The organism is Mycobacterium sp. 852002-40037_SCH5390672 (assembly GCF_001665875.1).
In the GTDB taxonomy this organism is placed as follows: Bacteria; Actinomycetota; Actinomycetes; order Mycobacteriales; family Mycobacteriaceae; genus Mycobacterium.
Genome location: NZ_LZTA01000025.1, coordinates 1 through 57,671 on the forward strand (window position 1 = coordinate 1; position 57,671 = coordinate 57,671).

Genomic DNA, 57,671 nt, shown 5'->3' on the forward strand with positions numbered 1-57,671 from the left:
CAGGTGGTTCCGCCCACCCTCAATCTGGAAAACCTCGACCCCGAAATCGACCTGGACGTGGTGGCCGGCAAACCCCGTCCGGGCAACTACGAGTACGCGATCAACAACTCGTTCGGCTTCGGTGGGCACAACGTGTCCATCGCCTTCGGGCGGTACTAAACCGAGCAGCACCGGAATATCAGGAGACCTGGGATGACTATCACGGCCCCCGAGACGGTTGGCGAGTCGCTCGACCCTCGCGACCCGCTGTTGCGCTTGAGCAACTTCTTCGATGACGACAGTGTCGAGTTGCTGCACGAGCGTGACCGCTCAGGCGTGCTTGCCGCCGCGGGGACCGTGAACGGTGTGCGCACCATCGCGTTCTGCACCGACGGCACCGTGATGGGCGGTGCCATGGGCATCGAAGGCTGCACGCACATCGTCAACGCCTATGACACCGCCATCGAGGAGCAGAGCCCGATCGTGGGTATCTGGCACTCCGGCGGAGCCCGGCTGGCGGAGGGGGTGAAGGCGCTCCACGCCGTGGGTTTGGTCTTCGAGGCCATGATCCGGGCGTCCGGCTACATCCCGCAGATCTCGGTGGTCGTCGGCTTTGCGGCGGGCGGCGCCGCCTACGGACCGGCCCTGACCGACGTCATCGTGATGGCCCCGGACAGCCGGGTGTTCGTCACCGGGCCCGACGTGGTGCGCAGCGTCACCGGTGAGGACGTCGACATGTGCTCGCTCGGTGGTCCGGAAACGCACCACAAGAAGTCCGGGGTGTGCCACATCGTCGCCGACGACGAGCTCGACGCCTACGAGCGTGGTCGCCGGTTGGTCGGGTTGTTCTGCCAACAAGGGCATTTCGACCGCGACAAGGCCGAGGCCGGTGACACCGACATCCACGCGCTGCTGCCCGAGTCGGCGCGGCGGGCCTACGACGTGCGCCCGATCGTGACCGCGATCCTCGATGACGAGACGCCGTTCGACGAGTTCCAGGCCAACTGGGCGCCGTCGATGGTGATCGGTCTGGGCCGGCTTTCCGGCCGCACGGTCGGCGTGCTGGCCAACAACCCGTTGCGCCTGGGTGGTTGCCTGAACTCCGAAAGCGCCGAGAAGGCGGCACGTTTCGTACGCCTGTGCGACGCCTTTGGCATTCCGCTGGTGGTGATCGTCGACGTGCCCGGCTACCTGCCCGGCGTCGACCAGGAGTGGGGCGGTGTGGTGCGCCGCGGCGCCAAGCTGCTGCACGCGTTCGGCGAATGCACGGTTCCGCGTGTCACGCTCGTCACCCGAAAGACTTACGGCGGGGCCTACATCGCGATGAACTCCCGGTCGCTGAACGCGACCAAGGTGTACGCGTGGCCGGACGCCGAGGTGGCGGTGATGGGCGCCAAGGCCGCCGTCGGCATTCTGCACAAGAAGAAGCTGGCCGCCGCGCCGGACCACGAGCGCGAAGCGCTGCACGACCAGTTGGCGGCCGAGCACGAGCGGATCGCGGGCGGCGTGGACAGCGCCATCGAGATCGGCGTCGTCGACGAGAAGATCGACCCGTCGCACACCCGCAGCAAGCTCACCGAGGCGCTGGCCCAGGCGCCGGCGCGCCGCGGCCGCCACAAGAACATTCCGCTGTAAGTCGCGGCGCCGGCCACAAGCTTGTCGCGTGGTCAACCCACGCCGCGACCCAGGATCACCGAAAGCGCTTGTCGCAGTTCCCCTTCGGGGTCAGCGGATAGTTCCTCGGCACGCCATCCGACGAAATCGTCGGGTCGGACCAGCAGGGCCCCGTGCGGCGCGAGGCCGGTGACCGCCGCCCACTCGTCGCTGTAGAAGCGATGCGTCGCCAGCGACGCCGAAGCAGCTGCCGCACACCACCTCTCATCGCCGGACAGCACGGTGAACCGGGGTCCCAGCAGGTCGAGTGTCGAGACGCCCGCACGCACCCAGACGTGGGGCACCCGGGTACCGGGTTGGGCGCGCAATTCATCGACCAGGCCGCCCCCTCCCGCGTCACGTGTCACGATCGCCGCCGAGCTGTATCGGTATCCGATGAGCAGGGCGAACATCGAGCACTCTTCGCCGGCGGGCAGCTGCGGAGCGTCACCACCCGTCCGCAACAGGGATACCGTCGGCCCGGTGAGCGACTGGCGCGCGGCGAATCGGCCCACCGGATGCCTCTCGGCGTGGTAGGTCGAAAGTAAGTCCGGCGTGGCCGTGCCCTGCAGGACGGCGGCGAGTTTCCAGGCCAGGTTGTGCGCGCTCTGGATGGCGGTGTTGGCTCCCCCGGCCTTGAACGGCGGCATGGTGTGCGCCGAATCGCCGACGAGAAATGCTCGCCCACAATCGAATTGGTCGGCAACCCGCTCGTAGGGTTGCCACGCCGCAACCTCGATGATGTCGATGTCGATCTGCTCACCGATCGCCTTGGTGAGCAGATCGCGGCAGCGCTGCGGGGTGAATTGTTCGGCCGTCTCGCCTGCGCCGGGAAAGTAGGTGGTGATGAACATGCCGAGATCGCCCTCGGCGAGCAGAAAGATGCCGTCCACGTCGTCGTTTTTGACCTGCACACCATCGCCGTCGTGCAACTCCGGGATAAAGCGTCGCCATGGCGCCCGGAAGTAGACGAAGACGACATAGATCGGCAGTGCGCCGTAACCGGATGCGCTGACGCCCAGCGATTTACGGATCGGGCTGTGCACGCCGTCGGCGCCGACGAGATAGTCGGCGCGGACGGTGTCCGACTCCCCCGAGTCCGCGTTGTACACCACCGCGGTGACGCCGGTTTCGTCCATCTCGAACGAGGACAATTCCGTGCCGTAGCGCACCTCGTTGCCGCCTCGCCGCGCCGCGTCACGCAGGATCGGCTCGAGCCGGCTCTGCGGGCAGTACTGTGCCGCCGGCTCGGGGCTGAGCCCGGCCAGGCCGGCGAAGATCGCGTCTACGTCGAGCGCCGGCTCTTGCACGGCGCTGTTGAGCGTGGGCCTGACCACCAGAGCCGAGACGTGCTCGGCGACCGCCCGCACCTCGTCCCGAAGACCAAGGCCGCGCAGGATTTCCGAGCTGCGGAAACTCAGGTTGCGAGCCTTCGGGTACAGGAAGAATTCCCGTCGCTTCTCGACCAGGAGCGAACGGACGCCGTGTTGGGCCAGCAGCGCCGACATGGCAAGACCGCCGACGCCGGCCCCGACGATTAGTACCGGGACACGGATCGTCATCTCGTCTCCTCCCGCCACCATCTCATAAACTGACAGTCCCTGTCATTAAACACTAACTCTCAATACCGTCAAGGCGTCACGCTCGACAAAGCACGCCCCGGGCGGTGGCACGAAGACATCGGGCGGGCGCCCTAGCCAAAGCGCGCCAGGAACTCCTCGGCCACTGCAACGACCCGCTCCCGATCGCGGGCCACCAACCCGATCCGGGTCCGCCGATCCACGATGTCGGAGACATCCAGCGCGCCCTCATGGGTTATCGCGTATTCGAATTCCGCTCTGCTGACGTCGATCCCCTCCACGACCGGCTGGGTCGGTCGCTCGCAGGCCGCGGTAGTGACCACCTTGGGCGCCTCGGCGCCGTAGCGCTGCACCAGTGACACCGGCAGACCGGCGTCCGGCGCCGCGATCACCCCGGGATTGGCCGGCGCTCCGATCAGGGGCAGATTGCGGGTCCGGCATTTCGCGGCGCGCAGCCGCCGTGCCCGGACGGCACGATCCAGCACGTCCTGTGCCATGTAACGGTATTCGGTCAGCTTGCCGCCGATCACGCTGATCACCCCGGACGCCGATTCCACGACGGCGTGCTCGCGCGAGACGTCGGCGGTGCGACCCTCGCCGGTGTCGATCAGCGGCCGCAGCCCGGCGTAGGCGCCGATCACGTCGGTGGCGGTGAGCCCGGTCCCCAACGCGGTGTTCACCGTGTCGAGCAGGAAGGTGATCTCTTCCACCGACGGTTCGGGCACATCAGGAATGGGACCGGGAGCCGCTTCGTCGGTGAGCCCCAGATAAACCCGGCCCAGTTGTTCGGGCATGGCGAAGACGAAGCGGTTGAGCTCACCGGGAATCGGAATCGTCAGCGCCGCAGTCGGATTGCCGAACGTCTGGGCGTCGAAGACCAGATGCGTACCGCGACTGGGCCGCAACCGCAACGAGCCGTCGATCTCGCCCGCCCACACCCCGGCCGCGTTGATGACCGCTGCGGCCGGAAGGTCGAACGACTCCCCGCCGCGCATGTCGGTCAGCCGCACCGAGGTGCCGGTTGCCTGCGACGCCGACACATGGGTCAGGATTCGGGCGCCGTGCTGCGCGGCGGTGCGTGCGGCCGCGGTGACCAGTCGGGCGTCGTCGATCAATTGGCCGTCGTAGGCCAGGAAACCCCCGTCCAAGCCGTCACGTCGCACGGTGGGTGCCATCTCCACGACGCGCTGCACCGAAATCCGCCGCGAGCGGGGCAGTGTCGACGCCGGGGTACCGGCGAGGAACCGTAACGCGTCACCGGCCAGGAACCCACCGCGTACCAGGACGCGCGTGGCCGGACTCATCGACGGCAGCAGCGGCACCACCTGCGGCATCGCATGAACCAGGTGAGGGGCGTTGCGCGTCATCAAGATTCCGCGCTCGATGGCGCTGCGCCGGGCGATGCCCACGTTGCCGGTCGCCAGGTAGCGCAGCCCGCCGTGGACGAGTTTGGAACTCCAACGGCTGGTGCCGAAGGCCAAATCGTGTTTCTCCACCAGTGCCACCTGCAACCCACGCGCCGCGGCATCCAACGCGATGCCGGCACCGGTGATACCGCCGCCGATCACCACGACGTCCACTGGCTCACCGTCGGCGAGTGCCGTCAGGTCGGCGGCGCGGCGCGCGGCGTTCAGGGCGGTCGGGTCAGGTATCACGACAGATATCCGTTCAGCGAGTAGGCCAGTTCGGTGGCCAGCGCGTCGGCGTCGAGCATCGGTTCGACGATCCGCGCCGACTGGATGGTCGACTGGGCGATCAGTAGCACCATGGTCGCCATCTGGACCGGGTCGCCGAGCCGGACGCTGCCGTGCCGCTGAGCCGCCCGCAGCCGGGCAGCGAGGGCGTCGATCAACATGCGCTGGCTGGTCCCCAGGCGTTCGGTGATGTAGGTCGACGCGAGATCCGAGTGCAGCACCGACATCACCAGTCGGTCCGCGCGCAACAGGTTGGCCACCGTAACTATCTGGTGCACAAGCGATTCGCGATCCTGTCCGAACAAGGGTGCGTCGCGCATCACTTCGGTGATGTGCTGGGTCAGCAGCGCCGCCACGATCGACTGGGTGTCCGGCCACCGCCGGTACACCGTAGGCCTGCTGACCCTCGCGCGTCGGGCGATCTCGGCCAGGGTCACCCGGTCCACGCCGAAATCCACCACACAGCTGGCCGCGGCCGCGAGGATGCGTTCTCCCGTATCCAATTCCGTGTTACGGATTGACAACATATGTAATACTGTAACGCATGACGCATCCCCAGGGGCTTCTGCCGCCGATGAAATGGAACGCGTGGGGCGATCCCGCCGCGGCCAAGCCGCTCTCGGAGGGGATCCGGTCGTTGCTGCAGCAGGCCGTGGGCGTCGAGGGGTCCCGCACGGGTGAGCTGCAATCCGACCAGGTGAAGCTGCGTCCGTCGAAGTTGTCACAGTCCGAGCGGGAGGCACTGGCCGTCATCGTCGGCGCCGAGTACTGCCGCACCGCCGACACCGATCGGTTGCTGCACGCGGGCGGCAAATCCACCATCGACTTGCTCAACCGCACGCAGCGCGGTCCCCAGGATGCGCCCGACGTCGTGTTGCTGCCCGGCGATGACGACGCCGTCGCGGCCGTCCTGCGCTACTGCTCAGAACATCGCATCGCCGTCGTCCCCTTCGGCGGGGGCACCAGCGTGGTCGGTGGGCTCGATCCCGACCGTGCGGAGTTCTCCGCCGTCGTCTCGCTTGATCTACGCCGTTTCGATCAACTGATCTCGCTGGACGACGTGTCCGGCCAGGCCGTCTTCGGGGCGGGGGTCACCGGACCGGACGCCGAACACCTCCTTGGCGCACAAGGCTTTTCGCTCGGCCATTTTCCGCAGAGCTTTGAGTACGCCACCATCGGCGGTTACGCCGCGACCCGCTCCTCCGGGCAGGACTCGGCGGGCTACGGCCGGTTCAACGACATGGTGCGGGGGCTACGCGTGGTCACTCCGGTGGGCACCATGGATCTGGGTCGCGCACCGGAATCCGCCGCGGGCCCCGACCTGCGTCAGCTGTTGATCGGCTCGGAGGGCACCCTGGGCGTCATCACCCAGGTGCGGCTGCGCGTGCACCGCGCGCCGGAAGCCGTCCGCTACCAGGCGTGGTCGTTCCCCGATTTCGAGACCGGGGCCGCGGCTCTGCGCGTCGTCGCCCAAAATGCGACCGGCCCCACCGTCATTCGGCTTTCCGACGAGGCCGAGACCGGGGTCAACCTGGCCACCACCGAGGCGATAGGCGAATCCCAGATCACCGGCGGATGTCTGGCTGTCACCATGTTCGAAGGCACCAAGGAACACGTCGATCACCGGCACGCCGAAACCAGCGCACTGCTGGCGGCCCAAGGCGGAACCTCGCTGGGCGAAGGTCCGGCGCAGGCCTGGGAACGCGGCCGCTTCGGCGCACCGTACCTGCGCGATTCGCTGCTCGCGGCCGGCGCGCTGTGCGAAACGCTGGAGACCGCCACCGACTGGTCGAACATTCACGCACTGAAAGCCGCTGTCACCCAAGCCCTTACCGAGGCGCTCGCCGCAACCGGCACGCCGGCTCTGGTGATGTGCCACATCTCGCACGTCTACCCCACCGGCGCATCGTTGTACTTCACCGTCGTCGCCGGCCAACGGGGCAATCCGATCGAGCAATGGAAAGCCGCCAAAACGGCAGCGTCGGATGCCATCATGGCCACCGGCGGGACCATCACCCACCACCATGCGGTCGGCGTCGACCACCGGCCGTGGATGCGCGACGAGATAGGCGAGCTGGGAGTGCAGGTGTTACGCGCGGTCAAGACGACATTGGATCCGGCCGGAATTCTCAATCCCGGCAAGCTGATTCCGTGACAGCCGAGCTGCGCCGCCGAGAAATCGGCAAGGTGATCGCGCTGACCAACCCGGTGTCGGGGCACGGCGCCGCGGTACATGCCGCCCGGCTCGCGATCGCCCGCCTGCACCGCCGGGGTGTGGAGGTTGTCGAAATCATCGGCGATGACGCGCAAGACGCGCGACATCTGGTCGGCGCGGCTATGGAAAAGGGCACCGACGCTGTCATGGTGACCGGAGGCGACGGCGTCGTCTCCAATGCCCTGCAGGTGATGGCCGGCACCGACATTCCGCTGGGAGTGATTCCGGCCGGTACCGGCAACGACCACGCGCGCGAATTCGGCATCCCCACCAAGGACGCGGAGGCCGCCGCGGACATCGTCATCGACGGCTGCACGCAATCCATTGACCTGGGCCTGATCAGGGACAGCAACGGGAATGATAAGTGGTTCGGCACCGTGGCGGCCACCGGCTTCGACTCGCTGGTCACCGATCGCGCCAACCGGATGAGCTGGCCGCATGGGCGGCTGCGCTATTACGTCGCGATGCTCGCCGAATTGTCACAGCTGCGGCTCTTACCCTTCCGCATGGTGCTCGACGGCACCAATGTGATCGACGCCGATATCACGCTTGCCGCCTTCGGCAACACCCGCAGTTACGGCGGCGGGCTGCAGATCTGTCCCGACGCCGATTACACCGACGGCCTGCTCGACATCACCATGGTGCATGAGGCGTCCCGCACCAAACTGGTCCGCCTGTTCCCCACGGTGATGAAAGGGACCCACGTCAACCTCGACGAGGTGAGCACGGCGCGGGCCAAATCAATCCACGTCGAGTGCCCGGGTATCAACGTCTACGCCGACGGTGACTTCGCCTGCGCGCTACCGGCCGAGATATCGGTGGTGCCGGGCGCCCTGCAGATTCTGCGCCCGGCCCCAAACGATAAAGGCGGTCTCAAGATAAGTAGCGGGATTCGAATGCGATAGCGCATGTGCTAGCGCATTCCAAAGTCGCTTATTGCTTCCGGAGAGGCGGCGCGTGCGAGCCGCCGCTCGGGCTAACCGACTCCCTGGCTCAGCCAGGTCACCTCGCCGCAGTCGCCGCCGTCGCGATAGGCCTCGAGCGCCTCGTCCCAGGCCGTGCCCAGCACCGAGTCCAATTCCGCGGCCAGGGTGTCGGCGCCCTGGGCCATCATCGACCGCAGCCGCATCTCCCCGACCATGACGTCGCCATTGGCGCTCATCGCCCCGCTCCACAGGCCGAGTTGCGGGGTGTGGCTGAACCGATGGCCGTCGACGCCGGGGCTGGGGTCCTCGGTGACCTCGAACCGCAGCACGGACCAGGACCGCAACGCGTTGGCCAGTTTGGCGCCGGTGCCCACGGGCCCGACCCAGTTGGTGACCGCGCGCAGCTGTCCGGGCATCGCCGGCTGGGGCGTCCAGGTCAGATTTGCCTTGGCGCCCAGAGACGACGACAACGCCCACTCGACATGCGGGCAAACCGCCGCGGGCGAAGCGTGCACATACACCACGCCAGTCGTCACGTCGGCGAATTGATTCGACGCTCGCATTTCCTGCTCCTTCGGTTCCACCAGGGACGTCTTCCCCAACGACCTGCGGACCCGACAAAACAGGGCAGCGTGCTGAAATCTTCGATTATTTGTGTGTCCTGCGTGTCTATTGTGCCTTGTGATACCCATGTTGCGCTAGTGTGCATTTCCGACTAGCTGTAATCGGCTATCACGGCGTCAGAAATCGCCGGCCACGGCTGTAGCGCCCACTCCCCGAATTCGCGGTCCGTGAGGACCACCAGCGCCAGCTCTTTTTCGGGATCTGCCCAGATGAAGCCGCCCGCTTGGCCAAAATGGCCGTACGTTCGCGCGGAATTCCGCGCGCCCGTCCAGTGCGGAATTTTCGCATCCCGGAGCTCAAAACCCAGCCCCCAATCGTTGGGCCGCTGCACACCGTAACCGGGTAGAACGCCGTCCAGACCGGGAAACTGCACCGTCGTCGCCTCGGCGTGCAGGCCCTCCGAGACGGTCGCCGGTCGCAGCAAGTCCCCCGCGAATGCCGCCAAGTCGGCCACCGTCGACCTCGCCCCGAACCCGGCGGCCACCGCGCCACCGTCCAGGTGGGTCGCCGCCATGCCCAAGGGCTCGCACACCGCCTCGGTGAGATAGCGCGCGAACTCGATGCCGGTCTCGCGCTGCACGGTCTGGCCCAGCACGGTGAAGCCCTGGTTGGAGTAGATGCGGCGGGCACCGGGCGCGGCCAGCACCCGGTCGGAGTGCATCGACAGACCCGAGGTGTGGGCCAGCAGGTGGCGGATGGTGGCGCCGGGCGGGCCGGCGGCCGTGTCGAGGTCGACCGCCCCTTCCTCGATGGCGACCTGCACCGCCCGGGCCGCCAGCGGCTTGGTCACCGAGGCCAGCTCGAACACCCGCTCGGTGGCGCCGTGACTGGCCAGCACGCCGCCAGGCCCAACCACCGCGGCGGCGGCAGCCTGGACCGGCCAGCCGTCCAGGGCGTCGAGGGCCGCCATCACTTCCTGGCGATGTAGTAGTTGTTGATCGGGTCCGACTCGATCTCGGCCACGCGCACGTCACCGAACCCGGCATCGCCCAGCATCGAGACGGCCAGTTGCGTTCCCCAGGCGGTGCCCAGCCCGGCACCGTCCAGTGCCAGCGACACGGTCATGCAATGCATCAACGACGTCGTGTACAGGTAGGTGCTCATCGGAACCCCGACGTTCTCCTCGAGCCGGCTCGACGCCTTGATGTCCGCCATCAGCAGCACACCGCCGGGCCGCAACGCCCGGTAGATGTTCTCCAAAACCCGCGCCGGCTGAGCCTGATCGTGAATGGCGTCGAAGACGGTGATGACGTCGTAGGCGTCCGCCTTGTCCAAATCAGCAAGATTGTGGCTTTCGAAGGCGGCATTGGACAGACCTCGCTCGGCGGCTTCCCGAATCCCGGTGGCGATGGCCTGCTCGGAAAAGTCGATGCCCGTGAAGCGGCTGGCCGGAAACGCTTGTGCCATCACATTGATGGCGTGTCCGCTGCCGCAGCCGAAATCCGCCACCTCGGCTCCGGAGTGCAGCCGCTCCACGAGGCCGTCCACCAACGGCAACACCACGTCGACCAATGCGGTGTCGTACACCACGCCGCTCTGCTCGGCCATCAACGCGTGGAAGCGGGGGAACTCGCTGTATGGCAGCCCGCCGCCGGCGCGAAAGCACCCGATGATTTTTTGTTCGACTTCGGCGAGTACCGGAACGAGCAGGGTCACCAGGGCCAGATTGTCCGGTCCGGCCGCGCGGGTCAGCACGGCGGCGCGCTGCGCGGGCAACGAGTAGCTGGCGGTGTCGGGGTCGTATTCGACGACGCGTCCGGTCGTCATGCCGGCCAGCCACTCTCGCACGTAGCGTTCGTTGAGTCCGGCGGCCTCGGCGATCTGCTCACTGGTGGCGGGTGCCAGCCCCGCCATCGTGTCCAGCAGACCGGTCTGATGCCCGATGCTGAGCAACAGCGTCAGGCTGGCGCCGTCGATCGCCGCGGTGATTCTTTCGGTGAATTCTTCGGTGGTTTCCAAAGCCGTCACGCCCAGGGACGCTACACCCGGTCATCGGCATGCCGGTTGCCAACGGTGGATGGGTGGACAACCCGGCGAGGGATGTATGGCGGCGAACGCCTAGGTTGTAGCCCATGAGTCAGACAGTGCGCGGCGTGATTTCACGCAAGAAGGGCGAACCCGTCGAACTGGTGGACATCGTCGTACCGGATCCCGGGCCCGGGGAGGCTCTGGTCGACGTCATCGCCTGCGGGGTGTGCCACACCGACCTGACCTACCGCGAGGGCGGCATCAACGACGACTATCCCTTCCTGCTCGGCCACGAGGCCGCCGGCCGGGTCGAGGCCGTCGGCCCGGACGTGACCGCCGTTGCTCCGGGCGACTTCGTGGTGCTGAACTGGCGCGCGGTGTGCGGGCAATGCCGGGCCTGCAAGCGCGGCAGGCCGCATCTGTGCTTCGACACCTTCAACGCCACACAGAAAATGACGCTGACCGACGGCACCGAACTCACGCCCGCCCTGGGCATCGGGGCGTTTGCCGACAAGACGCTGGTGGCTGCCGGCCAATGCACCAAGGTCAATCCCGAGGCCGACCCCGCGGTCGCGGGCTTACTGGGCTGCGGGGTGATGGCCGGGCTGGGTGCGGCGATCAACACGGGCGGGGTCACCCGCGACGACACCGTCGCGGTAATCGGTTGTGGCGGTGTGGGGGACGCCGCGATCGCCGGTGCGGCGTTGGTCGGCGCCCGGCGGATCATCGCGGTCGACACCGACAACACCAAACTGGACTGGGCACGCAAGTTCGGCGCCACGCACACCGTCAATGCCCGCGAACTGGACGTGGTCAAGACCATTCAGGACCTGACCGACGGGTTCGGCGCCAACGTGGTGATCGACGCCGTGGGCCGGCCCGAAACGTACAAGCAGGCCTTCTACGCCCGCGACCTCGCCGGAACCGTTGTGCTGGTTGGTGTTCCGACCCCCGACATGCACCTGGACATGCCCCTGGTGGACTTTTTCAGCCACGGCGGGTCGTTGAAGTCGTCGTGGTACGGCGATTGCCTGCCCGAACGTGACTTCCCCACGTTGATCGACCTGTATCTGCAGGGGCGGCTTCCGCTGGAGCAGTTCGTCTCTGAGCGCATCGGGCTCACAGACGTGGAAGAGGCGTTCCACAGGATGCATCGCGGCGAGGTGCTGCGGTCGGTGGTGGTGCTCTGATGGCGGGCATCGAACGATTGGTCACCCACGGCACCTTCGAACTCGACGGCGGCAGTTGGGAAGTCGAAAACAACATCTGGATCGTCGGCGACGACTCCGACGTCGTGGTGTTCGACGCCGCGCACGCCGCGGAGCCGATCTTGCAGGCGGTGGGTAAGCGCAATGTGATCGCGGTGGTATGCACCCACGGCCACAACGACCACGTCACCGTGGCTCCCGAACTGGGCGCGGCCCTGGACGCACCGGTGTTGCTGCATCCAGGCGATGACGTGTTGTGGCGAATGACGCACCCGGACAAGGACTTCCGCATGATCGCCGACGGCGACACACTCGATGTGGCGGGCACCGAGCTGCTGGCGCTGCACACGCCGGGGCACTCCCCCGGATCGGTGTGCTGGTATGCCCCGGAACTTGGGGTGGTGTTCAGCGGGGACACCCTGTTCTCCGGCGGCCCGGGCGCGACCGGACGCTCCTATTCGGATTTCCCGACCATCCTGCAGTCGATTTCCGGTCGGCTCGGTACGTTGCCCGGCGACACCGTCGTGCATACCGGCCATGGCGACAGCACCACCATCGGCGACGAAATCGTGCACTACGAAGAGTGGGTGGCCCGCGGCCACTGATTGTCCGAGGCGGACTGATCACCGGCTCGGCCACTATCGTTTGATCCATGCCGCCTGAACCCCGGATGCCCGAATCGAGCATTGTGGTGCGGCCCGAGCCGTCCTACACCGAGGCGTCGCGGTTGCGGGCCGCCGGTTTGGCGCAGGCGATCGCGGTGTTCGAGCGGGCTGCCGAGCAGGTGGCGCTGCCCAGGCCTCCGCAGCCGATCGTCATCGCCGATTATGGCGTCGCCAACGGCCACAATTCGCTCAGGCCGCTGTCGGCGGCCATTGCGGTGCTGCGTCGGCGCACCCGCCACGACCACGCAATCCTGGTGGCGCACACCGATGTACCGGGCAACGACTTCGCGGCGCTGTTCGAGACGGTGGCCGACGACCCGGAAAGCTACCTGCACTCCGATACGGCGACATTCACCTCGGCGGTCGGCCGGTCGTTCTATGACCAGATTGTGCCGTCCAAGACGGTCAACCTGGGCTGGACGTCGTGGGCAACCCAGTGGCTGAGCCGAACACCCTGCGAGGTGCCCGATCACGTGCATGTCTCGCGCAGCAGGGACAACGCGGTGAAGTCGGCCTATGCCGACCAGGCCGCGCTGGACTGGCATAACTTCGTCGCGTTCCGCGGGCGGGAGTTGGCTCCCGAGGGCCGGCTGGTGGCGTTGATGCTCGGCGCGGATGAGGGCGCCGAAGACGACACGGCGGGCTTCGCCCCGTTGCTCGATGCCATCGTCGCGGCGCTGGGTGATCAGGTACGCGACGGTCTACTGCACTCAGATGAGGTGCGGCGCATGGCAATTCCGACGTTTGCCCGTGCCGAGAAGGATTTTCGTGCCCCGTTTGCGCCGAAGGGGCGGTTCGAAGGCCTGATGATCGAGCACCTGGAGATGTTCAACGCCGAGGATCGATTCTGGGCTCGTTACCAGTTGGATCACGACGCGGAGGCGTTCGGCGCGCAGTGGGCGGCCTTCGCGCGGTTCGCGCTGTTCCCCTCTCTGCTGGCTGCACTCGACGGCGGGATCCACGACGAGCGGGCCGCGCGATTCCTCGAGCAGCTGGAGTGCGCGCTCACCGAGCGTCTGTCGAGCGCACCGGAGCCGATGCGGATCCCGCAGGCCTTGGTCGTGCTGGTCAAGCGCGACGTATCCCGCTGATGAGAGTTTCAGCACAACGGCGCAGCGGGTAACCCCTTGCAATCGTCGAACCTGCGACTGCAAGGGGGTAGACGCATGAGCGTGCAGGACGATAAATCGGCTGATCAAGGCGAGGATAAATCGGCTGATCAAGACGATGATCAGCGGCTGACCGAGAAGCCAGAGCCGGGCGAGGATGCCAAAAAGAAGGCCGCCGAGATGATGGAGGCCTATAAGGAGAAGCCCACGATCGTGCTGCCCGGCACCGGCGGAAGCGTATCCGGTACCGCGGTCAACGAGTGGCTCGACGAGGACGGCAATCCCAAGCACGAGGAGCCCGAGGGCTCCGAGGAGGGCTCGGGTTCGGAGGATCAGGCAAAGGGCGATGACGCTGGCTCGAAGGCTCAGGCAAAGGGCGATGACGCGGGCGATGACGAGCGTGACGATGACAAGCGTGACGATGGCGCGCGTGACGAACAGGACCTGCAGGACCAGATCGAAAAGGACAAGGCTCTCAACGAGAAGCTCAAAGAGGCTGCCGCCGAGGAGAACAAGGGCGAAAAGGGTTGAGCTGAACCCGGATTCCGGATTCACGTCCTAGCGAGCGGGTATCGGAGCCAACGCGCTGATACCCAGGTTGCCCTCGATCTCCTGAATGATTTGGTTGACCCGGTCAAGCCCGGGGATGGGTCCGTTGACGCCTGGAATGGGCGGAATCGGCGGGGCCGCCACCCTAGGCGGAGCGGCCGGGCGCGCAGGCGCCGCCGGTGGGGCCGCCTGAGGAGTCGCCCGGGGCGTGGTGGTCATCGGCGTCTCGGTGTCGGCGGGCGGAGTGGTGTCGGAGGTCGACGGCACCGGAACGTCCGGTGGCGGCGGGGCGGGCTCGGCAGTTGCGCTGTTGGGAGCCGATGGCGGGACCGCCGGCGTCGTGCTCAAGGCCGGCGCCGGTGTGGTCGCCGATTTGTTCTGCGAGCTCAGTCCGATTGCCACGGCGGTGCCCACCAGCAGCACGGCCGCGGTGGTGATGATGAGCGCCGCCGCCGGCAGCAGGTGCCAGCGGGCAAACAGTCCCTTGCGCTTGGAGGTCTCCGGTGCGGCGTCGGCCGGCGTCGGTGGCGTTCCGGCGTCGGGCATCGGATATCCGGTCGCGCTGGCGGCGGTGACCCGCGAGTTGTGACCCGTGGCCGACCAGGCCCGTGCCAGCTCCGCGTTGGTCGGTTCGGCCGGCGGCGCCTGCGCGGTCGCGGGCGCTTCCGAGCGCGGATCCGGCCGCACCGACGCCCGAGCCGTGGCGGCAGCGGGTGCGGCGGGTGCCGAGAGCGTCGCACCGGCGTCACCGGGACCCTGGGCCACCCGCAGTGCGGCCCCGACCGCGGCCGTGAGTTGAGGGCGTGGCGTCGTAGCGACCGGAACCCGAAAATGCCGCGACAGCGCGGTGGTGACGGTCGGCAGGTTCGCCCCACCGCCCGTCGAGACCACCGCGACGAGATCACGGATTCCGTTGCACGCCAATGCATCGTCCAGCGCCGCAATCAGCCTGCTCAGCGACGGGCGGATGGCGTCGTCAAGTTCGTGTCGGGTGAGCCGCATTTCGCCGCGCGTCCCGGTCAGCCCGTCGCTCAGCGTGGCTGCCGTGCTCGAGGACAGCTGTTCCTTGGCGGCCCGGCATGCGCTGCGCAGCCGGCTCAGTGAGCCGATCGCCGCGCTGCCCGACGGGAACGCCCCGGTGGTCGGCATGTTGGCGATGACGACGCTCAGCAGCGCCTGATCCATGAGGTCGCCGGAGAAATCACGGTGCCGAACGGTCGGGGCCAACGCATGGTAGTCACCGTCGGTGTGCAGCAACGTGATGTTGGTGCCGCTGCCGCCGATATCGCAGACCGCCACGGTCCCGTTCGGCGGGATGCCCGGGTTGGCCCGCACGGACAGCAGCGTCGCGGCGGCGTCGGGGATCAGCAGGAGGGGGCGGGCGCGTTGCGACCATTCGGGGATTTCGCCCAGCGCGGCGCCGAGGGCCTCCACTGCGTGCGACTCCCAGTGGGCTGGATAGGTGACCGCGATGTTGTCGGGCAGGGCGCGTCCGGCGGTGGCGGTGTAGGCGAGGGCCCGCAGCCCGTCGGCGACCAATACCTCGCTGCGGTGCACCGAGCCGTCGACCGCGACGACCCCGCGCGGGTCGCCGACGCGGTTGACGAAGCCGGTGATCACCACGCCGGGCCCCTGCAGTCTGGGGTTCTCCGCGGGGACGCCGATCTCGGCGGGACGATCCGGATACAGGGTCAGAACGGGCTTGCGGGTGATGGCGTTGTCGGAGGTCACGGCCGCCAGGTTGGTGGCACCTATCGATAAGCCCAGCGCGGTCCCGACTCCATCGGCCATATCTGAAATCCCCGTATCCGCAGCTTCGACTCGCATTCGGCTAGCCGTTATTGTGCCGCTAAAAGCTGTATGGCGTGTCAGCGGCAGCTATGTGCCCGCTGTGCGCCGGTCACCGGATGCTGCCTGCTCCGGCGATGAGCGGAAGGTCGAGCGGGGTGACCCAGCCCGGCCGTAAGTCGTTGACCGCCGGAACGGCGTTGAGCGCCCGAAGGCCGGTCGCCAGGCATCCGGCCGCGGCCGCGTCGCGGCCCGAGCCGTCGGTGAATCGGAACGCTGTCTCCTGGAAGATGCTCGGGGTGCCCTCGATGTCCACGCGGTAGACGTCGTTGTCGTGACCGGTCGGCCAGTCCGGGGCGGCGTCCAGCCCGATCCGGTTGACGTGTTCGAGCTGAATGCGGGTCTGGCCCTGGTAGACACCGTTGATGGTGAACCGGACGGCGGCCACGTGCCCTGCTTTGATGACGCCCCTGGCGGAGTTGCGCTCCGTCGGGGTCACCCATTTGTCCCAGGTGGTGGTGATCTCGTCGAGCATGATGCCGGCGGCGTGCGCGATCATCGGGACGGTGGCGCCCCACGCGAAGATCAAGACGTCGCGGTTTTCCAGCATCGGGCTGAATTCGGGCTCGCGGCCAATGCCCATCTCGACTTCGTAGTCGCCTTCGTAATTGGTGTAGTCGAGCAGTTCGGAAGCCCGGACCCGGCGCACCTCGGAGCACAACCCCATCAACGTCATCGGGAAGAGGTCGTTGGCGAATCCGGGGTCGATGCCGGTGGTGAAGCAGGATGACTCCCCCAGCTCGCAGGCCTCGGTGATCGGCTGGATCCAGTTCGGCGGGTTGAGGTGCATGGTCGGCCAGACCCACGGGGTCATCGCCGTCGAGCACACGTCGATGCCGGCCCGCAGGAACCGGGTGATCAGCCCGATGTTCTCCTTGGCGTGCATCGCCGTCGGGCCGTAGTGCACCAACGCGTCAGGTTTCAGGGCGATCAGGGCGTCGACGTCGTCGGTGGCGGTGATGCCGACCGGCTCGGGCAGCCCGCAGATCTCGCCGACATCGCGTCCGACCTTGTCGGGGTTGCTCACGCCGACGCCCACCAACTCAAACAACGGATGCTTGACGATCTCGGCGATCACCATCTTGCCGACGAAGCCGGTTCCGTACACCACCACACGCTTTGAGCCGTGTTCCGCCATGCTTTGACGCCACCTTTCCGGTCACCAGCCCCCGCTCGGCTTCACATTAAGCGCGCGCGCAGGCGGCATCTAGCCCGGCATGGGCGAAAGAGCTTCCGTGCCGTCGCTCGTGGTGACACGATGCAATTCATGACGAAGCACCTCGCCGGACCTTCGGTCCTGTTGGCCGTCGGTTTCGGGTTCGCCAATGCGTGCGGCGTGGCCCACGCGCTACCCCAGATGCCGCAAGTCCGCTACGAGATCAACGGGCCCGCGGTCGCCGAGTTCATCTACTACCAAACCGACAACGGGCAGCTGCATCAGGTGAATGCGCCGCTGCCCTGGTCGACGGAGTTCACCGGTTATGGCGGGCAAGTGTTCACCGTCAGCGCGCAGGGGCCGGGCCCCATCTCCTGCAAGATTTTGCTCGACGGCAATGTGGTGAGCGCCGCGACGGCAACCGTGGGCGCACCCGCCCGAACCGTCTGCACACACTGACCCGGCACTCCGCTTTTTCACGACGAAGGAGGTCTAGGTGAGCCTCAAGACGGGTCCCAGGAAAGGCCTGGCGCCGCGGACTAACGGGACACCCCCGCCCGACATCCCGCTCGCAGACATCCACCTCGAGTCGCTGGACTTCTGGGAGTTGGACGACGACTTTCGCGACGGCGCGTTCGCCACCCTGCGCCGCGAGGCGCCGATCTCGTTCTGGTCCGCGATCGAGTACGAGGGGTTTGAACCGGGCGACGGCCATTGGGCGCTGACCAAACATGACGACGTGTTTTTCGCGAGCCGCCACCCGGACATCTTCAGCTCCAGCCCCAACATCACGATCAACGACAACACGCCGGAGATCAGCGAATACTTCGGCTCGATGATCGTGCTCGACGATCCGCGACACCAGCGGCTGCGCTCGATCGTCAGCCGCGCGTTCACCCCGAAAGTGGTGGCCCGCATCGAGGCCTCGGTCCGCGAGCGGGCCCGCCGATTGGTCGCATCGCTGATCGCCAAGCATCCCGACGGGGAGGCCGAGCTGGTCAGCGAGCTCGCCGGTCCGCTGCCCCTGCAGGTCATCTGCGACATGATGGGCATCCCCGAAGAGGACCATCAACGCATATTCCATTGGACCAACGTGATTCTCGGGTTCGGCGACCCGGACCTGGCCACGGATTTCGCCGAGTTCCTTCAGGTGTCGATGGACATCGGGGCCTATGCCAGCGCGCTGGCCGAGGACCGGCGGTCCAACCACCACGACGATCTGACCACCAGCCTGGTGGAAGCCGAGGTCGACGGGGAACGGCTGTCCTCCACGGAGATCGCGTCGTTCTTCATCCTGCTGGTGGTGGCCGGCAACGAGACGACGCGCAATGCGATCAGCCACGGTGTGTTGGCCCTGTCCCGCTATCCCGCCGAGCGGGAGAGGTGGTGGTCCAACTTCGACCGCCTCACCCCCACCGCCGTCGAGGAGATCGTGCGGTGGGCCTCCCCGGTGGTGTACATGCGGCGCACCTTGACCCGGGACTTCAAGCTCAGCGGCACCAAGATGAAGGCCGGCGACAAGGCCACGCTGTGGTACAACTCGGCCAACCGCGACGAGTCGACCTTCCAGGATCCCTGGGCTTTCGATGTGGCGCGCACCCCCAATCCGCACTTCGGCTTCGGCGGTGGCGGTGCCCATTTCTGCCTGGGCGCCAACCTGGCTCGTCGTGAGATCAGGGTCGTCTTCGACGAATTGCGCCGCGAGATACCCGACATCGTCGCGACGGACGAACCCGCGCGGCTGCTGTCTCAGTTCATCCACGGCATCAAAACCCTGCCGGTGGCCTGGACTCCGCCGCGGTAGTCGGTCGCACACCGAGTTCGCCTCTGTCCGAAGGCATACCGCCTTCTCGAATCCGCTAGCGCATGCGCTAGCGGATTCCAGGCTTACGCTGACCACGTGACCATTCCCGCGTTTCCCGCTGCTGAGGTGCTGGCCGCCCGCCAGAAACTCGTGCTCGACCACTTCCACGACGAGGTCCGCCAAGCCTGGGATGACGTCTTGTCGACCTTCCCGCATCCGCGCTACGAGCTGATCCCCCAGATGCTCGTGCACGACGGCGATGAAGCGGTGCGCGACTATTACGCCTACACGCGGACCGCATTCCCCGACCAGGACCACGAAATCATCGCGCTGCGCCACAGCGCCGACGCGGTGATCGTCGAATTCTGGCTGATGGGCACGCACCGCGGTTACCTGGGCAAGGTCCCGCCCACGGGCAGCCGGTTCCGGGTCCGCATGAGCGCGTACTTCGTTTTCGACGACACGGAAACGCTTGTCTGCGAACGCATTTACTTCGACACGCTGACCATGATCAAGCAGCTTTTGGGCGGGCTGGACATGAAGAAGCCGGCGAACTGGTGGCTGGCCGCGCGCTGCCTGCGCGGATTCCTGTCGATGTCGTCGGACAAACCCGACCCGGCGCTGACCGACACCCCCTAAACTCCACCGCTAGGGGACGGAGCAAGGGAGGCTACGGTGCGGGTTTCAAGCCTTCAGACGATCTGCGGCCTGACCGCTGTGGCCATGTTGGGTTCCTGCGCGATGGCCACCGCCGCCCCATTGCAGCAGGGCTCGCACACCGAAAAGTGGATCGACCTGCAGGCCGGTGAATGCGTGGCCGACCTGCCACCGGCCGACGGGAGTCGCGTCGACGTCACCGTAGTCGATTGTGCGACAGCGCATTTAGCCGAGGTGTATCTGCGCGCTCCGATGGCCGTCGACGCCGCCATCGCCACCGTCGCCAACCGCGATTGCGCCGCCGGTTTCGCCCCGTACACCGGGCAACCCATTGACGGCGGCCGGTTTTCGATCACCTACCTCGTCGACTCGAATCAAGACCGCACCGGCGCCACCCCGACCCCGAGCACCGTCATCTGCCTGTTGCAGTCCGCCAACGGACAACCGTTGACCGGATCCGCACACCATTGAGCGCTAGGCGATCACGTAGTCGCTGAACGGGAACGTCGCGGCTTCCCGCACCGAGTTCAGCGTCGACGTCGGCCGCAGCAACGACGCCTCGCCGCTGGGGCTGAAGTAGTACGAGCGCGACGTGGCGCAGTTGCCGGAGTAGAACACCGAGCTGTCCAGCCGCTTGGTCATCCGCTCCATGAACCGGTCGTTGGCCTCTTCAGTCACCTCAAAGGTCGTCGCACCGCGGCGCTTGACCTCGCCGAGCAGTCGGCCTATGTGGCGCATCTGGTATTCGATGGTGTGGAAGAAGGACAGTCCGGAGAAGGCGAACGGGCTGGCCAGGCTCAAGTAATTGGGGAAGTACGGCATGGACAAGCCCTGGTAGGCCTGGAACCTGGTCTCCCGCCACCACTTGCCCAGGTTTCGCCCCTTGCGGCCAACCACCTCGATGGCCGGGAAGTTGGCCTCCCACAGGTCAAAGCCGGTCGCCAACACCAGGGTGTCGATGACGGTTTTACGCCCGTCGACGGTGACGATGCCGTCCGCCTCGATCCGCGCGATCGAGTTGGTCTCCAAACGCACGTGCGGCGCGCTGAAAACGCGGTAGAAGCTGTTGGAAAAGGTCGGCCGCTTGCAGCCCAGGTCGTAGTCCGGCGTCAACCTGGCGCGCAGTTCCTTGTCCCGGATCCACCGGAATCGGTTGATCTTGGCCAGGTCGGAGGCGGAAATGTTCCCCCGCCCCCGCGACTGCCGAAAATGCAGCGCCATGACGACCATGATGATCTCGAGGAGGACATCGCTCACCCACCGCAAGGCCCGCTGCGCTGCCGGCACCCGCGCGAACAGGCGTCGCATCGACGGTGAGATCGGGAAATCGAACTTGGGAATCACGTGGGTCGCGGTGCGCTGATAGACGGTCAGCTCGGCGGCCTCTTTGGCCAGCTCCGGAATGACCTGCACCGCGGACGCGCCGGTCCCGATGACCGCGATGCGCCGCCCGTCGTAGCGGTAGTCGTGGTCCCACGCGGTGGTGTGGACCACCTTGCCTTCGAAGCTCGCGACGCCCGGGATATCCGGCATGCGCGGCTGAGACAGGAATCCGGTAGCCGTGATCAGGAAGCGGGTCGTCAGCGTTTCGCCGCCGCCCAGCGCCACTCGCCAAACCTCCGCGTCCTCGTCCCACTGGGCGCCTTCCACGGTCGTGTTGAACCGCATGTGGCGGCGCACGTCGTACTTGTCGGCGACGTCCGTGGCGTATTGCTTGACCTCGGCGCCCGGCGCGAACAGCCGTGACCAGTCCGGCTTGGGTTCGAACCAGTACGAATACGTGGTGGAGGGGATGTCGACGGCGATGCCTGGGTAGTGGTTGACATGCCAAGTGCCGCCCAAGTCGTCCTCGCGGTCGACGATGATGAAGTTGTCAAACCCGAGGCGCTTGAGCGCAATAGCGGCGCCGATGCCGCCGAAACCCGCACCTACGATGATGGCGTCGAAACGGTCCGTGTTCACAGCCTTGCTCCGTGCTACCTGTTCTCGTACTTAACGAATAATAAGCTTTCCCTAAGATACGCAACTCTAATAGTGTACGACGACAGGCGCATCCGAGCTTTGCCAGTATGTGACCTTGCCGACACCCATGTGGGACTCGGCAATCGGTCGCTCCCGACCGGTGGCCTGGCCGTTAGCTGCGCAAATCCCCGCTCGGCCGCCGGGCGCCTGCCCGCGGGCGCTGGCGGAGCGGTTGTAGTAGCTCCGAGCAAAACTCTGGCAGCTACCGGATTCTTAATTTGTCGCCGGTCCGGCCGTCGACGTTCCTTGCAGCTGACCCAGGAACTCGTGGCATCGCCGCGCGCGCTCGGAGTCCTGAGCCATCACGTCGCTGAAGAAGGACGCGACGTCGTCCAAGCCGGCGTTCTTCGCGTCGCGCACGTACTGGCCGTAATCGTGCCCCGCCTTCAGCGAGTGATACTGAATGGAAATAAGATCGAAAGTCACGTCGTCGAAACCCGTTTCACCCGTTGCCATGTCGCCACCTTTCGGACAGTGAGTGCGAAATCCGGTACTCGCGGAGTCCGGCTACCCCGAATGGACAACACCAAACGACGGCTTAAAGTGTTTTTGTAGGCAACCCGACTGCGCAATGGCGGCCTCGGTCCGATGGTGGCGACGCTGCCGCTGTCCACCGCCTGTCGCTGCGCCCCGGTATACAGGAAAACATCACGAAATGGTTGGCAACTTGACAGTTTGGGAGGGGCTTGCATGGGCACTTTGGACGCCATGATCGCACGTCACATTGTTCGTTCCCTTGGTCCAGCAGTAGTCATCGCAGCGTCGGGCGTGGCCGCTTCGGCCCTGACTACATCAGTCATTCCCTCGGCCTCGGCCCAGTGTCCGGACGTGCAGGTGGTCTTCGCCCGCGGCACCGGTGAAGCCCCGGGCGTGGGCCCCACCGGTCAGGCCTTCGTCGACGCGCTGCACCAACGCGTCGGCGGACGCTCGTTCGACGTCTACCCGGTCAACTACCCCGCCAGCGACCAATGGGACACCGGCATCGAGGGCATCAGAGATGCGGGCGCACACATCAATTCAATGGCCCAGGACTGCCCCAACACCAAGATGGTGCTCGGGGGGTACTCCCAAGGCGCGGCCGTGATGGGCTTTGTCACCTCCGCCTCGGTTCCTGACGGCGTCGACCCCAACACCGTCCCCAAACCGTTGGCCCCCGAGGTTGCCAACCATGTCTCGTCGGTGGTGCTCTTCGGCATGCCCAACGTGCGGGCCATGAACTTCCTCGGCGAACCGCCGGTGGTCATCGGCCCGCAGTACCAGGACAAAACCGTCAAGGTCTGCGCCACCGAGGACCCGGTCTGCTCTGACGGTCTCAACTTCGCGGCACACAACACCTACGCCGACGACGGCGCGATGATCGACAAGGGAGTCGCCTTCGCATCCAGCCATCTCGGTCTTGGTGGGGCGGCTCCGGTCGCGGCGCCTGTGGGCGGGGGATTCGGCAGCTGAGCAACCGCTCGGCTAGCCGGGGATCCTGCCCAGAATCAGCTTTGTGGTGGTAAGGGCGGCTTGCTGACTGCGGTCGGCGCTGTCATTGGAGCAGGTGCCCACCTGGACAACCACATTGGCTTTGGCAGCGACGCCCTGGTTACAGAACATGCGTATCGGCGTTTGCGGCGTGTGCTCCATGGTCGTGATGCCATCACCCGCGTCGACGGGCGGCTCCATGGGCACTGGGTACGTCGCTCCATTTGGCCAGGTCGCGTTCATGGTTGAGCCACCGCATTGACGGAAAATGGACAAGAGCTTGGTCAGCTGCGACTGGGCTGCCGGTGCGTCGCGAAATGTCGCCACCGTTTGGCCAAGAACCCACTGGTGGTAGACGTCGTGGTTGTCGGAAAAGTCGGATCCGGCGAAGCCCACGACGGCCGGAACGTCGTAGGCCTCCGGGGCGCCTGGCTCCATGATGGCCCAGCAATCGGGACGGTCGATGCGGCCACGATGCGGGTCGGGCTCCGGCTGGTGGGCTACCGGACCCGCCTTCAGGGCCGGATCACCGGTGATGTTTTTGACATCCTCGAGGTTGGCTAACAGCCCGTCGAGATCGGCCGGCGCGACGGTGGGTGGTGGAGGCGGCGTTGTGGTGAGCGTCGTCGTGATGGTGGTGCGGGTTGTGGTCGTGTTAGTCGCGGGTGCTGCGACCTGGGCCGTCTCGGGAAGCGTTGCCCGGACGATCAGCGCGACCACCGCCGCGGTGATGAACACATACGACAGCGTCACCCCGACCAAAGCGCGGTCGCGACCACGCTGCCCGGTACGGCGAATCTGCGCTAATCCCAAGTGCCCCAGGATCAATCCCGCCGGGGCGAAGACGAACGCGAACACCACCGACAACGTCGCCAATACATTGGCCTCATCACGCCGCGGGCGTGTGGGTGGCGGCTGGTGTTGTGGTTGGGAGCCTGGAGGGCCCCCACCGAACGGGTTCGGCTGAAACGAGCTGGGGCCAAACGGATTTACCATCTGCCTAGCCTGGGATCCTGTTGAGAACGAAGTTGACGATCGCCAGGGCGGTTTGTCTAGGCCTGTCGGCGCCGGACGTTGACCACGCGCCAACGTCGATGACCACGTTGGCTTTGGTGGCGATCGCCCGAACGCCGAAGTCGGGTGTTGGAAAGTTGGTCACGGTTTCTATGGTCGTGATGCCGATGCCCGCATCAGAAGGCGCCTTTATGGTGACCGGGTAAGTTCGCCCGTCAGGCCAGGTCTCGTTGAGGGTTGAATCCGCGCATTGACGCCAGCTTGCCTGCAACTTCCCAAGCTGCCCATGGGCCGCCGGCGTATCGCGAAAGCTTGACACACCTTCACCGACGTCCCAGACGTTGTGAGGATCCCTAGTGTCAAAGAATGCCGACTCCGAGTAGCCAACGACGGCCGCGACGTCATACGCCTCAGGGGCGGATTCTTCCATGACGGCTAGACATTCGCTGCGGTCCAAGATGGGCCTGGCGGGATCCGCCGTGGGCCGGTGGTAGGTCGCATGAACGGTCAATCCGTCATCGGCAGTGAAGTTTTTGACGTCGTCGAGCGTAGCCAGCAGGCCATCCATAGCGCTGGGAGCCACGGAGGGCGGCGGGGGCGGCGGTTTTGCGGTAGTGCGCGTGGTCGATGTTGCAGGTGCGGCGGTCTGAATTGAAGTCGTATCAGGCATGACCGCCGCCACGATCAGCGCGACGACCAATGCGGTGATGAACACATACGAAAGCGTCACCCCGACCAAAGCCCGATCGCGACCGCGCTCACCGGTGTGACGAATTTGCGCTAATCCCAAGTGCCCCAGGATCAATCCGGCCGGGGCGAAGACGAACGCGAACACCACCGACAACGTCGCCAACACATTGGCCTCGTCACGCGGCGCGGCAGCTGGTGGTTGCGGTATTGGATGCGGTCCGGACGGACCACCACCGAAAGGATTCGGCTGAAACGGGCTGGGGCCGCCAAAAGGGTTAGTCATCGGCTCAACTCGGGATCTTTCCCAGAATATAGTTGGCGATGTCCAGGGCGGCCTGTTGGCCACGGTCGGTGTCCACCAGCACCACGTTGATGTCAACGAGCACATTGTTTTTCGCGACGATCGCACGATCGTTGCGCGACCGCAGCACCGGGCCCTGCGCGGTCAACACCATGGCGGTGATGCCGTTGCCGGCATCGGAGGGAACACCCATCGACACCGCGACCGGTGGCGACTGCTTACCCGGGGGCGCAAGGATGTTCATCGTCGACCCGCCACATTTGCGCCATATCGACAACAGATTCGCCAACTGCCGTTGCGCGGCGGGCGGGTCACGGAAGGCCATGAGCACCTGCCCGGCTTCCTTGAGGGCGGGTATGTCGTGGTCGTCGATCAGGACCAACCCGTAGTAACCGACGAGGGCCTGCGTATCGGTATTGGGAGCGCCGCCGCCCATGACCGGCCAGCATTCGGGGCGGTCCACCGAGGCGCTGTCGGAATCCGGGCCGGGCTTGAAAGTCGGCGGCAGGGCAACCAGATTGGGGTCCGCCATGAACCTTTTGACGTCATCGATAGTTGGCAACAACCCGGGTAGGCCCGTCGGCGTGACCATGGGCGCGGTCGGCGCTGAGGTGGCGCCGGTCGAGAGTGGCGCACTGGTTCGTGACGCTGTCCGAGATGAGCTGCCGTCCGGCTGCGTCGCCCACGCCACCACGGCCACCACGGCCACCGTGATAACCGCATACGAGAGCATCAAACCCACGATCGCGCGGTCGCGGCCCCGTTCGCCGGAGCGGCGTATCTGCGCCAGGCCCAGATGTCCCAGCACCGCCCCCGCGGGCGCGAAGACGAATGCGAACACCACCGAAAGCGTCGCGAAAACATTCGTGCGCGGTTGCTGTGGTGGCGGCGCGGTGTAAACCGGCGGCCCCGGCGGCATTCCGCCGAACGGAGCACCGCCATACGGATTACCACCGAATGGATTGGGCCCGAACGGCTCCTGCGGATTGGTCATGACTCAGCCCGGAATCTTGTTGAGAATCTGGTTGGCGACGTCCACCGCGGTCCGCCGCGCGCGGTCCACGCCGTTGCCGGTGTAAGACACCAACAAGTCGATGACGACGTTGGCTTTGGCGGCGATCGCGTGCACGTTCAGCTCGTTTTCGGTTGCCATTTCCACGGTGCTGATCCCGGTCCCGACATCGATTGGCCCGCTCACCAAAAGGGTGAAAGGCTCTTTGTTCGGCTGAGTGTCTTTCACCGAAGCTCCGTTACATTGACGCCAAACTGACAGAAACTTTGTCAGTTGCTTTTGCGCTGCGGCCTCGTCCTGGAATGCTCCTACGCCAGGGGCGACCGAGATCGCATTAAATGCATCGCCCATGCTGACATACGTCGGCATGTAGAAACCCAGGAGCGCTGTACTTGGGTAGAGATCCGGCACACCGACATCGAGGGCTCCGCGGCACTCAGCCCGGTCAAGGGTCTCATCGCCAAGCTGCGGCTTATGCAGTACGCCCCCTAGCACCAGGGTTTGATCACCGGTAATAGATTTGACGTCATTAAGACTGGGCATCAGCCCAGGCACGTCGGACGGTGCCACCGTGGCCGGCGGCGGTGGCGCGCTCGGCGCGGCATTGTGGACGGGCGTGCTGTCGGGCCGGGCGACCCACACCACCAAAACGCCCACCAGGACAATGATCACCGCATACGACAGCACGGTCCCGACCAGAGCACGGTCGCGGCCGCGCTGGCCGGTGCGCCGGATCTGCCGAAGCCCCAGGTGCCCCAGAACCGCCCCGACGGGAGCGAACACGAACGCAAACACCACCGACAACGTCGCCAAGGCGTTGACCGGCTGGCGATCCGGCGGTGGCGCGGGCGGCGCCGAATACACCGGAGGTCCGGTCGGACTACTTCCGAACGGCGCATGGCCAAAGGGATTGTGCCCGAACGGGTTCTGAGGTGGATTGGTCATGTTCGCCGCACGGATGCCTAGAGGACGCCGAAACTCGAGGTGACCCAGCGAACCGGGTCGACGCAGCGGAACGGGGCGATGCCCCGGGCATGGAGCCGCTGTCCGCTGGGCGGCTGGCCCAAGGCGGAGACGACGAAGAACCGGTGCCTCAACCGTCTTGGCGTGGACGGGTTTTCGACACCAGCGATGATTGAGCCGGCGTTGAGCCGGGTGAGCAGGCTGCGCACTTCTTCGTGCAGCAGTTGTCCGTCGTTGTCGTCGTAGAGCACGGAATCCGAGGGATCACGCAGATACGCCGCGCCGGCGTTGGACATGACCATGCTCCACTCGGAGCCGTCGACGTCTCGCAGTGCCCGCAGGGCGTCGAACTTCGACAGGATGACCGCCAGGCGTGGTTCGCCGGAACCGATGGCCATCATCACGTTGTTGAGCACGCCGCGCGGGTCTCCCCCGCTGACCATCTGCGGGGGCAGCAGGTCCTGCAGCTGATCCCGGATGGATTGCACCCGAAGCGGATCGAACATGAAGAACACAGCCTCGGCATTGCTGAAGAACCGAAACGGCGGGGAATGAAGGTTTCCGGACTCCATGTCTTCACCGGCGACGTCACGCAGCACCAGGTAACGCTGCACCCCATGCCAGGTGCCCAGGCTGAAGATCAATGGCTCACGCTGGGTGGACGTCTGGGTCATCATCGTGGGCGTCGGCGGGATCAGGCCCCGCTGCACGAACAGCGGTGTCTCGTAATGGGTGGTGTACGCCACGGCCGTCGAGCGCGTCGCGGGAGCCATCGCGAACCCGAGATGTTCACACAACAGCTGCAGTTGGCGAACCAGCACGCCGATGTAGAGGCTTTTGCCGGTGGCGCGGGCACCCGCCATCGCGATGCAATATGCCTGACCTTCGCGCCACCGGTCGGGCAGCGTGAAGTGGCAGACGGGGCAGATCTCGAGGACGGGACCGCGCAATGCCTGAGCGGCGATGTTCGGCGGCGGTGGACCGTTGTACCCGGGCGGACGGTCCCACCGGAACATCGGCCCGATATCCGCTTTGGCACCCAGGAACGCCGAGCCAACCTCGTCGTGATAGCGGGGCGCACCGCTGGTGGGCGCCAGCGTCCACAAGTGATGGTCGGGATCCAAAAGCGCAAAGCAGCGAGGGCATTTGGTCAATATCGCCTGGGCAGTCGGAGCGCTCATGTCAGGGCCCGAACAAGCCCGGCGGTGATCTCGTCGAGCACCTGCGGATGCGCCAGCAGTTCCGCGGCGGCATCTTGCCCCGACCGCGGTGCCGGCAGCCGTGGCCCGGCAATGCGGCGATCATCGGACAGGGTGATCAACGCGAATCCGCGATGCACGCCGCTGGCCGGGAAGTCCGAACAGGCCACGGTCGCGATGTCGGTCCGCAGCCGCGACCAGCGCGCGCCCGCCGACCATCGCGGCTGCACCTTGCGTACCGCATCGGCAAGCCCCACCCCCGGCCCGGAGGCATGGCTTTCCGGCGAGACCTTGGTGACGTCGGCGCCGACGAGAACCGCGGCCACCTCACGAATGCCGAGGGCGTCGGCTACCCCGACAGCGACGTCGGTGGCGGCCGCCGCGCTGCCATCGGCGAACCAGGGCCGCATCGACGCCGAACTGTTCAGCGCCACAACAAGTTCGGCGTGCGCCTGCTTGCGGTCCCGGCCGATGAGGCGTCGGGCCGAGGTGCGGGCCGCGGCCGCCAGCGGGCTCAGCGCCGTGTCGGCGGCGGCGGTCACGGAAACTTCGATGTGGTGGCCGGCCGGCCGCAGCTCGGCGAACACCACCGCGGCGTCGCCGCTGACGTCCACCGGATCGAACAGCACCTGGACGGGGTCGGCCTCGTCGGGCACATCGTGCGCGATCGCCAGATGCACGACGGTGCCGGCGCCGAATTGTGTTGTGAATGCGGGCCGGACGGCGATGGTGACGGGACCGGTCAGCGAGGGCAACACGACGTGCTGAGGGGTGGAGCGCACCACCGGCTGGCCCGGTGCGCCCTGTATGTCGAGCGCGGCGTCGTGTACCGAACCGGCGATGGAAATCGACAGCGGTCCAACGGGTATGTGGGCGCGCTGATTGCGGGCGGTCAGGGCATAGATCGGCATCAGGGGTTCCTCCACATCTGAGGCGGCGGGGCCGTCAGCGGCGCGCGCCCGTCGGCGCGGCGAGCCAGCATGGCGTTCACCAGCTTCCGGTATCGCCGTGGCGGCGCTCCCTCGTTGCTGCCGGACATCCGCATCATCGTCGCGAGCACCCCCTCCTGGTCATCGTCACTGAACTGCCGGCTCGCGGTGAGCGCGGTGGCGGCCGCGGCCAGCACACCGTCGACGGCATCGCCCGGCTCGCCGGCGTCGGTGCGTAACAGGCTGGCCGCCAAAACCTCTGCGGCCGTGATGATATCGGCGTCGACCAGGGCTGCCAGCTGCTCGGCGGCGGCGCCGGCCACCGCCGGGTCGGCGGCCAGTCGTCCCGCAAGCACGGGCCGCGGCTGTCCGGCGATCACGCCCAGGGCCGCGAGCACCGTCACGCGCACCGCGCAGTCGAGGTGCACTTGCCCAGGACCGGTTTCGCCCAATGCCGCGTCCCATAGCCGGGCGTAGCCCTTCTGATGGGTGTTGATGTAGCCGCGCTGCAACCATGACGCCGGGCTGACCAGCCGCAGGGCCGCGCATGCCACCGCGAGGTCATCATTGTTGGCGGCGGTGATCTCGTCGGCAAGTCGAGCCAACGATTCACTATCGGGTGCACCCAGCAGGGTCGGCAACAGCGCCGCGGTGCTTAAGACGGCGCCGCCGGCCGCCGCGAGCTGCGCGGGATCCCAGACGCGGCGTGCCGCCAACTCGTCGCGGCGCGGCGATCCGTTGACCGCGAGCCACCACAGCTCGGCGAAGCTATCCGCTTCCCTCGGGTTGCGTTCGGCGTGCATGCCACACACCGCCGCGCGGGTCCACGTCGCATCCCACGGTTGCGCGTTCAGCAAGTCGTCCGGCGGGGGCATGGTGGATCCGTCGGCGAACCAGTCCAGCACGGCATCGCTAATCGCCGTGGTGCCTTCGCAACTCAGACGCAGGGTGGCCGCGGCCGCGGCGATCCGGGTTTCGGGGCCAAGGCGGTGCGTCAACCGTCGCGCCAGCGTGGGCCCGGTGTGCGGATCGGCCAGCTGGGCCGCGACCCGCTCGGTGAGGACCTGAGTCAGGCGGTCGTCGTCGATGCCCGCGCGCAGTAGCAGATCAACGAGCTTGAGCAGCCGTTGCGGGTCGCCGGTGGCGCTGGCCCGCTGCAGCGCCGGATCGAGCGCGACCGCCAGTGGTTCGGGAACCGGTCGGCCATGATACGTGTTGCGGCCCAAGGGAATCGGGCCAAGTTGGTCCAGCCAGGTGTCGTCACCGATTGCCCGGCACAGGTAGGTCAGCGCGGCGTGTTCGCCGGCGAAGCCCGGCAGGTTCTGTTCGGCCGCCTGCCAGGCGTCGGACGTGGTATGGCCGACGAGAGTCGAAAGCGCCTCGTCGACAAGGCGTTCGGTGGGTGATCCCGCGGCGATGCCGGCCGGCGAGTGCGCGGCGATGATCGCGTTCGCTTCGGGATGGGCGGCGGCGAAGTCCTCGCCGGCCGCGATGGCGACCGCCAGCGGCCAGGCCGGGTGCAGGTCGCGGTCGGGGGTTTGCGCGGCGCGGTGATCGAGTTCGTCGAGCACCGCGACGGCCGACTGCGCATCGAGCAGCACTTCTTGTGCCATCACCGACCAGGCGGTGACCTCGATCGCCTGGCCGGCCGCGGTCCGATGCGGTTCGCCACCCAACTCTCCCAGCGACAGCGTGGCGGTCTCGTCGATGACGACGAAACCGGCTGGGAGCGTGTCCAAGTCACCGACGGGCACCGCGGCCAGGTGTTGGATGGCGTGCTGCGCCGGGCCGAGCTGGTCGGCGCGGTCGAAGGTGCTGAAGTTCAGGGTGGCCGCGGTTCCTGGTGACATGAGGAAACTCACCAGGCCGATCCACTGCGCGGCCGAGTCGACGGAGACGGCACCCAGGACGACGGGTGCGCCGCCATCGAGCGCAGCCGCCACCGCGTCCAGCAATCCGAGCAAGGTGCCCACCCGCCAGGTGCTGGTGTCCAGCGCGAACGCGATCACGCTTTCTCGGGTGACGACCTGCGCTACGCCCGGCGGATCGGCGGGCAGGGCGGCGCGCGCGACCGCCGCGGCGCCGAACGGACGCAACCACGCCGGCGAACCCCACCGCTGGATGGGGCGCAGCCGCGGCGCGGAATCCGGTGCCCGGTCCAGCATCACGTGGGCGAACACGTTGCCCGGACGCCCGGTGCTGTCGGCGCCGGCGGCGACGGTGTGCCAGTAACCCGCCGCGTCACTGGCCCACCGGCGGTACTCGAGGCGCCGTGGCGCGGCGTCCAACTGTTCCGGGGTCGGGTAATCGGGCAGCGGTGCAACCGGCCGAAACCCGGTGCGCACGCCCGACGCCAGCCGTTGCGTTTCCTCGGGCGACAGCTCCCCGCTGGTCTGCTTGACCTGCCAGCCCCCCGCGCCTCCGGGCTGGTCGAAACTGGTGTACGTGAGTTGACCGTAGCGCGGGGTCATGGCGCGCCCACGCTCAGACGGAGGCTGTGCACCGGTGGGTCCAGAAGCGCGATGGTGCGCAGCCGCGCCGCCGACGGTGTGTTGACGAACAACCTGATCCATCCGCGCCTGCCCCGCAGGTCGACGGCCCAGGGCTCGGCGGTACCGGCCGTTGTCAAGGCCGACCACCGCAGTTCCTTGGACGGTGTGGCCGCCAACACGCCTTGGGCGTCCAGCGGTGCGGCGTCGAGCGCTTCACCATCGGTGGGCGACAACGGAATTCGGTCCGGATGGTTGACCAACACGAACGCCGGCGATCCCGGCACCTCGTATTCGGAGCGCATGTAGATGGTGGCGTGCGACGGCTGGCCCTGCGGGTCGCGGCTCAACTGCACCGCGTACTGCAGCCGCAACAGGCCCGCGTACTCGATGCTGCGCACCGCCCCGATGGCCCGTCGGCCGGCGGAGAAGGCCACCGGCGCCAGATGCAGGGAACACCCACTTACCGGCAGTTTGCCGTTGGGCAGTTGCAGACCGCCGTATTTCTCGTACTGCTCGACGGTGATTTCGTAGGACGTGCCGGTCAACCCATTGCGCGGGTCGTAGCCCTTGGGCGCCAGATACACGACGACGACGGCGGCGCCTTGCGGCCAGTCGAACGTCAGGACTTGCTTGTTGCAGTATTCGGCCAGTTCGACATCCCGGATGACGCCGGTGCGCACCGAGCAGAAGGTCTTGCCCAGCAACGCACGACCGGCCAGCACCGTGACCGGGGTGAAGTAGGCGCGGCTCCAGTCCGTCGGCCAGGACACCCCCGACATCGCCGACCGCGGCCGTCCGTCGGGGCCCGGCTGCTCGGTAATCGGTTGCGTCAAGCGCAAATCCGGGGTCAGCCCGACCTGCTCGAGCGCCGCCTCGGGCAAGTCGTTGGCCTCGGCTCCGGCGGCCGGGCCGGTCTGGCTTCGATAGATGACGACGTTACCCGCGGGTGGAGCCTTCCAGGTGAGCTCGAAGCCCTGCACGGAGCCGGGTGCCGACGTCACCATCAGGTCGGTGACCGGCGTTAGGACGGCGGCGATTTCGACTTCGGCGTCGACTGGTGCCGCCAGGCGCAGCACACCGTTGACCGGGACCGCGGCCCGAATCCGATACACGTAGTGCCGCCCCGGCGCCGGGTCGGAGTCGACGAATCCGGCGCGGTTGTCGCGGTCCAGCAAGATCCGGTGCTGGGGCCCCTCACGGCCGGCCTCCTCGGCCGGCATGCGGGACACGAACACGGTGCTGACCGCCGGGGGCACGGTCCAGCTGCCGATGACCTTGCCGTTGTCTTGCCGAATAACGCAATCGCGCACCGGGCTGATTGCCACGCCTTCGGCATGCTTGACGGGTTGCGCCGCAAGAGCTTCCGCGCGAGTTGGACCGACGTTTGCCCATACCTGGTAGTAGCGCACCGCGGCGGTCGAGGGCACCTCGTCGGCCGCGGTGGTTGCGGTGGTGGCCGCCACCAATCGGGCCCGATCCGGGGAGTACGGTGCGTTGTCCTCTTGAGCGACCAGCCGGTAAATCACCACAGCGTCGCCGCCCGGCAGGTACGGGGTCCAGGCCAGCTCGCAGCCACCGGAGTCGCCGTCGTCGTCGCGCGACCCTCTGACGGTGACGGCGGCCAGGGGGCCGGTCTGTTCGCCGAAAGTGTATGCCGCGAAATCACTTGCGCTCAGGGGTGGTTGGTCGCTGCCCGTGCCATCCGCCAACGGCGCGGCACCGGTCGGCTCACCGTCGGGGTCCACCGCCGACAAGCCCGCCGCGCGGTGATGCCGGCCCGGCGATTCCGATTCCACCTCGGCGAGAACGGCCGCCAACTCTTCGGCGTACTCGGCGACCGAACCGGGCAGCATCGCCCGAATCTGTGCCACGTCAGTGCGCCCGGATCGCAGGATCAGTCGCAGGTGGGTTTCTTTGAAGCCCGCCTTGGACACCGCCCCGGAGTCGATCAGGCGCTGGCGCCATGCGATCAGGGCGTTCAGGCGGGGGTCGTCGGCGTCGCCGGCGTGTTGGGGATCAGGCATGGCTAGAACACCAAATCCCCGCCGGGCGGCGCGTCGCGGTGCTCGGTGTGGGTGATCACCGCGGTCTTCTCCATTTCCACTCCCGACGCCGCCGCCAGCGGCACCTCGAACAGCGTGAAGTCGTAGGGCGCCAGCCCATCACTGGCCTGCACCACCGCGGCCCGAAAACCCAGACCGGGCCGGGCGAGCGTGGCCGTATCGATGGCTACCGCGCAGCGGCCCGCGGTCGTCGCCGCGTCGGTGAACACCGATCCGTCGAATGGAGCGGCTTGTCCCGGCCGATGGTCGACGACGCCGGCGGCGAACTGCTCGGAGGCGATGTGCTGCCCCATCGCCGGCGCCAATACCGCACCCGTCAGCGCGGTGCCCACGCGGTCGTCCTCGGCGAACATCTGCTCGACGCGCTGCCACAGCGCCTCGGCGCCGGTGGAGTGCACTTGCCCGGATGCCACCGCCGCCGACCACTGATCCAAACCCGAGCCGGTTTGGAAACCCGGCATGCGATAGAGCATTTCGGGCTCCTCTCGGAGCCGGCCCGCGGCATGGGCGACCATCTCCTGCCACGGTTTGGTCAGCCAGCCGAGCGCGTAGAGGCGGCGCTGAATGGCATGCGCCGCGTCGTCGGCCCGCTCCGCACCGGGATCAGCGACCCCGACCTGGGCGCAGCGCGGTAGCCCGTCGGAAATCAATGGCGCCGCCGATCGCCCCGCAGGGGCGGGTCCAAAGGGCGCGCGCAGCACCGGACCCAGCACCCGACACCAGGACAGATATTGGCCGTACGCGGTGGACAGGCGGCTGACATCCTGCAGTGCGGTCTGCAGATTCGCCTGCATCATCTCGAGTTGATTCTGTTGAGATTTGCGCAGATTCATCAAGGTGAACATGTCACGCTGGGCGAACAGGAACAGGGTCAGTGACACCAGAATGTAGAGCCCGAGCAGTATGCCGCCGGTGATCAACGTGTATTTCCAGCCGGTGAAGCCGGCGACCGCAAGGCCGACCAGTACGACGAGGACTCCCAGCGTCGCCCAGGTCAGTGTGGCCAGGATGGTGCTGATGGCTTGTTGGCGGGCGCGCACCCGCTCGTCGATCGAGATCTCGCTGGCCGCCCGTTGAATCTGTTCGGCGATTTGCGCTACCTCGGTACGGGCCCGTCCCAAGAAGTCGGCCAGGATCGATCCCGCTTGCCACGCATAGCTTTTCGATACGTGCTGCTGCCAGCGCTCCAGCTCGGTCGACGCTCCGCGTGCCTCCACGCCGGCGGCGGGATCGGAATAGGCGCGTTGCAGCCGCTGGCGCAGGTCGGCGGCGCCGAGCACGTCGGCCGGCTCGAGGTCGCTGACGCCGATCACCGCGGCCAGCGACGTCGGGATGGCCGTGAACCGGTCCGCTTGACTGGGTACGACGTCGGCGGCACTGGCCACAACACCGACACCCGCGCCCACTTGGATCGGGTCGAGCCCCTTCGAGCGGCGTCCGCCGTCGGCGAGGGTGAGTGCGCCGTTGACGAAGTCGGTCCACAGCGAGCTGAGATCTTGTTGGGCCAGCTGCCCGTTGGCCGCCGATCCGCCGATGGCCGCGTTGAGCGTTTCAGCGCTGCGGCCAAGATCCTGCCAGTCGGCGAGCTGACTGCCGGTGACCACCGAGAACGCCGATTCGCGGCCGCCGAACACGGTGCCTTGCACGGTTGAGGCCAACACCGCCGATACCGATCCCTTGACCGCCGACAGCCATGCCGACGGCGCGTTGCGCAGGGCCCCGCCCATGAAGCGGAGGAACATCTTCAGCGCGGCCCAAATCGAAATAGCCTGCGTGGCAACACCGTCGGCACCCATGCGCGGGCTGCGTAGCACGTCGCGATGTTTGGTCCACAGCGCCCGGGCCATCGACTGGGCGACCGCCGAAACGTCCTCGACGTAGAGCACCGGCACCTGGCCGCCGTGCGGCAACGGCAGCCGTCCGGCGGGATCGAACAGTCGCGCCCGCAGCCGTCGTTCCACCTCGGCGGTGTCCAGGCTGCGGTAGAACGCGCGCACCGCGCGCAGCGTCTGGCCCGGCAGGATTTCCAGGGTGTCGAAGGGGGTCTGCTGCACATCGGCCCACAAACCGGCCACCGCGGCGACCACCGGCGCGGCACGCTGGGCCAGGTCCAGCGGTTCGGCGAGGTGTCCCCACGGCACCGCGCCCAACCCGGGTGCAGGCGAATCCTCCGGCGCGATAAGCAGGTTGTGCCAGCCTTCCACGACGACAGCCGAGTCGAGCTGACTGGTTCCGGACCGCCCGCCGGTGAGCAGCATCCGGAGCAGGGTCATCCCCGCGCCCCTGGCGGTGCTGCGCACCACCTGTTCGACGAACTGCTCGGCGGCCAGGGGCGCCCGCTGTTCGGCCGCAGCATCAAGCGGAACCAATACCGCCACCCGGACCCGGTCGTAACGCTTGGCAGTCAAAACCTGTTGCAGCACGACACTTTCCGACCTGCCGTCGCGCACCATCGTCGCCGTCGTGGCGGGTCCACGGGCATCGCCGGCATCCACCCAGACGAAGACGCCCAGCAGTCCCGCGGCCGAATAATCGCACAGGACACCGAGGAGCTCGTCGGTATGCAGGTGAGGTGCCACGATCACGGTGAGCGCAGCGTCGCCGGAAAGACCCATGATCAGAACGTCCCACCTTCGGGAATCACCACGGGCGCACCGCCATCGAGCACCGGGCCGCTCGCCGCCGCGCCGGCCGCCAGCGCCTCGGCCTCGTGCTGGATCAGGTTGATCAGTGCACCGGTGGCCGCGTACACGTCGGGCGCCAGGTCGCGGAACATGGGCGTGTTCGACGCCGTGGTGCGGGTCGGCACCGTGGTGAACGTCCCACCCGGGGCGGCCCCGGGCATGTCCGCCGGAAGATACTGCGCCGCAACATCACGAATGGTGGTCAACCACTCGACCGCTGCCGCGGCGCGCGCGTAGGCGGTCTGGGCCTCGGCGATCCCCGGTACCCGAGATTGCAGACCGGGCGTGGTCGAACCCCCGTGCAGGAACTCACGCAACAGTCCCTGCGCGGACAGCGCGACGATGCCGCTGGCGGGGTCTTGTGAGTGCGCGTCGTAGAGTTCACGCAGCACGCTGTAGGGCCGTAGCGATCGCATCACCGGCGGCTCGTGCGATTGCGCGATCGCCAGCAGGATCGATTCCAGTACCGCCGGCAACCAGTCGTAGGACGCCTTGAACGCCGACGGCGGCGTCAACAGCGGGTTCGGGAAGTTCAGCCACTGACCGCTGTCGGCGTCGTAGATCCGCACCGGCTCGGTGAACGGTGACGCCGGGATCTGGATGCGGCCCAGTAGCTGACCGACGAACCAGCCGCCGGTCATGGTGAATCGCTGCTCATCGGTCATCGGCAGCGACGCCGGCAACGGCCGCGAGCGACGGAACCTCCAGAAGCCGCCCCGGCCGGGCCCCGCGGTCTGCGCCCACTGCTGGGCGGCGGGCTTGAGCACCGAGTCGAACGCCAGCGGCGAATAGTTGGGATACGAGCCGAAGATGTCGATGCGCGTCACGCTGTCCTCGTCGGACAGCGACCGCCCGTAGTTGTCCTTCGTCGCCTGGTCAATGCGCGGATTGTTGCGGATGACTTCGAACAGCTCCCGGTCAACCGGTTGACCGGCGAACGGAATCTCGGAGAACTTGTAGCGGTACTCGGTATGCTGACCGGGGTGGACGCGCTGCAGCGCCTGGTCGTTGACGCTGGCCAGCGGTCGCGCCAGCGACAGCGCCTCGGCGAACTTGGTGGCGATGTCGCGCCGGCGCGCCACCAGCTCCGACTCCGACGCTCCCGCACCCTGCACGTAATCGCGCAGCGACACCTTGCAGAATTCCGCGAACGACTCTCCGGGCCGCTCGACGTAAAACCGGGCGCGGCGCAACAATTCCACGGGGCGGGTGTGGATGTCGAACTGCGCGATCGAGGGGACCCGCGCGCGACCGGTCTCCGGGTCGGTGCCCAGCGCCCGGGTGACCCACGTGGCGGTGCGTTCGATCAGCCCGCCGGGTGCGGCCACGCCGCCGGTGGTCTGCCACTCCCCCAGGATCACCCGCGTGGTCGCCTCCTCGATGGCCGACTGCAACGGAATCATCGCGTTGGCGCCCGCCACCGCCTTCGGCAGATCGGCCTCGTAGCGTCCCTTGAAGGCGGTCGAATTGATCAGCAGCACTTCGTTGTTCGCCTCGGCGAACCGGCTGGGAACCAGCTCGTCGGCGTCCGCCGGCCAAGCCGCGTACTGATCGGTGGACAGCCGCGCCAGCCCGACGTCGGTCGGCGGCTCCGAGCGCGCGATCTCCAGTTGGATCATCGCCTCGCTGAGGCGATCACGCAGCGGCACCAGCATTTCCACGCCCAGCACCCGCATCACGTCGGCGATGCGGGAGGCCGCGTCGGCGAACAGCTGACGGCGCACCGTCGCGCGGAACCCGTCCACCACCGCCGCCACCACCTGATCGGTGTTGGTCATCACCCCGTGCAGGGATTTCAGCCCGGCGTCCACCTGCGGCGAGATCGCCACGATGTCGGGCGGGCCCATGTTGCCCAGCTGCGCAACCCCCGCGGTCAGTTGGTCGTCGATGTGCCGGCGCAGCTGGTCGACGACTTCCCGCGCAAACGGCAATCCCAGCGAGGCGATGGCCGCGCCGACCGCCTTTTCGAGCCGCTTGGCGAAATCTTGGTGCCACTGAAAAGCCATGGCGTAGGCCGCATCAGCGCACGCCCTGGTCAACTCGGCGCGCCTGTTGTGCACGGCCTGCCGCATGGTCGGCACCCACTGTTCGGCGGCAACGCCTTCCGGGTTCGGCAGGTGGTTGCGCAGCTGCCGGTCGATGAGGCCGTTGACCGTGGAGGCGACGGTGTCGGACGTGAAGGCTTCGGTGCCGATCCAGCGCCCGAGTTGAGTCACCCGAGTCTGCTCGTCGCCGGCGCTGGCCGGCAACCCGAGTTCGCCGCAGAGCGAACCCCATTGGCTGGACAACAGCGAGTCCAGCTGTTCGGTGCTCGATGCGGGATTGCCCTTCTGCATGTGCCCGTCGAGCAACTTGTCCACGCAGCTGCGGGCCAGCCGCTGGGCGGCGTATTCGGCGTAGCGGTCACGGCCCATGCTCAGGCTGGAGAAGCCATAGGTGCCCCAGGGCAACACATCCCACGACGAAATGCCCCAACCCAGCAGGTCACGATCGCCCACCGGCGACGCGGTGTTGCCCAGGTCGTAGGCGACGAACTGGTCACTGGCCCGGCCGCTCATCATCAGCCCGGCCAAACCACGCGCCAGTCCCCGGTACACCGCGTACTGCGAGCCGTCGCCGAACAGCGTGCGGTCGGCGCCGATGTAGCGGCCCACCGGGAACACCCGCGCGAACGGAATCGGTTCTCCCTCACCGTGATGGTGGCCCAAGGCGCGCAGGATTCGTACGTCGTGTTCGCGGGCCGCACCGGATTGGCTGGCCACGATTTCGCCGAGCATCGCCAACGCGTTGGCCCGCACGCCGATGATGGCGCTCTGCGGCAGCGAATCGAAGATGTCGGGGGTCACCATGAATACGCCCATCAACCGGGGATCCAGACCGGTGACCAAGGTGAGCAGGCGGCATACGTCCAGGGCCATCGACGCGCCCGCACCGCCGGCCATCGACGACACCACCAACACCAGGGGTGGTTCGTTGGGGTCGAAGCGGCCCATGCCCGGCACGTCGACCGTCGACATCTCCGACACGGTCTCGACGCGAAACAGCGTGTCCCACGCGGCCTGCAGCCGAGCGTGAATTTCGGCGGCCTTGCTCAGGGTGATCATCCGCCCGATCGCCCGGTACTGCCCCGCGCCGGCCGAGATCGGAATCGACACCTCCTGCGGGCTGCGCGGCGCCCAGGTGGCGATGGTGTCCAACGCCGATTCGGCCGCCAGTCGTTGCGACAGCGCACCATCGAGGACGGCGTAGCTGCTGCCCTGCGGTCCGCACCCGACGTAGCTACCGCCCTGGGCGGGCACGTTCGCCAGGCCCTCCGGACCCGACTCGGCAGCGCTTGGGACGTCGATGTGGACGAATTGCCAACCGGCTAGCAGCTTTTCGATCCCAGCGGTGTGCAGTTCGGAGCGCAGCTGGTCCATCATCAGGGACAGCGTGGCGCCGCCGGAACCGCCGCAGCCCACTACCAGGAATCGTCGCATCAGGTGCCCTCTCCGAACGGGTCGAATGGATTTGGGTCAAATCGATAGGAGGGTTGTGTCGCCTCGGTCGGCGGGAGCCCGGGCGGTTCGCCCTCCTCGCGCTCATCATGCTGATCGCGCTCGTCGTCGTACCGGTAGCCCGCGGCCATCGTGTCGTCTTGGCGGGGTATCGGTTCGGGTATCGGCCGCTCTTGCGTCTCCGCCTCATTGAAGCCCGGCGGCACCGGTCCCGTCGCGGCGGGTGGCGGTGGTACGGGTGGCGGCGCGGGCTTCGGAGCGGCAGCGGGCGGCGCTGACGCGGCGGACGCACCCCCGAACGGCGAATCGCCACCGCCGAACGGATCGTTTCCGACCGGGCCGGCCACGACGCTCGCGGGCGTGTCACCGAACGGGGAAGCCGTCTCACCCGGCGCCGCGAACGGTGCCGTCATGCCCGCCTGCACGGCGCGCAGGCGCAACCCGGTGAGCAGGTCGGGCAGCCGTTGGGCGATGTCTTCGTAGAGCCGTTCCCGCGCGGTGGTGTCGGTGGTTCCGGCCACCAACAGCAATACCTCGGCGGCGTTCTCGGGCCCGTACGGGTTGTGCAGCAGCACCCAGGTGTTGTGCACCGCCAACGGCAGCACCGCGCGCAGGCCGGTTTTGTCCGATCCGGGTAACTTCGACCCGACGCTGATCAGGCCCTCGGCGTTGACGACCACCTGGCCGGAACCGAATGGGCTGCGCCCCATCACGACCGAGAGATTGATCCCGGCCACGCAGAGTTGGCGGGTGCCACCAGGCGGCAGCCCGGTCACCGGCTGCACCAGATCGGTGTCGGCCATCGCGAACGGTTCACCGCCGCGTAGCACCGCGTCGTGCTCGACCTGCACCGGAATTCGCTCGGCCAGTAGCGGATTGTCCGGGATCTTGCTCACCCACCACTTCGAGGCGTACAGCAACGCCAACGGGATTCCGGGACCCAGCAGCAGCGCGGCGATGAGCACCAGAATGAAGTTGGTGGTGTTGAGCGGGTTGATCATCGACGCCGTGAAGGCCACCGGCACGGTCTGGGCGTCGTCGGGGTTGTCGAGCGTCGAAACATGCACGGGCACAGTGCCGTTCAGACCACCGTGACCGTTGTGGTCGGTGCGCAGGGTGACCGACAGCTGCGCGGTTTCCCCGGCCGGCACCTTCAGACAGTGCTGGCCCGAATTCGTCGGTGAACCCACATGCGGTGTGCCGATGCCGTCGGGTGCGCCCGCCACCGTCGCGGTATCGGTGTCGCTGATCCAGGCGCAGCCCGGTCCGGTGATGTTCAGCGTCGCGGTCGCCCCCTTGGCTCCCTCGACGGTGCCGAAGTCGATGCGCTCTCCCGGGGTGGGCAGACCGACCTTGGGCAGAATCTGCACCGGCACATCGACTTCCTGCGGCGACAACTGGGTGCCGGCAATGGGCCCGCCGTTCAGATCGGTGGTGGACGCGGTGGTGATCACCAGCGACATCCGCAGCGTCGCGTGGCCGGGGGTGGCTTTGGTCAGGTCGGCGTCGACGGGTTTGGCGATGTCATCCTTGCCGGCCGCCGTCAGCAGTGGAATGGGTGCGGCGCCGTCGGGTGCCAAGGAGGCCGACATGGTGGCCGTGCCCGCCAAGTCGCTCGGGGCCATCGGCTTGCCTTGTCCGTCGACCAAACCGAAGATCAGGCCCTTGAGGGTCTGTCCGCTGTGCCAGGCGACTTTGTCGCCGCCGGTCAGGGCGGGGAAGATGTCGGTGGTGATGTGAATGCTGACCTTGGACACCGCGTCGGCGTGCTGGCCGGTGGTGTCGACATAGACGATCGCCCATTGGCCGCTCCAGTGCGGGGCGTTGCCGTTCTGCAGTGAGATCGTCTGCGCGGACTCGGATTGCCATTGATAGTTCACCGATACGCCGTCCACGTTGACGTTTTGGGCGCCGTCCTTCTTGGGCAGTGGCAGGATCTGCCCGGTCGGGGAGACGAGGTAGGGCTCGACGCCGGGCACGCCGCCGGAGCCCAGGATGTTGACCTCCTTGATGGACCGGTCCAGCACGAAGTTGTGCCGCGCCTCCGGGCACACCTTGATCTGGCAGACCCCGCCCTGGTCGGTGACGCCGGGATCCGGGTTGAGGGCGTCGAACGCGAACAGCATGTCGTCGATGTTGGCGACGGGAAAGAAGTCGCCCGGCACCGGATCGGTGATGGCGCCGCACGCCATACCCTGCAATCCCTTGCCGGTGCTGATCGCCGACATCACGTTGAAGTCACCGGGAGTCTGCTTGGCGCCCAGCCCGATTCCCAGCATGATGATGTTGCTCGACCGGAGCTGGTCGGCCAGACCGCTCGGGTGGCAGATGGATTGCACGGCCTTCTGGGTGGTGTCGGGGATTCCGTTCGGCGAGTCCAGCTTGACCCCGTCGGCGTAGGGCTTGGCGACCGGCCGGGCGGTGAAATCGATCATGCCGTCGGAGAACCAGGCGATGGCCTGGCACCGCTGGCCCTTGTTGGCCGCGCCGGCGTGCGTGGTCAGCGCCTGCCGGGCACCGTCGAGGGCCAGCCAGTAGTCGGTGTCGATGCCGGTGTTCTTCTTGGCGATGGGATCCAGCGACGCGCCGACGCTGTCGGCGCTCGAGCCGGTGAGCTGGGTCCAATCATGTTCGGGGACATAGGTGTCGGAGAAACCGGCGACCGCGACGTCGAGTTTCGCGTTCACCCGGTCGGCGTACTTGCCCAGCGTCTGCACCAGGTAACGGGCGGCTTGCACCCGCGCGGCCTGCGGGTCGGTCTGCTGCAGGCTGCTGGACTCGTCGAACAACAACAGCAGATCACCGGTCTTCTGCGAGGCCAGGCACGCCCCGAACCGGCTCGCCCCCGGCGAGCCGGTCGCCGACGCCACCGGCGCCCAGCCGACGACGTTCAGCACGACGACCAGGGCCGCGGCCGCGGCAACACGCACCAGCATGGCAATGCCGTTGCGGCCGCGAGATATTCGAGAAGAGTCCGTCACTACAACGTCCCCGCCCACAGCGCGATCTGCCAGGCCCCCACGGCTATCCCGACCAGGCAGACGACCAGCACCACCCAGTACAGCGTCGACGTCCAGGTGGGCGCCGAATAGATGGCCTCGGTGCGGCGCCTGGTGTCGACCCGGCTGAAGACCGCCAGGGCGCCGATCGCCAGGGGCCCGGCCAACACCCACCCCGCGGCCGCGGCCCCAATCATCGGGCCGCCCAACGCGCTCGTCCCGCCCAGGGCCACACCGGCGATCGCCAGCGCCAGGGCCACCACGAACCACACCAGCGGCGGGCCGGCCGTCGTCAGCGCGCCGATGCCCGCGGGGCTCGCGGTGAGTCGCCCGAACGCGTCGCGACCGCTAGTCGGGTCGAACGCCGGCGCGCCGGGGCCTGCAAACGCATCGGGGGTTCCCGGGCGCGCCGGGGCGGGTCGTTGGTTGGCCCACGGATCGAATCCGCCCGAAGGCGCCCCGCCCTGCCCTTGCACCGGCGGCTGACCGCCGCCGGACGGGGCCTGCTTGCCCGGGCCGAAGTCGCTGAAGTCGAAGGGGTTTGGCGCGTTCATTGTCGCCGATCTCAATAGGGATTCAGGCATAGGGCAAAGGACCGGTCGGGTGGTGCGGTCACGTAGACCGAGTTGCATTGGTTGCTCGAGCGCACCCGCGCGGCAACGGTGTACACACCGTCTCGGTGCTCGCAGTCGACACCGAACAAGTCCAGCGCGTCATTGCCCGTACTGTTGCGCAGCTGAAGCTCCACGCAGGTGCCGATCGGCACGGTGGCCAGGTCGAGCTTCGGGCCCCGCGGCACCGTGGTCGGCGGTGCGACCGACGTGATGACCCGCGGCGGCATCGGCCTGGGCAGAGCGGAGCTGGACGCGGTCGCCGGCGTCGAACTGCTTGGGCGGGTGCCCCAATACACGCCGCCCAGGATCAGCAGGACACACATCAGGTAGCCGATCACCAGGCCGGCGATCGCGGCCGGGCGCCCCCGTTCACCGCTGCGATTGATTTGCGGCAACGCGAGATGGCCCATCACGATGCCGGCGGGCGGAACGATCACGCCGAAGACCGGCGAGAGCACTGCGAGCGTGTTGTAGTCCGCGCGCGGCGGCTGTGCGCCGAATGGCGCACCCGGGTAGCCGACCGGAGTCGTCGGCGCGCCGCCGTATGACACGGTGGGCGGCGGTCCGCCGAAAGGGTCGCCGGACTGCGGCGCAAAAGGATCTTCGCTGGGATACATCAGTTCACCCCATCGGCCATAGCGGCGAACCGCGGTGTTGTGCGACAAGAGACCTCTCTGTGCGGCCCCATGTCAACCCTTGAAGTCGACGATGCAGGCGTACACGGTCTTGTTGTGGTTCCACAGCGTCGTGGGGGTTTTGCAGGAGTCGTTCGAGAGCAGCTGGGTCACTTGCAGCACACCCTCGCGCACCTCGCATGTGACGGGGTAGATGGTGATGAAGTCCGCCTTCTCCGACGGGTCCGGTTTGTTCTGCTGGACCTCGATGCAGTCACCCACCCGAAGGTCGCTGACAGCGACGCTCGGGCGCTGCGCGGGCGGGGGCGTGATCACGGTTGTGCGCGGCGGGGTCGGCGGCACGTAGGGGCTGGGGGCCGCGGTCTTGGACGCCGTGTTCGAACCGGATCCACTGGTCACCAACCACACCGCCAGCGCGCCGACCGCCAGCACGATGATCAGGTACGAGGCCGTCAGACCGAAGATGGCGCGGTCGCGGCCGCGCTGGTGGCGCTGGCGGATCTGGGACAACGCCACGTGCCCCAGCGCGGCACCGGCCGGCGCGAAGACGAACGCGAAGATGGCCGACAGCGTGGCCAGCGTGTTGGTCTCGGGTTTCGGCGCCGACGGGAAGGCACCGGATCCGGCGGGCGGATGACCGGGCTGGTTCTGTCCGAACGCCGGCCCCTGGCCACCGGCCTGGCCCCCGAAAGGGTCGCCACCGAACGGATCCTGATAACCACCGCTATATGTCATCGGCGCCCCTCGATGCAGGGCCGGAGCTGGTCACCCATCCCCTCATCAATTGCCATCCCATTCCCCGTCAACGCGCCGGTTCGGCGGCGTTCACCGTCACCACATGCCCTGAAACTCGTGACGTCCCACCGCAACAAATCAACATAGTCGGTGCAGGCACGACGCACTCTTTTTCCGCCAGAAGGACCTTTCGGTACTGCTACATATAGTGCTGCGCCACACATAAGCGCAATTTAGGTTGCGGCCCAGCATTCGCCACCCCGCCTGTCCTGGCGTTAACTGTCGAGTCGGGACGCCAGGTTGCAGGCGGCGCAAAGTTAGCTGCTCAGAGCTCAACAAGCGTCGGGCGATTAGCTCGGCCGCGTCCACGTTAGCCAGTGGCGGCCTTGGAGTTCAGAAAGGCGACTATCCCCTGGGTGACCGCGGCAGCATATTTCGCACGACCGTCCGGATTTTCCATTCGCGCGATGTCACCCGCGTTTTTCATGTTGCCGAGTTCGACCAGGACCGCGGGGTACTGGGCCAGGTTCAGCCCGGCGAGGTCGTCGCGGCCGTACAGACCGTCCGAGCCGATGTAGTCAGCCGGCTGTAAACCGGACTGAACCAAGGCATCCCGCATCGCATGCGCCAGTTGCACGGCCGGCCCGGCTTGGACGTCGCCCAGCGGCGGGCTCGAATAGTTGACGTGAAATCCGCTGCCCGATGGCGGCCCACCGTCGGCATGGATGCTCACGATCGCGTCCGGGCGCATGGCGTTGGCCGCCGCCGCGCGCTGGTCGATGCACGGGCCGACGCCGCCGTCGCTGTCCCGCGACAGCTGCGTGCGAACGCCCATCTGGTTCAGCGAATCGTTGATCAGCCGCACCACCGACCAGGTGAACGCGTGCTCGGGATAGCCGTCGTCGGCAACCGCGCCCGACGTCTGACACGGCTTGGTGCCACCACGGCCGTTGGTCACCTGCTGGTTGATCGACGCGTCGTTCACGGCGTTGTGTCCCGGGTCGAGGAAGACCGACATCCCGGCCACCCCGGCCGCTGCGCGCGGAATGGGCAGCAGCGCGCCGGCGGCGAAGATCGCCGGCATCACACCGGCGATCTTCAGGACGTCGCGACGTGCAACGGATCGCAGCCCACCCGGGCGATCACTCACCGCGCGATGGTAGCAACCGGCTCGGACGTCAGGATTCCTCGACGGCGGCCATCAAGGCGTCACCCACACTCTTCAAGAAGGTGTCCGGCACGCTATGGCCACAGGTCACCATTCTCAGCCTGCCCTCGTAGGTGGTGACTCCGGTCAGATATTCGCCATCGGTCTGGCTGAGCACCACCGGTCCCCACACCGCCGTCGGACGCAAAGGGTTTGCGCCATCGAGGTTTTGCACGCCCAGGTTGGTGACCATGATCTCCCACGGGCTTATCCGGCTGAAAAGCTCCTCGGCGTCGCCGGTTTCGGCATCGGGAGTGATGATCTGCTCGAGCGCAAGCGAGGCCGTACGGATTCCTGGCGCCGATCGGGCGACGTCGAGATGTGCGGTCATCGCGCGGGCCTGGCCCCAGAACGGTGTCCCGTCCCACGGCGCGTGCCCCGTCGCGGTCGGCGCGATGCACAGGACGCAGCCCCCCTCGATTCCGAGAATCGGGCGCAGGTTGATCGGGCTGAGGACGCGGATGAACTCTTCGCCGCGGTCCGTGGCACGCACGCGGCACTGCGCAACCACCAGTGCGGCGTGCACCGTGGTCCTCTCGGCGCGGCAACGCGCTACCAACGCCGCGGTGTCCGCGTAGGTCATGGCCATGGTGCGCACGTTGGTCAAGGCGCCATCGAAGGGACGGATGACGCTAGGCGTGGTCATCCGCGGGTCGTCGGACAGCACGCTGGGGTCCGGCGCCTCAGTTTCTTCCAGGAGGTTCGAGACGATGCTCTCTTGAGCTTGTGGCACAGGCAGATTCGCCAAGGCCTCACCGTTGAGCGCGGCCATCACGTCGTTGAGCACAACGGTGGAACCGATTCCGTCGGCAAAGGTGTGGTCGAAGGTGAGCAGCAGCGCGCTACGGGAAGGGCTCTGCAGCAACAATGCACGCATCAGTGGCGCACGCGAACGGTCGAACGGTCGGCTGAGTTCCTCTGCCGCGGCGGCCTGCCAGGCCAGCTCCGGGCCCTGGCGGACGGCCAGCTCGATGGGCGGAACGGTCGCCGCGCGATAGAAGCCCAGACGAATCCCGGGCCAATCCTCTACGTGTACAGACAGCAGGGGATGCCGTCGCTGGACAGCATTCAACGCGGCCCGCAACTGGTCCTCAGCGAGCACTTCATCAAATTCCGCCGTGATGCAGAAATGAGCGGGATTGCGCTCGCTGTATCGGTAGAAAAGCCGCTCCCCTGCTCCAAGGGGACGAACGAGGGTGGTTTCCTGGCCATGATGCGGGTTGTTGACGATCACCGAACCTCCAAACGCCGGTAAAGCACTGCGACACAATGCAGACGGTCTCCCGGGTGACTCGGTTCATCGGGTGGAACGAATTCATCCGGCGTTCAGCTGCCAGAACGTCGCTGCCCGCGCGAGCAGTGTGCTGCCGCCCCCATGACCCCGGCTGCCGACGTTGCGCCGCGTTTTCCACAGATCGCGACATCGAGCGGACTTTTGTGCGTAGGGCGAAATGCCGCGGAGCGCAACTGAATCTCGCCCATACTAAAAAGTATGTTACGGTCGTGATTATGTCCGTGGTTGAAAGCCGCCCGCTGCACGGCGTTACCGACGAATTCGTTGCGCGGCTGGCCGATCGCGCCGAGGAGGCCGAGCGATTGCGGCGCCTGCCCGCGGCGACGATCAGCGATTTCAGGCAGACCGACGTGTTTCGGTTGCTGCTGCCGGCCCGGTTCGGCGGCCTGCAGGCCTCTTTTCCCGAACTGCTGCAACCGATTCGGCGCATGGCGCACGGCTGCGCATCGAGCGCTTGGACGCTGGGTTTCTACGCGCTGCACAACTGGATGCTGTCGTTGTTCGATCCGCGCCTTCAGGACGAAGTCTTTGCGGCGGGGCCGGTGCTGGCGCCGGCTCCCCTGGCCCCCACCGGCCGCGGCGTGCCGGCGGACGGCGGCGTGCGGGTGACCGGCAGGTGGTCGTGGGCGACGGGCGCACTGGATGCCGATTGGATGATCGTCGGCGCACTCATCGAACGTCAGGACCGCATCGATCCGGCACTCGTCGTGGTGCCCGCCGACCAGGTCCAGGTCGTCGACACCTGGCACACGGCCGGCATGCGCGGCACCGGTTCGCACGATCTCGTCATCACCGACGCCTTCGTCCCGGAGCATCGAGTGGTCGCGGTGGCCGACATCTACGGCGGGACGGCACCGGGCGCGCGTGAGCACGGGGTTGCCACGTACCGGTGGCCGATGGTTCCGGCGCTGGCGCTGACGGCGGCGATGCCCGTGCTCGGAACGGCGGAACGGGTGACCGAACTCTTCACCGAACGGCTCAGCGAACGGGTACTGGCCTACAGCGGGGTGGCGCAAAAAGATCAGCCCGCCGCGCAGATCAGGCTGGGTGAGGCCAGGGTACGGCTGAGCTCACTGCGGGCGTTGGTGGCCAAGACCGCCGACGACATCGAGTCGATCGTTGCCGGCGGCGAACGGGTGAGCCGAGCGGTGCGGGCCGACGCGCGACTGGCTGCCGCGCGCACCGTGCACGAAAGCCGGGCGATCATCGCCGATCTCATGGAGGCCGCCGGTGCCAGCGCCCACTTCTTGTCGAGCCCTATGCAGCGCGCCAAGCGCGATGTGGACATCGCCTCGGGGCATGTGGTGTTCGACTACGACACGAGTCGAGAGTTGGCCGGGGCGTTGGCGATTGGCGCGAAGATTTCACCCATCGCCATGATCTGATTGAGCTTGGGTCGTTTCGGACTCGCCCAGCATCACGGCCAGGAATCGTTCTCGTTGCGCCACCGATCGGGCCTGTTCGGCCGAGCTGGTGAGGTGCAGCAAACCGATCCCGGCGGCAAAGGTCAATTCGGCGCGCAGTTTGGCGTCCTCGTAGCTGAAACCGTAGTCGCAGTAGGCCTTTATCACGGTGCGAAGCAGCAGCCGGTCGGCGGCGCGGATGTTCTCGGCGGCCACCGTGTCCAGGCGGGCCCATTCGCGCATCGCCCGCTCGAGCACCCAGTACTTGGGACTGACCAGCGTTTCCGTCAGGGCCGACAGGCGTTCCCGGGGCGGCAGTGCCTCGAGCTGGGTCAGTGCCTGACGGTCGCGTTCCAGGAATTTGTTCCACGACTCGACCAGTGCGGCCCGATACCGTTCGATGTCCTCGAAGTGCCAGTAGAAGCTGCCGCGGGTGACGCCCGCTTGCTGGCAGAGGCGTTCGACCTTGAGTGCGCGCACTCCCTCATGGGCAAGCACGGTGTAGCCCACCTCGAGCCAGTCCTCGGCTGACAGGCGGGTCGACGGCTGCTTGCGCACCACCACAGCATGGACATTACGGGAGGCGTTCCTGGTCCGAGGGAAGATTAGGCAATCTCAGTTTCCGTTTCCCTCACCTCGTTGGCGGAACGGGAAGGCGGGCGGTCTCATCGAGGTCCACGTCGAGCGCGTTGAGCATCAGCGCCAGGCCTGCATATCGGCCGATGACCATCAGCGCTTCGATGGTAGCTTCCGAACCGAGCGCCGTATGGACCTGCTCGAAAAGCGGGGCCGCGACGCGGCGTGTCGTCACCAGCTCCGTCGTCAACTGCAGCACCGCCAGCTCGGAGGGATCGAATTGTCCTGTCTGCCAATCGGACTCGGAGGTGACGGCGTTGATGGTGGCGACGTCGACTCCGACCGTTTGCGCGACGTCTCTGTGTTGGCCGAGTTCGTAGGCGCAGTCCATGAGGTAGGCGGTGCGCAGGACGATCAGTTCGCGAAGCCTTCGCGGCAGCACCGGGCTGCTCAGGGCGGCGTCGCCGGCCACCATCCAGCCGGTGAACACCTTGTCGGCGTTGGCCAGTGCGCGGTAGACGTTGAGATTGCCCCGCCGCGCGGTCAATTCGCGGGCGAGTTCGGTCATGTCTTCGGGCCGGCGATACGGGATCCGGGTCACTTGGCCAGTCCCTGCTCGGGGCTGGAAAAGCTCGGGGTGTCGATCTCGAGGTCGACGGCGTTGAGCACCAGCGCCAGGCCGTAGTAGCAGCTGACGATCATCAACAGTTCGGTGAGCGCCTCGTCGCCGAGCAGGGTCTGGGCTTTTGCGAAAGACTCGTCGCCGAGCCGGCGGGTGGTGCATAACGCGGTGACGGTGTCGATGACGGTGCGTTCGTCGCCGCTGAATCCGGCCGCGTCCAGATCCCCCTTGTCGAGCAGGGCATCGATCTGTTGATCGGTGAGCCCCGCGGTGCGGCCGAAGATCACGTGTTGGGCGAGTTCGTAGGGCGAGTCTTGCAGATGCCCCACCCGCAGGATGATCACTTCGCGCATCCTCGGGGTGAAGGTCGGGCTTTTGAATAGTTCGCCCGTCATCTGCGCCCATCCGTCAAAGATGTTGGGGGCGTTGGCGAGCAGTCGAATGACGTTGAGGGTATCGGGGCGCGCGATGGGTTGCTTGATCCGCTCGGGTTGTATGTCGGTGTTGACCAAGGGCATTCGCGTCATCGCCGGGTCCTTTCTTGTGCACCTAGGGTTCCTCGACTGTAGTGAACACCGCTGTCCGGAGGTATAAGGCGTTTGCGGAAAGTGATAGCTCATGCGCTATCGCTTTCGGGCTCTACCCGCGGACCCGGCTTGATGTCTCGCCGGACCCGCAACCGCAATTCTTCGATTGCGTTTGATTGCAAGTTATTTCGCTTTCGGGTCGCCGACTCATCACTTGGTCACGATAGCCGAGTTGTAGTTAGGGGCCCACGCTTGCTCGAAGACGGCGATAGGAACGTGCTCGTCGCGGCCGGTACTGATGCCGCTGTCGTTGAGATGGACCACGCCGGCCTTGCTGTCAACGCCGGTGACCACCACGAAGTGGTTCCCAGAATTCCGCTTCCCGGGCCGGTTCCAGATTGTTTCGGCATTGAGGATGACGATGACCTTGTGGTTGCCCCCCAGCTTGCGTGCCACGGCGGCGGTATCGGTCTGAATGTTGTCGGCTCTGATCCAGTAGTGCCACAGCAGTATCGGAAGGTCGGCGATATCGGTGGCGCCCGTTGGCTTCCAAATCGGCTTGTGACCCGCTGTGCTCGGCGTGTTTTCAGCCAAAGTGATCATCTGCTGTTCGGTTGGCTCGCGTCCCGTAATCTGGCCGACCACGTCGGCCACCGCCAATTCCCCACAATCGGAAGCGTGTTGTTCGCGCCAGTAGGGCGCGGCGGCGACGGGATCGCCATACATTCCCAACTCATGGTCGGCGTCGGGGACGGGAGCGCCCGGGTTGGCGTGCACCCCGGCGGCCAATATCACCGGTGACACTGCAATCGCGGACAACAAAACGACCCGGCCGAGCGTTCGTGCTGCGCTGGCGACCTTTGCCCGCGAGGTGCTGGTCATGGGTGTCCGCTCCGGGGTCGCCGCGACGGCGTGCAGATGTGACTAAAAGAGGTTCAGGTTGTGGCCCTGGACGGAGATTTAACAGAAGCGTGGCGAAAATACCGCACCGACACGCGGGTAGTTTATTGCCATGAAATCAAGCTGGTAGCCGTAAGGCCCCAGACTGTGTGGCGCACGACGAGCACCCCGACGGCCAGTGCGAACTCAGACGGCTTGCGGCGCATCGGCTTCCGGTACAAGATCGGCGACGCAGCGGGACGTTCATCTCCTGGCTTTCTAGCGAAGCATGTCGAGGGTGGTCCCGTCGATCTGGTGGATGGCCATCGACATGCCTTTGGCCTGTTCGATGGGAGCGCGGGTTTGCAGCGCACGCTGGATGGAGGCGGACGCGTCGCGGGCAGACCGGAAGCGAGAAAAGTCGCCAATCGCGCGGGACGCTGCCGTGGTGAGCGTGGCCGGGCTCGGCGACGGGATAGCGATCCCAGCGTTTGTTCGGCGGCGAACAGGGGCGCGGCAAGGAAGCTGAGAATTCCTTCGTCGCCGGCCGAAGGGGCGAACCTCGGCCGCGTCGCGGCGCCGTCGTCGGAGTCGACAAAGACGATGGTGCGGGTCCGGGAGGTGTCCAGGCACGGTCTCTGACCTGCGTCGTAGGAATGCTAATCAGCTGGGGGATGTTGGTGGCTATCGACGATGGGGCCCGTCTGAGTTCTGGTAATAGCCCTTGCCGCAACTAGCCAGGATGGTGGTCGGGCCCGCTTGCCGCGGCCGACGGAACAACGCAGACCGCGCCGGCTGCAATAGCCACCGCGGCAGCTAGAAACTGAGCCGCATACCCCAGCTCGAAAAGTGATCTTGAGATTCGCGGGTGCCCACCCCGGAACGGAGAGTAACGGGTTGAGGCGCGGCCTGCGTGGGTCGAACATTCAGCCGAGGACACCGCGGGCTGCTATTGCCGGCCTGCAAGCACCCCGAATGACCCCCCAGGGGATCGGCCGCCTCGACCCGGCGACCAACGGATTATGAGTCCTGCGCAAGCGCCACCGACTAAGGCCGCGGCGGCAACGCCGCCAACCACCCATCCGAAAGCAACTCCAACAACTGCCCGTCCGGATCCCGGATCATCGCCATCGCCTCACCCACGGTCCCCTCAACCACCGCTCCCCCAAAGTCCGCAACTCTCTCCAGCACACCCGGAAGGTCAGACACCGAGAACGAGATGTGCGTCAGCCCGATCTGATCCATGACCCGCTCCGAGCCGGCGTGAACCTCACGCTTCGAGTAGTCCATCAGTTCGAGCACCAACCCGTCCCGCACCAGATACGTCGCATGCACCCCGAGCGGCTCAGGCAGCCCCACCAGCTGGGAGGTCGGGCCGTCGGGCGGGTCGAGTTCCCACCAGAACCGAAACCCCAGCAGGCGCTCGTAGAAGCGGCGCGATCGCTCGCGGTCGGTGACGCATAACCCAACGTGATTGAAAACCGTCCGATGGCTCGTCATGACAACCTTTCCGCAGCAAACCGGGCCGAAACGATCACGACCCGGACCGACCGACCTCGAAGGCGCTTCTCCGCCCACCGCAAACGCGTAATAATGCAAAGATAAACCAATAGCTAGTAGCTACCGCCGAATAAGCAGATCACCTTCCGTTGGAGGGCTTTTCGATGTCCACACGTCCGAATGTCAGCGCAGACGCAATCGTTGACTTCGACCACCATTCCGACGCTTTCAACCTCAACGAGCTGGCCGTCAACGCCGACCTGCGGCAGCGATGTCCGGTGGCGTGGAACGAGAATTATGGCGGATTCTGGTTCCTCAGCAGCTACGACGCCGTGAGCCAAACCGCCCGCAACGGCGACACTTTCGCCCACAAATACGAGCCGGACGCCGAAGACGGCGTCGACTATCAAGGCGAGATGGGTGTCCCCCGCCCCGACGGCCAACCGGCCCTGGGCATCGGCGAGGTCGACGGCCCCTACCACCAAGCACTGCGGCACGCGCTGGCACCGTTCTTCTCCCCCGGCGCGGTCGAGAAACTCAAGCCGTTCATGGAGCAATCCGCGCACTGGTTCCTCGACCAACAAATAACAGAAGGACACATGGACCTGGTGCTCGACTACGCGAGCCCGGTCCCGGCCATCCTGACCATGAAGCTGATGGGCCTGCCGTACGACAATTGGCACCTGTACGCCAACCTCTTTCACTCCGTCATGTCCGTCTCGCAGGACAGCGACGAGTACGCCAGCGCGATCGCCAAGGTGCCGGCCATGATGGAAGAGGTTCTCGAGTTCGCGGCCAACCGAAGGGCCGACGCCCGAGAAGATTTGACCAGCTTCCTCATTCAGTTTGAGTTCGACGGCCAGCGCCTCAGCGACGAGCAATTGCTCAACATCCTGTGGAACCTGATCGGCGGCGGCGTCGACACCACCACCTCCCAGACCGCGCTGTCCCTGCTGCACCTGGGCGCCCACCCCGACATCCGACAGCAACTCATCGACCATCCGGAGCTCTACCGCACCGCCACCGACGAATTCCTGCGCTACTTCTCGGTCAACCAAACCCTCAGCCGCACAGTGACTCACGACGTCGTGCTGGCCGGCCAACGCCTGCGCAAGAACGACCGCGTCGTCATCAGCTGGCTGTCGGCCAACCACGACGAAAACGAGTTCGACCGGCCCGACGAAATCATTCTCGACCGCACCCCGAACCGTCACGTCGCGTTCGGGCTGGGGCCGCACCGCTGCATCGGCTCGCACCTGGCCCGGCTGATGTCCGGGGTGATGGTCAAGGCCGTCCTGGACCGCATCCCCGACTATGAAGTCGACGTCGAAAACGTCCAGCAATACCTGGGCAACCCGAGCTTGACCGGGCTGGGCAGGCTCCCCGTCACCTTCGCTTCCGGAGCCAGCCGGGAAACAGAACGGCCATGGTAATCCCTCAAAGCACTTGCGCCACAACGCCCGCGATGAGTTCGTCGGGGGCTTGAACGATCCCGACAGCGCCCAGCTGGCCGCCGATGGCCAGCGATGCGATGCCGTGCACCAGCGACCAGAGCGGCGCGGCCACCTCCCGAGGATCCCGTTCCTTGACGATCCCCGCCTCCTGGCATCTGGTGATCGCGTCGAGCAGGTCGCCGAACGCCTGCTCGCCAGCCATCGCCGTGCTCGGCTGCTCGGCCTTCAGTGACTCCGCGCCGAACATCACCTGATAGTGATCGGGGTGGGCAATGGCCCACCGCACGTAAGTACGGCCCAGCTCAATGACCCGCTCCTTTGGATCCGATGCGCGGTCGGCGGCCGCAGCCAGGTCGGCATGCAACTCGTGGAATCCCTGTTCGGCGACGGCGGCCAGCAACTCGGCCTTATCGGCGAAATGCCGGTACGGCGCCGCGGCACTGACGCCGGCGCGGCGCGCCGCCTCCGTGAGGGTGAACCCTTTCGGCCCCTTCTCGGCCACCAGCGATAACGCGGCGCTGGTCAGCGCCCGCTTGAGATCACCGTGGTGGTAGCTCGCGCGCCGCCGAGTGGTTGATCGCTGCACTGCCATGTTGACGACATTAACATTATCGTCTATGTTAATGCTATTCACATCGGCGACCAAGGAGACGACATGTCGAATCTGCTTGAAACCACAGCCACACTCGCCGGCACCCGCGACCGGGAGAAGACGGCCGATCTACTCGGTCAGGCGCTCGCCCAGGGATACCTGCAGGTGGACGAGTACGACCAACGGCTGCAAGCGGTGTTCCAGACGCACACGGCCCAAGAACTGCACGAACTCCTCACCGACCTGCCGCTCGATCGCATCCGGCGTCACGATCCCCGTCGGCGTGCCGCCCGCATTACCGCGGCTCGTCGTGGAGTGCGCGCTCACCTGGCCGCGTACCTCGCCATGGTCGCCATCGTGCTCACCGTCTGGGCAGCCGTCGCCGTGACGACCGACGCAACCTACTTCTGGCCAATCTGGCCCATCCTCGGCGCGGGGATCGGACTTGTCAGCCACGCCGCGTCGGTACGGCGCGTTAACCAAAACCGTTGGTAAACGGTGTTACTCGCGAGGAGGAGTCATGAAGAACACGGCAGTGGTCACCGGCGCCAGCTCAGGGCTGGGCGCGATCTTCGCCGAACAGCTGGCGCAGCGGGGTTTCTCGCTGGTGTTGGCCGGGCGAGATCAGCATCGGCTCGAGGCGGTCAAACAACGGATCCGGCAGAGCACCAAGGTTGAACTGGTCGTCGGCGACCTTGGCACCAACGACGGTATCGAGGATCTGATCGCCCGCCTGAACGGACGAGTGATCGACGTGCTGGTCAACAACGCCGGCTTCGGCACCTACGGCCCGTTCGCGGAAATCGACGGCATTCGTGAACACGAACTGGTCGCGGTCAACGTCGACGCACCGGTTCGCCTAACCCACGCGGTCCTTCCCGGGATGCTGGCTCGCGGTCGCGGCGGCATCTTGAATGTCGCCTCCACCATCGCTTTTCAGCCCGGAACCTATCAAGCCACCTATGGGGCATCGAAAGCGTTCGTGTTGTCGCTGAGCCAGGCGTTGTGGGCCGAGACCCGCGGCTCCGGTGTCACCGTGACGGCGCTCTGCCCCGGGCCCACAGACACCGGATTCGTCGATGCGCTCGGCTCGGACGTCTCGCACACCGCGGTCTATCGACACCTCGCCGCACCTGGACCCGTCGTGGCCGCCGGGTTGCGCGGTCTCGACCGCGGCCGCGCGGTGGTCGTGCCCGGCTGGCGCTACCGGATCATGGTGACGGGCGGACGATGCGCGCCCGGATGGCTGTCGGCGATTATGAGCGGGCGAATGCTGCGGCCCGCGGAAGCGCCGGCAAAGACAGCGTGACCACCTTGCGCCCGCGGTTCTTCGCCGTTGCGTTACACGCGCGACGTGCTGGTGCCGGACCGATAAGCCAATTTCAAAAGCGCTATCACATCCGCTAGCGCGTTCGGAAATCGTTTCATGGCCGACAAGCCGTTACCCATGTGACCTTTGGGGCTATGTAGCCTCAGACTATCCCGTCGCACACAGGTGAGCCGAAACGCACTGCGCGCGTCCTACTTACGTCGCCGTAGCGTACTGCAGCACGGGTTCCGAGGAATCGACGTGACCGTAGCTAATGATCCGCAGCCGGTTTGGACGTACCTCGTAGACGACGCCGTCGACCGGATTGGTGACGTCGAATCCGTCCTCGACCCGCTCGGCATTCGAGAGCTCGATGTGCGCACCGTCGCGAATCCGCTCGCCGCGGTAGTAATAAGTGCCGCTGAGGTTTTGGCACACCACCGCCAGCGACTTGGCGGTGCGCACCACCGCGGCAGGCGGATTTCCCGGGTCGCAGCGGGCCGTCTCGCCCACGAACCCTAACCCGTCGGCACCCTTCACCGGACGCGATAACGTCGGCGTCAGCGGTGGCGGCGGCGTCGTCGGTCCCGGAGGTGCCGCCTGCAACGTCTGGGGTGGGGGCGAACCGTTGCGATGGCTACCGCCAACCAGATTCACCGACAGCACCAGCCCAGCGATCAACATCAGCGCCGCCACCGCGGTCACCACGACCGGAGTGCGACCAATTGCCGGCCAATGCCACGAAGGTCCGGACGCCGGAGGCGGCACGGGACCGTCGCCGGGCTCCTCGAGTTCTGCAGGTGTGACTATCGGCAGCGGACGCGTCTTCGGGGGACCGCTTCGGCCGGCGGCAACACCCACCGGCTCGTAGGCCGCGAACACCGCGTCACTGGCGGCGCGGGCAAGTTCACCCGCGGAAGCGAATCGGGCCGCGCCCTGTTTGGCCATGCCCCGGGTGATGATGTCGTCGTACTCGCGGCCGACACCGCGGCGCATGATGCTGGGCCGGGGCGCCGGCGCCAACATGTGCGCGCGCTTCAGCTCCCCCGCATCCTCGCTTTCGAACGGCGGCTGACCGGTGAGGCACTCGTAGAGCACACACGCCAACGAGTAGACGTCGGTCTGCGGGCCCACGCGTCCGGTGGTGAAGCGCTCGGGCGCCATGTAGGTCCGCGGGAGCTTCTCGTCGCCCGCGGCCTGGGCAACGCCGAAGTCGGCAAGGTAGGTGAAGTGGTCGTGGGTGAGCAGGATGTTCTCGGGTTTGACGTCGAGGTGCACCAGCCCGCCGGCGTGCGCGGCGTCCAGTGCGCGGGCCACCTGCGCGGTGATCGACGCCGCACGCGACGGTTCCAGCCCG

At 66.7% G+C, this 57,671-nt stretch carries 49 protein-coding genes and 1 pseudogene (1 of these 50 running past the window's edge); 17 read left to right on the forward strand and 33 right to left on the reverse strand.

From position 1 onward, the window contains the following. Positions 1-159: pseudogene (locus tag A5782_RS25180) on the forward strand (beta-ketoacyl-ACP synthase); the annotation flags it as partial. A 33-nt stretch (positions 160-192) separates the two neighbouring features. Beyond that, positions 193-1,614: an acyl-CoA carboxylase subunit beta gene (locus tag A5782_RS04520; RefSeq protein WP_067095750.1), complete on the forward strand. Its 1,422-nt coding sequence runs from the start codon at positions 193-195 to the stop codon at positions 1,612-1,614. Positions 1,615-1,646: 32 nt separating this feature from the next. On the opposite strand, the gene A5782_RS04525 is transcribed toward A5782_RS04520, so the two are convergent. From A5782_RS04525 to A5782_RS04535, 3 genes are all read right to left on the reverse strand, one after another. Beyond that, entirely contained in the window at positions 1,647-3,194 is a 1,548-nt protein-coding gene (locus tag A5782_RS04525; RefSeq protein WP_067095892.1) for an FAD-dependent monooxygenase, read from the reverse strand. Between the two features lie 131 nt (positions 3,195-3,325). Next, the gene (locus A5782_RS04530; protein ID WP_067095753.1) at positions 3,326-4,867 is read right to left on the reverse strand and encodes a glycerol-3-phosphate dehydrogenase/oxidase; all 1,542 of its coding nucleotides are present in this window, start codon (positions 4,865-4,867) and stop codon (positions 3,326-3,328) included. Beyond that, on the reverse strand, positions 4,864-5,433 hold the full coding sequence (locus A5782_RS04535) for a TetR/AcrR family transcriptional regulator (protein ID WP_067095757.1): 570 nt from the start codon (positions 5,431-5,433) through the stop codon (positions 4,864-4,866). Before A5782_RS04535 ends, A5782_RS04530 begins: the two co-directional genes overlap by 4 nt. A 47-nt stretch (positions 5,434-5,480) precedes the next feature. On the opposite strand from A5782_RS04535, the gene A5782_RS04540 reads away from it, so the two are divergent. Then, a complete protein-coding gene (locus A5782_RS04540; RefSeq protein ID WP_369815584.1) occupies positions 5,481-7,061 on the forward strand; it encodes an FAD-binding oxidoreductase in 1,581 nt (526 codons plus the stop codon). Further along, positions 7,058-8,026 (forward strand): diacylglycerol kinase, encoded by a 969-nt coding sequence (locus A5782_RS04545; RefSeq protein WP_067095763.1) that lies wholly within the window; start codon positions 7,058-7,060, stop codon positions 8,024-8,026. Before A5782_RS04540 ends, A5782_RS04545 begins: the two co-directional genes overlap by 4 nt. A gap of 71 nt (positions 8,027-8,097) precedes the next feature. Here A5782_RS04545 and A5782_RS04550 read toward each other — a convergent pair whose 3' ends face one another. The 3 genes from A5782_RS04550 to A5782_RS04560 all read right to left on the reverse strand — a co-directional run bounded on the left by A5782_RS04550 (position 8,098) and on the right by A5782_RS04560 (position 10,639). Further along, positions 8,098-8,610: a DUF3145 domain-containing protein gene (locus A5782_RS04550; RefSeq protein ID WP_067095893.1), complete on the reverse strand. Its 513-nt coding sequence runs from the start codon at positions 8,608-8,610 to the stop codon at positions 8,098-8,100. Positions 8,611-8,762: 152 nt separating this feature from the next. Further along, positions 8,763-9,581, reverse strand: coding sequence for a serine hydrolase (locus A5782_RS04555; protein WP_067095767.1), 819 nt, complete (start codon positions 9,579-9,581; stop codon positions 8,763-8,765). Next, positions 9,581-10,639, reverse strand: a complete 1,059-nt coding sequence (locus tag A5782_RS04560; protein WP_067095770.1) for a class I SAM-dependent methyltransferase — start codon at positions 10,637-10,639, stop codon at positions 9,581-9,583. Before A5782_RS04560 ends, A5782_RS04555 begins: the two co-directional genes overlap by 1 nt. A 104-nt stretch (positions 10,640-10,743) precedes the next feature. Here A5782_RS04560 and A5782_RS04565 point away from each other — a divergent pair, with 104 nt between their 5' ends. The 4 genes from A5782_RS04565 (at position 10,744) to A5782_RS04580 (ending at position 14,152) form a co-directional block, all read left to right on the forward strand. Next, complete coding sequence (locus tag A5782_RS04565; protein ID WP_067095773.1) at positions 10,744-11,829, forward strand: S-(hydroxymethyl)mycothiol dehydrogenase; 1,086 nt, start codon at positions 10,744-10,746, stop codon at positions 11,827-11,829. Next, complete coding sequence (locus tag A5782_RS04570; protein WP_067095775.1) at positions 11,829-12,452, forward strand: MBL fold metallo-hydrolase; 624 nt, start codon at positions 11,829-11,831, stop codon at positions 12,450-12,452. The genes A5782_RS04565 and A5782_RS04570 overlap by 1 nt, the downstream gene beginning before the upstream one ends. 47 nt (positions 12,453-12,499) lie before the next feature. Further along, the gene (locus tag A5782_RS04575; protein WP_067095777.1) at positions 12,500-13,603 is read left to right on the forward strand and encodes an SAM-dependent methyltransferase; all 1,104 of its coding nucleotides are present in this window, start codon (positions 12,500-12,502) and stop codon (positions 13,601-13,603) included. A gap of 75 nt (positions 13,604-13,678) precedes the next feature. Further along, positions 13,679-14,152: a hypothetical protein gene (locus A5782_RS04580; RefSeq protein ID WP_067095779.1), complete on the forward strand. Its 474-nt coding sequence runs from the start codon at positions 13,679-13,681 to the stop codon at positions 14,150-14,152. A 27-nt stretch (positions 14,153-14,179) separates the two neighbouring features. Here the strand turns inward: A5782_RS04580 and A5782_RS04585 are convergent, their stop codons facing one another. Next, the gene (locus tag A5782_RS04585) at positions 14,180-15,961 is read right to left on the reverse strand and encodes an Hsp70 family protein (RefSeq protein ID WP_067095782.1); all 1,782 of its coding nucleotides are present in this window, start codon (positions 15,959-15,961) and stop codon (positions 14,180-14,182) included. A gap of 109 nt (positions 15,962-16,070) precedes the next feature. Beyond that, a complete protein-coding gene (locus tag A5782_RS04590; protein WP_067095783.1) occupies positions 16,071-17,156 on the reverse strand; it encodes a dihydrodipicolinate reductase in 1,086 nt (361 codons plus the stop codon). A gap of 129 nt (positions 17,157-17,285) precedes the next feature. Between A5782_RS04590 and A5782_RS04595 the strand changes: the two genes are divergently transcribed. The 4 genes from A5782_RS04595 (at position 17,286) to A5782_RS04610 (ending at position 20,106) form a co-directional block, all read left to right on the forward strand. Further along, a complete protein-coding gene (locus tag A5782_RS04595; protein WP_197694102.1) occupies positions 17,286-17,633 on the forward strand; it encodes an MmpS family transport accessory protein in 348 nt (115 codons plus the stop codon). A 37-nt stretch (positions 17,634-17,670) separates the two neighbouring features. Next, positions 17,671-18,978, forward strand: coding sequence for a cytochrome P450 (locus A5782_RS04600; protein ID WP_067095788.1), 1,308 nt, complete (start codon positions 17,671-17,673; stop codon positions 18,976-18,978). Between the two features lie 96 nt (positions 18,979-19,074). Next, complete coding sequence (locus A5782_RS04605; RefSeq protein WP_067095791.1) at positions 19,075-19,617, forward strand: ester cyclase; 543 nt, start codon at positions 19,075-19,077, stop codon at positions 19,615-19,617. 36 nt (positions 19,618-19,653) lie between these two features. Then, positions 19,654-20,106: a hypothetical protein gene (locus tag A5782_RS04610; protein ID WP_197694103.1), complete on the forward strand. Its 453-nt coding sequence runs from the start codon at positions 19,654-19,656 to the stop codon at positions 20,104-20,106. 3 nt (positions 20,107-20,109) lie between these two features. On the opposite strand, the gene A5782_RS04615 is transcribed toward A5782_RS04610, so the two are convergent. Then, positions 20,110-21,597: an NAD(P)/FAD-dependent oxidoreductase gene (locus tag A5782_RS04615; protein WP_067095793.1), complete on the reverse strand. Its 1,488-nt coding sequence runs from the start codon at positions 21,595-21,597 to the stop codon at positions 20,110-20,112. A 273-nt stretch (positions 21,598-21,870) separates the two neighbouring features. After that, positions 21,871-22,113: an acyl carrier protein gene (locus A5782_RS04620; RefSeq protein ID WP_067095794.1), complete on the reverse strand. Its 243-nt coding sequence runs from the start codon at positions 22,111-22,113 to the stop codon at positions 21,871-21,873. Between the two features lie 234 nt (positions 22,114-22,347). On the opposite strand from A5782_RS04620, the gene A5782_RS04625 reads away from it, so the two are divergent. Then, positions 22,348-23,106 carry a cutinase family protein gene (locus A5782_RS04625; RefSeq protein WP_067095797.1) on the forward strand — a complete coding sequence of 253 codons (759 nt, stop codon included), beginning with the start codon at positions 22,348-22,350 and terminating at the stop codon, positions 23,104-23,106. Positions 23,107-23,118: 12 nt separating this feature from the next. On the opposite strand, the gene A5782_RS04630 is transcribed toward A5782_RS04625, so the two are convergent. The 16 genes from A5782_RS04630 to A5782_RS04705 all read right to left on the reverse strand — a co-directional run bounded on the left by A5782_RS04630 (position 23,119) and on the right by A5782_RS04705 (position 47,392). Then, positions 23,119-24,000: a sensor domain-containing protein gene (locus A5782_RS04630; protein WP_197694104.1), complete on the reverse strand. Its 882-nt coding sequence runs from the start codon at positions 23,998-24,000 to the stop codon at positions 23,119-23,121. Between the two features lie 124 nt (positions 24,001-24,124). Then, on the reverse strand, positions 24,125-25,111 hold the full coding sequence (locus A5782_RS04635) for a sensor domain-containing protein (RefSeq protein WP_067095803.1): 987 nt from the start codon (positions 25,109-25,111) through the stop codon (positions 24,125-24,127). Positions 25,112-25,115: 4 nt separating this feature from the next. Further along, complete coding sequence (locus tag A5782_RS04640; protein ID WP_067095806.1) at positions 25,116-26,123, reverse strand: sensor domain-containing protein; 1,008 nt, start codon at positions 26,121-26,123, stop codon at positions 25,116-25,118. Positions 26,124-26,126: 3 nt separating this feature from the next. Beyond that, entirely contained in the window at positions 26,127-26,954 is an 828-nt protein-coding gene (locus A5782_RS04645) for a sensor domain-containing protein (protein ID WP_197694105.1), read from the reverse strand. A gap of 149 nt (positions 26,955-27,103) precedes the next feature. Then, complete coding sequence (locus A5782_RS04650) at positions 27,104-28,258, reverse strand: hypothetical protein (RefSeq protein ID WP_067095895.1); 1,155 nt, start codon at positions 28,256-28,258, stop codon at positions 27,104-27,106. A 23-nt stretch (positions 28,259-28,281) separates the two neighbouring features. Beyond that, positions 28,282-29,214 (reverse strand): hypothetical protein, encoded by a 933-nt coding sequence (locus A5782_RS04655; protein ID WP_067095896.1) that lies wholly within the window; start codon positions 29,212-29,214, stop codon positions 28,282-28,284. Next, positions 29,214-31,703 (reverse strand): hypothetical protein, encoded by a 2,490-nt coding sequence (locus tag A5782_RS04660; RefSeq protein ID WP_067095811.1) that lies wholly within the window; start codon positions 31,701-31,703, stop codon positions 29,214-29,216. Before A5782_RS04660 ends, A5782_RS04655 begins: the two co-directional genes overlap by 1 nt. Continuing rightward, the gene (locus tag A5782_RS04665) at positions 31,700-33,748 is read right to left on the reverse strand and encodes a hypothetical protein (protein ID WP_067095814.1); all 2,049 of its coding nucleotides are present in this window, start codon (positions 33,746-33,748) and stop codon (positions 31,700-31,702) included. The genes A5782_RS04660 and A5782_RS04665 overlap by 4 nt, the downstream gene beginning before the upstream one ends. A gap of 2 nt (positions 33,749-33,750) precedes the next feature. Continuing rightward, positions 33,751-36,402: a hypothetical protein gene (locus A5782_RS04670; protein ID WP_067095817.1), complete on the reverse strand. Its 2,652-nt coding sequence runs from the start codon at positions 36,400-36,402 to the stop codon at positions 33,751-33,753. Between the two features lie 2 nt (positions 36,403-36,404). Next, positions 36,405-39,950, reverse strand: a complete 3,546-nt coding sequence (locus A5782_RS04675) for a tubulin-like doman-containing protein (RefSeq protein ID WP_067095821.1) — start codon at positions 39,948-39,950, stop codon at positions 36,405-36,407. Beyond that, on the reverse strand, positions 39,950-42,949 hold the full coding sequence (locus A5782_RS04680) for a vWA domain-containing protein (RefSeq protein WP_231986594.1): 3,000 nt from the start codon (positions 42,947-42,949) through the stop codon (positions 39,950-39,952). The genes A5782_RS04675 and A5782_RS04680 overlap by 1 nt, the downstream gene beginning before the upstream one ends. Continuing rightward, on the reverse strand, positions 42,949-43,521 hold the full coding sequence (locus A5782_RS04685) for a hypothetical protein (RefSeq protein WP_067095828.1): 573 nt from the start codon (positions 43,519-43,521) through the stop codon (positions 42,949-42,951). The genes A5782_RS04680 and A5782_RS04685 overlap by 1 nt, the downstream gene beginning before the upstream one ends. A gap of 11 nt (positions 43,522-43,532) precedes the next feature. Beyond that, entirely contained in the window at positions 43,533-44,198 is a 666-nt protein-coding gene (locus A5782_RS04690; RefSeq protein ID WP_156623798.1) for a DUF4190 domain-containing protein, read from the reverse strand. A 72-nt stretch (positions 44,199-44,270) separates the two neighbouring features. Beyond that, positions 44,271-44,951, reverse strand: coding sequence for a DUF4190 domain-containing protein (locus tag A5782_RS04695; protein WP_067095834.1), 681 nt, complete (start codon positions 44,949-44,951; stop codon positions 44,271-44,273). 370 nt (positions 44,952-45,321) lie between these two features. Then, a complete protein-coding gene (locus A5782_RS04700) occupies positions 45,322-46,101 on the reverse strand; it encodes an Rv3717 family N-acetylmuramoyl-L-alanine amidase (RefSeq protein ID WP_197694106.1) in 780 nt (259 codons plus the stop codon). A gap of 28 nt (positions 46,102-46,129) precedes the next feature. Then, positions 46,130-47,392, reverse strand: coding sequence for a condensation domain-containing protein (locus A5782_RS04705; protein ID WP_067095837.1), 1,263 nt, complete (start codon positions 47,390-47,392; stop codon positions 46,130-46,132). A gap of 275 nt (positions 47,393-47,667) precedes the next feature. On the opposite strand from A5782_RS04705, the gene A5782_RS04710 reads away from it, so the two are divergent. Beyond that, positions 47,668-48,837 (forward strand): acyl-CoA dehydrogenase, encoded by a 1,170-nt coding sequence (locus tag A5782_RS04710; RefSeq protein WP_067095840.1) that lies wholly within the window; start codon positions 47,668-47,670, stop codon positions 48,835-48,837. On the opposite strand, the gene A5782_RS04715 is transcribed toward A5782_RS04710, so the two are convergent. The 5 genes from A5782_RS04715 to A5782_RS04735 all read right to left on the reverse strand — a co-directional run bounded on the left by A5782_RS04715 (position 48,817) and on the right by A5782_RS04735 (position 52,959). Further along, positions 48,817-49,365 carry a TetR/AcrR family transcriptional regulator gene (locus A5782_RS04715; protein ID WP_197694109.1) on the reverse strand — a complete coding sequence of 183 codons (549 nt, stop codon included), beginning with the start codon at positions 49,363-49,365 and terminating at the stop codon, positions 48,817-48,819. The genes A5782_RS04710 and A5782_RS04715 overlap by 21 nt on opposite strands. Before the next feature lie 121 nt (positions 49,366-49,486). Beyond that, a complete protein-coding gene (locus tag A5782_RS04720; protein ID WP_067095846.1) occupies positions 49,487-50,032 on the reverse strand; it encodes a carboxymuconolactone decarboxylase family protein in 546 nt (181 codons plus the stop codon). Further along, positions 50,029-50,580: a carboxymuconolactone decarboxylase family protein gene (locus A5782_RS04725; RefSeq protein WP_156623799.1), complete on the reverse strand. Its 552-nt coding sequence runs from the start codon at positions 50,578-50,580 to the stop codon at positions 50,029-50,031. Before A5782_RS04725 ends, A5782_RS04720 begins: the two co-directional genes overlap by 4 nt. Before the next feature lie 210 nt (positions 50,581-50,790). Continuing rightward, on the reverse strand, positions 50,791-51,462 hold the full coding sequence (locus A5782_RS04730; protein ID WP_067095847.1) for a C39 family peptidase: 672 nt from the start codon (positions 51,460-51,462) through the stop codon (positions 50,791-50,793). Between the two features lie 1,044 nt (positions 51,463-52,506). After that, positions 52,507-52,959, reverse strand: a complete 453-nt coding sequence (locus A5782_RS04735) for a VOC family protein (RefSeq protein ID WP_067095849.1) — start codon at positions 52,957-52,959, stop codon at positions 52,507-52,509. Positions 52,960-53,123: 164 nt separating this feature from the next. On the opposite strand from A5782_RS04735, the gene A5782_RS04740 reads away from it, so the two are divergent. Next, positions 53,124-54,392, forward strand: a complete 1,269-nt coding sequence (locus tag A5782_RS04740; RefSeq protein ID WP_067095852.1) for a cytochrome P450 — start codon at positions 53,124-53,126, stop codon at positions 54,390-54,392. A 4-nt stretch (positions 54,393-54,396) separates the two neighbouring features. Here the strand turns inward: A5782_RS04740 and A5782_RS04745 are convergent, their stop codons facing one another. Further along, positions 54,397-54,999 carry a TetR/AcrR family transcriptional regulator gene (locus A5782_RS04745; protein ID WP_067095902.1) on the reverse strand — a complete coding sequence of 201 codons (603 nt, stop codon included), beginning with the start codon at positions 54,997-54,999 and terminating at the stop codon, positions 54,397-54,399. A gap of 69 nt (positions 55,000-55,068) precedes the next feature. On the opposite strand from A5782_RS04745, the gene A5782_RS04750 reads away from it, so the two are divergent. Both A5782_RS04750 and A5782_RS04755 read left to right on the forward strand, forming a co-directional pair. Beyond that, positions 55,069-55,500, forward strand: coding sequence for a DUF1707 domain-containing protein (locus A5782_RS04750; protein WP_067095855.1), 432 nt, complete (start codon positions 55,069-55,071; stop codon positions 55,498-55,500). Between the two features lie 25 nt (positions 55,501-55,525). Beyond that, positions 55,526-56,314: an SDR family oxidoreductase gene (locus A5782_RS04755; protein ID WP_067095857.1), complete on the forward strand. Its 789-nt coding sequence runs from the start codon at positions 55,526-55,528 to the stop codon at positions 56,312-56,314. A gap of 216 nt (positions 56,315-56,530) precedes the next feature. On the opposite strand, the gene A5782_RS04760 is transcribed toward A5782_RS04755, so the two are convergent. After that, on the reverse strand, positions 56,531-57,671 hold the 3' portion of the coding sequence (locus A5782_RS04760; protein ID WP_067095858.1) for a serine/threonine-protein kinase. It continues 332 nt past the right edge of the window; only the last 1,141 of its 1,473 coding nucleotides appear in the window; the start codon falls outside the window, past its right edge; it ends in the stop codon at positions 56,531-56,533.

What these genes read in the sequence shown, in the direction of transcription:
- A5782_RS04520 (WP_067095750.1), top strand. Translation starts at nt 193, where the DNA reads ATGACTATCACGGCCCCCGAGACGGTTGGCGAGTCGCTCGACCCTCGC.
- A5782_RS04525 (WP_067095892.1), bottom strand. Translation starts at nt 3,194, where the DNA reads ATGACGATCCGTGTCCCGGTACTAATCGTCGGGGCCGGCGTCGGCGGT.
- A5782_RS04535 (WP_067095757.1), bottom strand. Translation starts at nt 5,433, where the DNA reads ATGTTGTCAATCCGTAACACGGAATTGGATACGGGAGAACGCATCCTC.
- A5782_RS04540 (WP_369815584.1), top strand. Translation starts at nt 5,481, where the DNA reads ATGAAATGGAACGCGTGGGGCGATCCCGCCGCGGCCAAGCCGCTCTCG.
- A5782_RS04550 (WP_067095893.1), bottom strand. Translation starts at nt 8,610, where the DNA reads ATGCGAGCGTCGAATCAATTCGCCGACGTGACGACTGGCGTGGTGTAT.
- A5782_RS04555 (WP_067095767.1), bottom strand. Translation starts at nt 9,581, where the DNA reads ATGGCGGCCCTCGACGCCCTGGACGGCTGGCCGGTCCAGGCTGCCGCC.
- A5782_RS04565 (WP_067095773.1), top strand. Translation starts at nt 10,744, where the DNA reads ATGAGTCAGACAGTGCGCGGCGTGATTTCACGCAAGAAGGGCGAACCC.
- A5782_RS04570 (WP_067095775.1), top strand. Translation starts at nt 11,829, where the DNA reads ATGGCGGGCATCGAACGATTGGTCACCCACGGCACCTTCGAACTCGAC.
- A5782_RS04575 (WP_067095777.1), top strand. Translation starts at nt 12,500, where the DNA reads ATGCCGCCTGAACCCCGGATGCCCGAATCGAGCATTGTGGTGCGGCCC.
- A5782_RS04580 (WP_067095779.1), top strand. Translation starts at nt 13,679, where the DNA reads ATGAGCGTGCAGGACGATAAATCGGCTGATCAAGGCGAGGATAAATCG.
- A5782_RS04585 (WP_067095782.1), bottom strand. Translation starts at nt 15,961, where the DNA reads ATGGCCGATGGAGTCGGGACCGCGCTGGGCTTATCGATAGGTGCCACC.
- A5782_RS04590 (WP_067095783.1), bottom strand. Translation starts at nt 17,156, where the DNA reads ATGGCGGAACACGGCTCAAAGCGTGTGGTGGTGTACGGAACCGGCTTC.
- A5782_RS04595 (WP_197694102.1), top strand. Translation starts at nt 17,286, where the DNA reads ATGACGAAGCACCTCGCCGGACCTTCGGTCCTGTTGGCCGTCGGTTTC.
- A5782_RS04620 (WP_067095794.1), bottom strand. Translation starts at nt 22,113, where the DNA reads ATGGCAACGGGTGAAACGGGTTTCGACGACGTGACTTTCGATCTTATT.
- A5782_RS04625 (WP_067095797.1), top strand. Translation starts at nt 22,348, where the DNA reads ATGGGCACTTTGGACGCCATGATCGCACGTCACATTGTTCGTTCCCTT.
- A5782_RS04635 (WP_067095803.1), bottom strand. Translation starts at nt 25,111, where the DNA reads ATGACTAACCCTTTTGGCGGCCCCAGCCCGTTTCAGCCGAATCCTTTC.
- A5782_RS04640 (WP_067095806.1), bottom strand. Translation starts at nt 26,123, where the DNA reads ATGACCAATCCGCAGGAGCCGTTCGGGCCCAATCCATTCGGTGGTAAT.
- A5782_RS04655 (WP_067095896.1), bottom strand. Translation starts at nt 29,214, where the DNA reads ATGCCGATCTATGCCCTGACCGCCCGCAATCAGCGCGCCCACATACCC.
- A5782_RS04660 (WP_067095811.1), bottom strand. Translation starts at nt 31,703, where the DNA reads ATGACCCCGCGCTACGGTCAACTCACGTACACCAGTTTCGACCAGCCC.
- A5782_RS04665 (WP_067095814.1), bottom strand. Translation starts at nt 33,748, where the DNA reads ATGCCTGATCCCCAACACGCCGGCGACGCCGACGACCCCCGCCTGAAC.
- A5782_RS04670 (WP_067095817.1), bottom strand. Translation starts at nt 36,402, where the DNA reads ATGGGTCTTTCCGGCGACGCTGCGCTCACCGTGATCGTGGCACCTCAC.
- A5782_RS04675 (WP_067095821.1), bottom strand. Translation starts at nt 39,950, where the DNA reads ATGCGACGATTCCTGGTAGTGGGCTGCGGCGGTTCCGGCGGCGCCACG.
- A5782_RS04685 (WP_067095828.1), bottom strand. Translation starts at nt 43,521, where the DNA reads ATGAACGCGCCAAACCCCTTCGACTTCAGCGACTTCGGCCCGGGCAAG.
- A5782_RS04690 (WP_156623798.1), bottom strand. Translation starts at nt 44,198, where the DNA reads ATGTATCCCAGCGAAGATCCTTTTGCGCCGCAGTCCGGCGACCCTTTC.
- A5782_RS04695 (WP_067095834.1), bottom strand. Translation starts at nt 44,951, where the DNA reads ATGACATATAGCGGTGGTTATCAGGATCCGTTCGGTGGCGACCCTTTC.
- A5782_RS04710 (WP_067095840.1), top strand. Translation starts at nt 47,668, where the DNA reads ATGTCCGTGGTTGAAAGCCGCCCGCTGCACGGCGTTACCGACGAATTC.
- A5782_RS04725 (WP_156623799.1), bottom strand. Translation starts at nt 50,580, where the DNA reads ATGACGCGAATGCCCTTGGTCAACACCGACATACAACCCGAGCGGATC.
- A5782_RS04730 (WP_067095847.1), bottom strand. Translation starts at nt 51,462, where the DNA reads ATGACCAGCACCTCGCGGGCAAAGGTCGCCAGCGCAGCACGAACGCTC.
- A5782_RS04735 (WP_067095849.1), bottom strand. Translation starts at nt 52,959, where the DNA reads ATGACGAGCCATCGGACGGTTTTCAATCACGTTGGGTTATGCGTCACC.
- A5782_RS04740 (WP_067095852.1), top strand. Translation starts at nt 53,124, where the DNA reads ATGTCCACACGTCCGAATGTCAGCGCAGACGCAATCGTTGACTTCGAC.
- A5782_RS04750 (WP_067095855.1), top strand. Translation starts at nt 55,069, where the DNA reads ATGTCGAATCTGCTTGAAACCACAGCCACACTCGCCGGCACCCGCGAC.
- A5782_RS04755 (WP_067095857.1), top strand. Translation starts at nt 55,526, where the DNA reads ATGAAGAACACGGCAGTGGTCACCGGCGCCAGCTCAGGGCTGGGCGCG.